This is a genomic window from Streptosporangium sp. NPDC001681, assembly GCF_040298085.1.
Classification (GTDB): Bacteria; Actinomycetota; Actinomycetes; order Streptosporangiales; family Streptosporangiaceae; genus Streptosporangium.
In genome coordinates this window covers 1-56,966 of record NZ_JBEOZN010000046.1, presented here as the reverse complement: position 1 = coordinate 56,966, position 56,966 = coordinate 1, and the positions used below count along the sequence as shown (strand labels likewise).

Sequence of the window (56,966 nt, the reverse complement as noted above, 5' to 3'; positions counted from 1 at the left end):
GACATCGTGGTCACCGAGTCGGACCGGCAGGCCGTCCACGTGACCGAGACCATCCACTGGCGCGGCGGCGACAAGCCCACCACCGAGCATCCGGTGGACGGCGGCACGCTCACCCTGCGGCACCGCTGCGACGGGATGAGCTGCTCGGTCGACTACAAGGTCGAGATCCCGCCAGGTCTGACGGCCAAGCTCGACACCGGTTCCGGGACCATCACGCTGCGTGGGCTGACCGGGGGGGTGAGCGCCGAGAGCGGCTCCGGCGACATCGAGGCGGGAAACCTGGGTTCCAAGCAGTTCACCGCCGACACCGGCTCCGGCGAGGTCGAGGCGAGGTTCGCGGTCATGCCCGACAGGGTGGAGATCAAGACCGGTTCCGGCGACGTGGCCGCGTACCTTCCCAAGGGCGGCTACGACGTGACCACCGAGACCGGCTCCGGCGACGAGACCGTGGAGGTCGTCAGGGACCCCTCGGCGCCGCACAAGATCACGCTGAAGACCGGCTCCGGCGACGCCCGGGTCCTGCTCTCCTGAACCCGACACCGACACCGCGCCGGTCGGGGGGCGGAGCGGTGATAACCAGGTGATGACGGAGCGGTTCCCATGGCACCATCGAGGGGAAGAGACCCGGGGTGTTCGGGCGTTCACTCATATGAGAAGAACGCATACGGACCCACCATCTGAATGGAGCGACGACATAGACACTCGTGAGCCGCTGGACATGGACATCGATCGATTCGACGACCTGCTCGACACCGGTGAGATGGATCTGGCCGAGCGCCAGGCGCTCCGCCGGGTGGCGGGCCTCTCCACGGAGCTGGAAGACGTCACCGAGGTCGAATACCGCCAGCTGCGACTTGAGCGGGTCGTCCTGGTCGGTGTCTGGACCTCCGGTACGGCGATCGACGCCGAGAACTCCCTCCTGGAGCTCAAGCTCCTCGCCGAGACCGCGGGTTCACAGGTGCTGGAGGGGCTGATCCAGCGCCGCCAGAAGCCCGACACGGCGACCTACATCGGTTCGGGCAAGGCGCAGGAGCTCGCCGACATCGTCTCCGCCACCGGTGCCGACACCGTGGTGTGCGACGGTGAGCTGAGTCCCGGCCAGCTCCGTCAGCTCGAGGAGACGGTCAAGGTCAAGGTCATCGACCGGACCATGCTGATCCTCGACATCTTCGCCCAGCACGCCAAGAGCCGCGAGGGCAAGGCCCAGGTCGAGCTCGCGCAGCTCAACTACCTCCTGCCGCGCCTGCGAGGCTGGGGTGGCAACCTGTCCCGCCAGGTCGGCGGGCGCGCCGCGGGCGGCGTCGGCATGGGCGGTCGCGGTCCCGGTGAGACCAAGATCGAGCTGGACCGCCGCCGGATCCGCGAGCGGATGGCCAAGCTACGCCGCCAGATCGGCGAGATGACCACCGCCCGCGAGACCAAGCGGGCGCGACGCCTGCAGCGCGAGGTCCCCGCCGTGGCCATCGCCGGATACACCAACGCGGGCAAGTCCTCGCTGCTGAACCGGCTGACCGGTGCCGGAGTGCTGGTCGAGGACGCCCTGTTCGCCACGCTCGACCCGACGGTCCGCAGGGCGCACACGCCCGACGGCCGCCTGTTCACGCTGGCCGACACGGTCGGGTTCGTCCGGCACCTGCCGCACCAGCTCGTCGAGGCGTTCCGCTCCACGCTTGAGGAGGTCGGCGATGCCGACCTGATCCTGCACGTGGTCGACGGCTCGCACCCCGACCCCGAGTCGCAGCTCGCCGCGGTGCGTGAGGTGTTCGCCGATATCGAGGGCGCCCGCGACATCCCGGAGATCGTGGTCATCAACAAGGCCGACGCCGCCGACCCGGTGGTGCTGGCCCAGCTGACCGCGCGGGAGAAGCACACGGTCGTGGTCTCGGCCCGCACGGGCGCCGGGATCGACGAGCTGAGGGCCGTGATCGAGCGGGAGCTGCCCCGGTTCGACCAGGAGGTCAGGCTTCTCGTGCCATACGAGCGCGGCGACCTGATCTCCAGGGCGCACGGGGAGGGCGAGGTTCTCGGCATCGAGCACACCGAGGACGGCACGGTGCTGCACGCCAGGGTTCTGCCCGGCCTCTTCGCCGAGCTGGAGAAGACCGCCAAGCCGGTCGAGACCGTCTGATCGGCTCCTTCCGCCGTACCGCCTTCTTGGGGCGGTACGGCGGGACGGCGATGCCTTCCCTCACCTCTCGCGGCGGAACATGACCAGTGCCACGTCGTCCTCCCTGGCGCCGAACCTCCCGATCAGCCGGTCGCAGAAGACCTCCAGGTCCTCCTCCGTCTCCTCGGCCAGGTGCCGTACGATCTCCAGACTCTCGTCGAGCAGCTTGTCGCGGTCCTCGATGAGTCCGTCGGTGAACATCAGCACCGCGGCTCCCCGCGGCACGTTCACCCGGTCGACCCGGTAGCTCTCCTCGGCCACGCCCAGCAGGAGATTGCCCAGGCGGTGGTAGCGGGCCCGGCCGTCGGCGATGAGCAGGGGCGGGATGTGCCCGGCGTTGGCGATCTCCATCTCCCCGGTCACCGGGTCGAGCAGGAGCAGGCAGACGGTCGCGGTCATACCGGGGTGGTAGCGCCGCAGCACATCGTTGAGCAGGGCCATCGACGTGCCGAGGTCCGAGGTGCCGATGACGGAGGCACGCAGTGCGTGGCGCAGCTCCGCCATGACGGTGGCGGCCAGCAGCGAGTGTCCCTGGACGTCGCCGATGGCGATGAGCACCCGGTGGCCCAGCCGTAGGACCTCGTAGAAGTCGCCGCCGACCTCGATGTTGTCGACCGCGGGCTGGTGCCGCCAGCCGATCGTGAGCCCGGGGGTCTCGGGGATCCGCGCCGGCAGCAGGCTGCGCTGCAGGGTGAGGGCGATCGCGTGCTCCTCGGCGTACGCCCGGAGCGCGTCCACGGCGAGGGCGAGGGCCTGGCCGAGCTGGCGCAGCACGTTGAACTCGTCGACGTCGAGCGGCGGGACCCCGTCCACCCCGAGATAGACGGGGGGCCTGTCCAGCTTGGTGCGGCAGACCACGGCCGAGACATCGCCGCTGATCTTCGAGTCGGGCACCAGCCTCATCCACTCGGCGGCGGGGACCGTGAAAACCCGGGTGCCCGCGGAGTCGCCCAGGGACATCGCGCTCAACCTGTTCAGCGTGTCCGGCGCCGCGGCCTTGGCGACGGCGACGTTCTCCGGGGGCATGGCGGAGAACCTGCGGGTCCGGCCGTCGGGAGGCAGGGCGAGCGTGCCCGCCTGCCGCTCCAGGATCCTGGAGGTCCCCTCGACGGCCGTGCCGAGGAGCTCGTCGAACGTCTCGGCGGAGTTCATCGAGAGCGTGACCTCGGTGAGGGCGGCCAGCCGCCGGGCCATCAGCTCGGCCCGTTGCCGGGCTCGGTAGTAGCGCAGCGTGGCCTCGACCGTCGCGGCGAACTCGTCAGGCTCGACCGGTTCCGCCAGGTAGGCGTCGGCTCCGCGTTCGAGCCCCTGGGCGCGGTCGGCCGGGGTGATCGCCGCTCCGGAGATCTGGATGACCGGTATCGACGACGTCGCCGGGTCGGCCTTGATCTGCTCGCAGACCTCGTAGCCGCTGATGTCGGGTAGTCGTACGTCGAGGACGACCAGGTCCGGCTGGAGCTCCCTGACCTTGGCGAGTGCCTCCATGCCGCCGGTGGCCTGCACGACCTGGTGTCCCGAGCGGCGCAGCCAGCTCGACAGGATGTACAGCTTGGTCGGGGTGTCGTCCACGACCAGTACCGTCGCTCCCTCGCTACCCATGGGCGTGCCCCAGAACGCTTCCGATCGCCTCCAGCAGGGTGTCACGGCGGAGCCCCTGCTTGGGGATCACTATGCGTGATCCCTCCGGGGCGTGGCGCGACGTGGCGACGGTCACGATGATCACCGGTACCTCGCGCAGCCGCTCGTCGTCGGACATCCGCAACATCAGCGCGGTGCCGTCGAGACGGGGCATCAGCAGGTCCACCAGTGCGAGGTCGGGCGGGTTCTTCGCCATCGTCTCCAGCGCACTCAGCCCGTCGGAGGCCTCGTCGATGTGCGCGGCGAAACCGGTGAGCATCCGCCGTACCGTGGCGCGGAACTCCGCGTCGTCGTCCACGACGAGCAACCGGCCGACCATCGGGGCCTCGTCGTGCCGGTAGGGCAGCCTCAGGGTGGCCGTGGTTCCGGATCCCACCGTGCTGGCCAGCTGCAGTCCGCCGCCCAGAGCCTCGGCCAGCCTGCGGGCGTACGGCAGGCCGAGCCCGGTCCCCCTGCTCCGTGCCTGGATCACCCCCGGCACCTGGAAGAACTCCTCGAAGACACGTTCCAGGTGCTCCTCGGGCACGCCTATCCCCGTGTCGGTCACGGTGAAGACCAGGTCGTTGGTGGCGGCGTCGATGCTCACCTCCAGCCTGACCTCGCCCCGCTCGGTGAACTTCAGCCCGTTGGAGAGCAGGTTCCGCAGGATCCGGGTGAGCATCACCTCGTCCACCATCATCTCCAACGGCGCCTGCGGGATCTCCATCGTGAGCGCCACCTCGTCGTTGCCACTGGTGGGGCGGAGCGTCATGCACAGCCGTTCCGCCAGCGCCACCAGGTCGACCATGGCGGGCTGGGGATCGAGCCGCCCGGCCTCGGCCTTCGCCATGTCGAGCAGCTCGCTCACCAGCGCCAGAAGCGTCTGCGCCGAGGAGCCGATGAGGTTCACCTGGTGGAGCTGCTCGGCGGCCAGGGGCTCCCCGCCAGGACCCACCAGGAGGCGGACCAGGCCGATGATCGAATTGAGCGGGGTGCGCAGCTCGTGGCTGACCGTGGCCCAGAACCTGTTCTTCGCGTCGCTCGCCGCCCGGAGCTGCGCGGACTTCTCGTCCAGCTCGGCATAGAGCGCCACGACGCCGCGGTTGGTCTCCTCCAGCTCCTCGGAGAGCTGGTTGTAGAGTGCCAGCACTCCCTGGTTGGTCTCCTGCAACTCGGTGTTGAGCTGCAGGACCTCCTCCAGGGTCTCGGCGAGTTCGCGGTTCTGCAGGCGCAGCTCGTCGAGGGCGGTGGTGGGCGCCGCGGCGGCGAGCACGGCGCGTATCTCCTCTGCCGAGAGTCTCGGCTTGCGGCCCTGCGGGAGCCGTTTGACCATGCTTATTCTTCCCTCGGCGGGATCGAGCTCGATGAGGTCGACGAGACGCCCCGCCAGTGTCACGCCGTCCGATGGGCGGAAATCGGTCTCCACCGAGAAGTCAACGGTGACGAGCAGGGCGTCCCGCTCCAGCCGGAAGGCGACGGAGGCTTCGATCCCGGCCTCGAGGAGTTCCCTGCCGATCTCGCTCAACGCGGTGGCCACCCGGATCTGGTCCTGGGCCTCCAACCCGACGCTCTCCGCGACCTCCCGGCCGAGCCTGCGCATGGCGAAGACGTCGTGGTCGTCCCGGACGTCGACCCTGATCAGCTCGTTCCCGGTCATGCGCCCGGCCTGACGGCGACCACGCAGGCGTCGTCCCTGCGGGTACCGGCCTCGCGCAGCAACGTGCCGGCGACGACGGAGGGGAGGCGCGTGACCAGCCCGGGGTAGGAGGTGATGTCCCAGCGCTCGGACAGGCCGTCGGAGTGGAGCAGGACGACACTGTGCCGCGGCACGATGTACTCGTACTGGCGCAGGGCCCTGGCCTGGTGGCCGGCGATGCCCGGTACCGAGATCATCCCCTGACGACCGTCGCCGTGGGCGATCCACGCGGAGATGTTGCCGAGGCCGGCGAAGCTCACCGTGCCCGCGGCGCCGTCGACGCGGGCCACGGCGACCGCGCCGCCCCTGGTGTGGCCCAGGCCGGTGTGGATGCGCTCCAGGGCGGTGACCGGTGCGAGGTCCGCGTGCCGCAGGAACAGGCGCACCGCCTCCTGGGAGGCATGGGCGGCGGCGGGACCGTGGCCGAGCCCGTCGCAGAGCATCACGGTCATCGCGGTGCCGGTCTCGGCGACCACGAAGGCGTCGCCGCAGACGGTTTCCTCGCCGATCGGGCGTGTCAGGCCGCTCACCTGGGACGGGGGCCGCGGGGCGCCCTGCGCGACGAAGTACATGCCGAGCACGGTTCCCCGGCCGGGCATGGAATGAACCTCGTATCCGCTGGCCATCCGGGCGATGCCGCCCAGCCCGATGCCGAGCGTGCCCGCCGTGGAGTAGCCGTCGCGCAGGGCGCGGGAGACGTCCTGCATCCCCGGCCCCCGGTCGATCGCGAGGACCTCGACCGCCGAGTCCAGCTCGGGGTGCGGCCGGATCAGCATGACCCCCTCGATCGCATGCTTCACCAGGTTCGACGCGGCCTCGCTCACCGCCACGGCGACCCGCCCGATGTCCTCCTCGCCGAATCCCCGGATCTCGGCGAGCGCCACGGCGGTGCGGCGGAGCGCGCCGATCGCACTGGCGTCCTCGGCGCGCACCCAGACGTCGTGCCGCGAGCGGATCAACGTGCCCATTTCGTCACCGTGATCAGCGTGCCCTCACCGGGAGTCGACTCCAGGGCGAATTCGTCGACCAGACGGCGAGAGCCGCTGAGGCCGAGACCGAGGCCGTTGCCCGTGGTCCATCCGTCGGTCAGCGCCTGCTCGATGTCCGGGATGCCGGGCCCGTTGTCGCTGAAGGTCATCCGTAGGCCGCGCCGTACCCCCTTGTGCACGACCTCGACCCGTACCTGTCCCCCTCCCGCGTAGACCAGGGCGTTGCGGGCCAGCTCGCTGGCCGCGGTCACCACCTTGGTCTGGTCGACCAGGGACAGGCCCACGTTCACGGCGACGGTCCTGACGCGCTGGCGGACCAGCACGACGTCGCCGTTGACGTTGATGGGCAACTCCTCGGCGGTTGTCACCGGGGGGCCGCAGAGGTCTGGGAGCCTTCGATCTGGTTCAGCAGCGCGACACCCTTCTCGAGATTGAGCGCCGTGCGCACGCCACCGAGGGAGAGGCCGAGCTCGACGAGGGTGATCGCCACCGCCGGTCGCATGCCGACGACGATCGTCTCGGCGTCGAGCATGCGGGAGATCGCCGCGATGGTGGCCAGCATCCGGCCGATGAAGGAGTCGACGATCTCCACGGCGGTGATGTCGATGATCACCCCTCGGGCGCCGGTCGCGACCACCTTCTCCGACAGGTCCTCCTGGAGCGCGAGCACGCTCATGTCCTGCAGGTCGATCTGGATGGAGACGATCAGGATGTCGCCGAGCTTGAGGATGGGCACGCGCTCCATCAGCCCTCCACCGTTCTCACGGCGATGCGGGACTCCCCGCCCTTGACGACCTTGACGCCGCTCGCCCGCAGGGTGTGGGCCAGCGCGTCGGCGAGCGTGGCCTTGGTCACGATGTCGCCGAACTCGATGCCGAGGGTGACGATGGTGTGGGCGATCTGCGGGCGGATGCCGGAGATCACGCACTCGGCGCCCATCAGCCGGGCCGCCACCACGGTCTTGAGCAGGTGCTGCGCGACCCCGGTGTCCACGGCAGGCACCCCGGTGATGTCGATGACCGCGTGCTCGGAGCCGGTGTCGACGAGCGCCTGCAGTAGCTTCTCCATGACGACCTGGGTCCTGGCCGAGTCGAGCGTGCCGACCAGCGGCACCGCGACGATGCCGTCCCAGAGCTTGACCACCGGGGTGGACAGCTCCAGCAACTGCTCCGCCTGGTCGATGATGATCTTCTCCCTGGCCGCCGCGTAGCTCTCCACGGTGAAGAGCCCGAGGTCGTCGATTACCCGGGAGAACCAGATGAAACCTCGCAGGGCCTCGGGGGAGGCGTCCTCCTCGACGGTCTCGTAGAGCGCCTCCTTCAGGCCGAACACCACGATCGCGGTCTCGGTCGGGGTGAACCCCTGGCGGGCGCGGTCACGGGAGAGTTCGGCGAGGAGGCCACGCAGGTCGCTGAGGTCGCCGGAGTCGCCGAACGACCGACGCAGTGCCCGGTAGAGCTCACGTAGCTGCCCGGCCAGTCCTCCGCGATCCACCTGGCCTCCGGTAGAGGAGCCGGCGACCTCAAGCCAGCGCTTGAGGAGGCGTTCCTCGTGCCCCTGGAGAAGTTCTTCAATGCGACGCCGGCCGGCGTCCGCGTGGACGGACAAGGCAACTCCTATGCGTGTGACCTGCAGACAACTCGCACGAAAGGCTACATTGAGCGTCCTGCTTGCGGCCTTTTCTAGGGATTTGGTCGACAGGCGTCGGAGGGGGGATGTCGCTGCCATCCCAGGTGCCCGCACGGCAACGCGACCGCCCGCCGATGTGGAGGGGAGTAAGGATCATGGTCCAAGCCTCCCGATTACCAGCCTAGGTTGATCGCGAATCGCGTTTCAATGGCGGGGCTTGCGCTGAAAGGCTCTGTGGGGTGCACTGTGATTGCGAAAACGTACAAAAGCCGCGAAAGCCGCAGTGGTCGGCCGGGGTTTAGATTGCTACCATAAGGCAAATCTAGCGAGATGTTATGACGCAAGTTGCTCTGGTGACTACTGTTACGGACGATGAAGAAGTAGTCTGAGCTGTGGAAAGGTGCTCAACGCCACGCGTGATCGTCGAGCCGGCGGGCGAGGTGCGGTCGCGGTGAGGCGGCGTTCTTCCCAATTAGCCTGTACAGCGGGCTGACTTGTGAAATAACGTAACTGAACTGAAATCGCCCGATCATGATCCCGGCGATACTGTCGCCGCACAACAGATACGCGGATGAGAGCAGGAGACCCCCGATGCCGTCCGGAGTCACAGCGGGCTTGAAGGGCACGGTGCCCGGCAGTGTCAGGGGCGACTCGTCCCGTCCGGGTGTGGTCCTCCTCCTCCAAGCGTCTTCCCCTGAACACAAGGCGGTGATGCGATGACGGTCCGCCTTCTGACCAACATCGGCCGGCTCTGGACCGGAAACGATGTGTTCAGCAACGCGGCGATCCTTGTCCACAACGACAGGATCGCCTGGGTCGGCCGGGCCGCGGATCTACCGCAGAGCGTGCCCGGCGTCGTCGACGACATCGTCGACGTCGACCACGTCGAGAACCTGGGCGGCGCGCTGGTCACCCCCGGCCTGATCGACGCGCACACCCATCCGGTCTACGCGGGCAACCGCTACGCCGAGATGGCGATGCGCTCCGGTGGTTCCACCCCCTCCGCGATCACCGCGGCGGGCGGCGGCATCGGTTCCACCGTGACGGTCACCCGGGGCACCGATCCCTGGACGCTCTGCAACGGTGTCCGTGAGCGGCTCCGAGACTGGCTGCTCAGCGGCACCACCACCATCGAGGCCAAGACCGGCTACCACCTCACCCGCGACGGCGAACTCGCCGACGTGCGGCTCCTGCGCGAGCTGGAGAAGGAGCCGATGATGCCGCGGGTGCACGTGACCTTCATGGCCGCGCACGTCGTCCCGCCCGAGTACTTCGGCCGCCAGCGCGACTACGTCGAGGCCGTGGGCTCCTGGTGCGCCGACGCCGCGGCGGCGGGAGCCGACAGCGTCGACGTCTACTGCGACGAGGGTCACTTCACCGCGGAGGAGGCCCGCTGGGTCCTGGCCTCCGGGCGCAACGTCGGCCTGCAGCCCCGCGTGCACGCCGGTGCGTACACCCGCCGGGGCGCCGTCCAGCTCGCCGCCGAGCTCGGCTGCGCCTCCGCCGACCTGCTCCACCACACCACCGACGAGGACATCGCGATCCTGGCCCGCTACGGAGTCCCCGCCGTGGTCTGCCCGGGAACCGCCCTCCAGCGTGGCAGCCTGCCTCCCGTCCGCCGGATGCTCGCCCAGGGGGTCACCGTGGCCCTCGGCAGCGATCACAACCCGGGCCACTGCGGCATCACCTCGATGTCACTGGTCATCAGCCTCGCGGTGGCGGCCTTCGGCATGAGCGTCGGCGACGCCCTTCGCGCCGCCACCCTCGGCGGTGCCACGGTCCTCGGGGCTTCCGACCGCGGTGTTCTCGCCCCAGGTCGCCTGGCCGACATCGTCCAGTGGGACGCCGACCACGAGGGCGCCTTCGCCTGGGCCTTCGGCCTCAAGCCCCGCCGGGTCTGGCGTGGCGGCACCCCCGTCCAGTAGGTCCAACGTCCGTGTCTCCGGCCTTCTTCGTCTGATCTTCCCCGAGTAATCTCTGGACATGTCGCCATCGGTCGCCGTCGTCACCGACTCCACCGCCTACCTTCCGCGAGAGCAGGTCTCCCGCCTGGGAATCATCGTGGTACCGCTCCAGGTGATCGTGGGAGGCAGGTCGCTCGACGACATGGCGCGGCTCGACGGCGCGAGCGTGGACGACGCGCTCGGGGAGCGGGCTCCGGTGACGACCTCCAGGCCCGCTCCGCGGCGTTTCGCGGACGCCTACGACCAGGCGGCGGCCCAAGGCGCGACCGGCATCGTCTCCATCCACCTGTCGGCGGAGATGTCCGGCACGGTCGAGGCCGCCCGCGCGGGAGCCGAGGATTCACCGGTTCCGGTCGACGTCATCGACAGCAGGTCCATCGCGATGGGCCTGGGATTCCCCGTCCTCGCCGCCGCGGGTGCCGCCGCCGCGGGCGCGACCCGGACGGAGGTGGCGGATGCCGCCCGCCGCCGTGCGGAGTCGATCCGCAGCTTCTTCTATGTCGACACCCTGGAATACCTGCGCCGGGGAGGCCGGATCGGCGCGGCGGCGACCCTCCTCGGCTCGGCACTGATGATCAAACCGATCCTGCACATCCGTGACGGCGCGATCGTTCCGCTGGAGAAGGTCCGTACGGCGAGCCGGGCCATCGCCCGTCTCGAGGATCTCGCGGTCGAGGCCGCGGGCACCGCCCCGGTGGAGGTCGCCGTCCAGCATCTCGGCGCCGCGGCCCGTGCCGAGGCGCTGGCGGCGCGCCTGCCCCGGCGCATCCCCGCACTCGTCGAGGTCACAGTCGTCGAGGTCGGTTCGGTCATCGGCGCCCACGTCGGCCCCGGGATGCTCGGCATCACCGTCTCCTTCCCGCCCTCCTGACACCCGTGGGCGCGCATGCCCGGTCCGGGCGCCCGTCCGCCGGATCGCCGTCCACAGCCTGGCCGTACGGTCGGCCGGATATCCACAGAACGGAGTTCGGCGAGGATGTTCCCGGTGCCGCCGCCGTAGCGTCCTGCGGGTGCGGACCACAGGCCAGAACATCGAGCGGCTCCGAGCCGAGTCGCGGCTGCGGATCCTGACAGGGCGTGGCTCACCTACCGCCGTGCCCCTCCCTCGCAGGTCGACCGACCTGCTCGCCCTGCCGCCGCCCAACGATCGGTTCTCGCCGTTCCGGCCGGTAGGCCCCGCCGATCCGGGAGATCCGCTCTCTCATGGGGAGGCCGGGGCCGGTCTGCCCTGTTCGGCTGGGGATGCGTGGTCCGGTGGGCAGGGCCGGCCGCAGGATGCCGTCTCCCTCGACGGTCCCGCCGCGCGCATGCGTTCCATGCCGCCTCCCCCGGCCTTCGAGGCACTGCGCAAGGTCGTGGCCGCACAGGGACAGGCTCTCGGTCCGGGCAGGCCGGGGTTGCGCCTCCTGCTGCTCGTCGCCCTGACGGCCGCCGTCGCCGGCGGCGTGTATGCCTGGAGGTCCCAGCCGGAGCCCGAGCCGCTGGCCCCGCCGGCACCGATCGCCGGGGCTCCGCTGTCGGAGCCTGTCAACGCCGCACGGTCTCGGCCCGCGCCGGCCACCGAGCTGACAGTTCACGTGACCGGCAAGGTCCGCCGCCCCGGGGTGATCACGTTGCCCGGAGGTTCCCGGGTCGCCGACGCGGTCCAGGCGGCCGGGGGCGTTCGCGGGGCAGCCGCCACGGGTTCTCTCAACCTCGCGCGCAGGCTCGTCGACGGCGAGCAGATCGTCGTCGGCTCGGCCGGCCCCGCCGTCGCGGCGGCACCCGCCTCGGTGGATCCGGCCGACCCCGCCACCGCCGTCGTCGACCTCAACACGGCCACGGCTGAGCAACTGGAGCGGCTACCGGGCGTGGGCGAGGTGCTCGCCCGGCGCATCACCGAGTACCGCGCCGCCCATGGCGGCTTCCGCGCCGTTGAGCAACTCCGCGACGTGAGCGGCATCGGCGACCGTAAGTATGCCGAGATGCGCGACAAGGTCCGCGTGTGATCCGCCGGTCGGGGAGGGTGGTCGCGATGCGAGCCGGCCCGGCCGTCGAGGTCGGGCGCGCCGGGGATACCAGGGGCACCGGGGATACCGAGAGCTCTGATGGTTCCGGTGCTCCCGGGAAGGCCAGCGGTTCCAGGAGTTCCGGAAAGGGGTGGGGCGCGCACGCCGCGCATCTGCTCCTGCCCGCGGCGGCATCGTGGGTGACCGCCCTCGTCCTGCTGGGCTGTCCTGCGGCGACGGGTGCCGTGGTGGCCGGTCTCACGGCCGTGGGTGCCCTGGCCGTGGCTGTTCCGGTCCGGACAGGGAGGACGGCGGGCTGGCGTAACGCGGTGATCGCGGTCCTGGGGTGCACGGCCGCGGTGGCCGGGTCGGTGGCCTTCCGGGTGCACGCCGCCGGTACGGGACCGGTCGCCGAGCTGGCCGGAAGGCACGCCTCGGCGGTGGCGGAGGCGGTGGTGACCGACGACCCCCGGGAGGTGGCCCGGCGTGGTGGGCTGTTCCGACGGGAGAGCTTCGTGGTGCCCGCCCGGGTCGAGTCGGTCGGGACGGGAGCGGACAGGGTGACGCTGCGGGCTCCGGTGCTGCTTTTCGTCTCCGGCGCGGAGTGGCGCTCGCTGCTGCCCAGCCAGCGGGTCGAGGTCAGCGGGCGCTTCGGCCCGGCGGACCCCGGTGAGCTGCTCGCGGCGGTGGTGCTGGTCAGGGGGGCACCGCGAGTCCTGAGCGGGCCCTCCTGGGAGCAACGGGCGGCCGGGGTGCTCAGATCGGGGCTGAGGAAGGCGGCCGAGGTGTTGCCGCCGGCGCAGCGCGGGCTGCTGCCCGGCCTGGTGGTCGGTGACGTGTCCCGGATGGACGACCAGGTCAGAGCCGACTTCAAGGCGGCCGGTCTCAGCCACCTGCTCGCCGTCTCCGGCGCGAATCTCGCCGTCGTGGCCGGTGCGGCGGTCGCGATGGCCAGGATGGCCGGTCTGCCACTCGCCGCGCGGGCGGTGCTGGCGATCTCGGCCATGGTCGCCTTCTCGATCGTCGCCCGGCCCTCGCCCAGTGTGCTCAGGGCTCTCCTGATGGGCGGGGTCGCCGCCGTGGCACTCGGCACGGGCCGCTCGCGCGACGGCGTCGCGGCTCTGTCGGCGACGGTTCTGGGGCTGATCTTCTTTGTCCCCGACCTCGCCCGCTCCTACGGCTTCGCCCTGTCGGTCTTCGCCACCGCGGGCATTCTGGTCCTCGCACCGCGCTGGCGCGACCGGCTCTCGACCCGAATGCCCCGCTGGGCGGCGGAGGCGATCGCCGTGGCCGCCGCGGCCCAGGCCGCCGTCACCCCCGTCCTGGTCCTCATGTCCGGGCAGCTCGCACCGGTGGCGATCCCGGCCAACCTGCTCGCGGGCCCGGCCGTGGCCCCGGCCACCCTGCTCGGCTTCGTGGCGGCGCTGGTCGCCCCCCTGCACATGGGGCTCGCTCAGCTGCTGGTCCGGCCGGCGGGGCTGGCCACCGGATGGATCATCGAGGTGGCCGGGCACACCGCGGGGCTCCCGTTGGGTGTGCTCCCGTGGCCGGGCGGTGTCACCGGGCTGCTCCTGCTGGCCGCTGCCGTCCCGCTCGCCGTGCTGGTACTGCGGCACCGGGGGACACGCCTGATCGCCCTGGCGACCGTCGTCGGCCTGGTTCTCGCCGTGACGGTGGCCGCGCCGATCGTGACTCGCTGGCCGCCTCGCGGATGGTTGCTGGTGGCCTGCGATGTCGGCCAGGGAGACGCGTTGCTGGTCGCGGCAGGGCCTGGGCGAGCCGTGGTGGTGGACGCGGGGCCCGATCCCGTCCGAGTGGACCGCTGTCTGCGTTCCATGGGAATCGGGGAGGTGCCACTGGTCATCCTCACCCATCCGCACCTCGACCATGTGGGAGGGCTCGACGGTGTCTTCCGCGGGCGTGCGGTGGGAGCGGTGCTGGTGACCCCGCGCGGCGCCGGAGGCGATGCCGGGGAGCACGAGGAGGTGAGGCTGAGCGAGGATCTCGCCCGCCGCCGTGTGGTCGAGTGGGCGGCGAGTCCGGGGGCGAGCTGGCGGTTCGGGCCCTCCGAGCTGACGGTCATCGGCCCGGTGGCCGAGGCGTCCCTGATCGGCGCGGGGAAGGGAGCGGCCGTCAACAACGCCAGCGTCGTGGTACATGTTCGCTGGGCCGCGGGGTCGGCTCTGCTCAGCGGCGACATCGAGACCGAGGCTCAGGCGGAGCTGCTCCGCAGGGGCCTGCCGCCCGCCGAGATCCTCAAGGTTCCGCACCACGGATCCAGCAGGTACGACCCGGCCTTCTTCGCCGCCATCGGTGCTCGTGCCGCCCTCATCAGCGTGGGGGCGGACAACGACTACGGCCATCCCGCCCCGTCGACCCTGGCCACGCTGTACCGGCTCGGTGTGCGCGTCCACCGGACGGACCTGTCGGGGGACCTCGCCGTGGTGGACAGTGGGGGAGTCCTGTCCGTCATCCCCCAGAGGAACGCTCCGGCCGGAGGGGCTCCGGTGCGGGGCTAGGACGTGACCTTGGCCGGGCGGCGGAACTCGGTGTCCACGTCGGCGGCGTAGACCGACCGGCTGCAGCGCGCGCAGCGGTACATGATCGGGCCCTCGTCGAGGGATGTTCCGCAGCGCGGGCAGGCGTGGCGGCGAATGGTGGAGTTCGTCATGGTTTTCACCTCCTGTGATGTTCCCAGGGTGCCTCACGGCACCTGCATTCCAATTGCGAACGACTTGCCGATGCCCCTTCCGCCACCGGGACGTGGCATGCTGCTCGGCATGGCGGCAACCGATCCGGCACCCGTGATCCTGATACTCGGCGACGAGGAACTGCTGGCCGACCGCGCGGTGAGCGAGGTGACCTCGGCGGCCAGGGCGGCCGATCCGACCGCCGAGGTGCACGATCTCCCCGGTGCGAAGATGGAGCTCGGGGAGCTCACCCGTCTGACGTCGCCCTCGCTGTTCGGCGACAGGTCCGTGGTGGTCGTCCGCTCGGCCCAGGACCTCGGCAAGGACGTCATCGCCGAAGTCGTCTCCTATGCGGCTCACCCGGCCGAGGAGACCGTGCTGATCCTCGTCCATCCGGGGGGCGTCAAGGGGAAGGCACTGGTCGACGGGGTCAAGAAAACCGGGGCACAGGTGGTCTCGGTCACCAAGGTGACCAAACCGGCCGAGCGGCTGGCGTTCGTCAAGGCGGAGCTGAAACGGGCCGGGCGCACCATCGGGGCGGACGCCGCCGCCGCGCTCCTCGACGCCGTGGGCAACGACCTGCGCGAGCTCGCCGCCGCCTGCAGCCAGCTCGCCTTCGACACCCCCGGCAAGGCGATCGACGAGGCCGCCGTGGCGCGCTACCACCGGGGCAGGGCCGAGGTCAGCGGGTTCACCGTGGCCGACTCGGCAGTCGAGGGGCGCCTGGGCGACGCCCTGGAGCAACTGCGCTGGGCCCTGGCGACCGGTACGGCACCGGTTCTGCTGGTCAGCGCGCTCGCCGGGGGCCTGCGCTCGCTGGCGAAGGTGGGCGGTGCTCCCCGCAACCTGAGGGGCGGTCAACTCGCCGGCCGGCTCGGCATGCCGCCCTGGAAGATCGAACGGGTCCAGCGGCAGCTGAACGGCTGGGGGCCCGAGGGCCTCGCCCGCGCGATCCAGGCCGTCGCCACCGCCGACGCTCAGGTGAAGGGCGGCGGCGCCGACCCCGCGTACGCGCTGGAGCACATGGTCCAGACCGTGGTCGCCAGCCGCACCGGACGCTAGCCTGCATTCCGCACATGACCCCGATCGACCTGGGGTGATCACCCGCTGCGCCGGATCAGATATGGCTGCTGATCTGCAACGATGCGGCAGGTGCGGAAAACGGGGCCAGCCGGGCGGGGACACGCTCGGCATCACGCCGCCCCGGCCCGCGAGGCGTGCCGTCGGCGACGCGTCACGAGGCCACCAGGGGCGAGAAACTCGATGCGCCAAGCGTCACGGGCGGATGAAACGCAAGAACGCCGCACCCCGTGAGGGAGGCGGCGTCCGCGAAACCTGAAACTACTTGGTGGCCGTCGACAGGGCGGCGGCGCGCTGGGCGATCGCCGACTTGCGGTTGGCGGCCTGGTTCTTGTGGATGACGCCCTTGCTGGCAGCCTTGTCCAGCTGGCGGGCGGCGGCGCGCTGGAGCACAGCGGCCTGCTCGACGTCACCCTGGTCGGCGGCCTCGCGGAACTTGCGGATGGCCGTCTTCAGGGAAGACTTGACAGCCTTGTTACGCAGCCGGGCCTTCTCGTTCTGCCGGTTGCGCTTGATCTGGGACTTGATGTTCGCCACGAAGAAGCCTCGGTGAATGTCGTTGGATGGGGCGCGCGGGCAGAGAGGGCGCGCCACACGCAGTTGACTAGGCTACCAACTGCCGAGGTCGTCGCTCAAATCGACAGGCCGGGCAGAGGGATGCCTGATCAGTTTAGCGTGTGATTTTGATCGCTCGGACCGTAATCCTCACGGCTTGAACCAGAACTTGTCGTACTCGGCCCAGTCCTCCTTGGTGGCGGCGAAGTCGACGTAGATCGCCAGCCCGAACCGCTCACGGGGTTTGCCGTACGAGGTCAGCGCCAGCCGGGCGCCCCTGGCCGCCTTCTCGACGCTCTCGGCCTCGTCGGCCCAGGAGACGCCGTGGTCGTGGTAGGCCGGGGCGCCGATCAGCACCGTCTTCTCCTCGGGGACGAGTTCCAGCGCCAGCGTGCTCTGCCGCACGACGTAGCCGCCGTATACGGAGGGGAAGGGGAGATACGAGTCGTAGGTCATGATCGCTACCTGGTCGGTAAGCTTCGCCACCTGGCGGAAGTAGTCGGGCGACCAGTACTTGTCGTGGCCGAGGACGGCGCGTACGGCCGGGCGGGTGAGCGGGAACGGCTCGATCTGCGGGGTCGAGGTGGAGAGCAGACCGTCGCCCACGATCGCGCGGGTCCGAGTCAGCAGGTCGAGGAACTCGGTGTCGCCGTCGCCGATCGGCTCGAAGTTGTAGTGCACGCCGTCGAAGCCGAGCGCCATGATCGCGCGCGCCCCGTCCAGCACACGCTGCCTGGAGGCCGCGTCGTCGAGGTCCAGGGTGCCGTCGACCTTCTGGCCGAGCCAGGCCGAGATCCTGACCTTCGGCAACTCCTCGCGCCACCACTTCAGAAGGTCGACGGCCCTGGGATATCTCTCGATGGGCAACGTCCCGTCGTGGTCGAACGGGCCCGAGTGGAGATAGACGTCCTTGATACCGGTCTTGCGGAGCCTGGTGGCGAGCGTTCGCACGTCGTCGTGGGTCTTCCTGCCGTCGACCCATGCGTGGCCGAGCCACAGGGCGTCGTGGCCGGTCGTCTTCGCCCACGGGGCGGGCGTCCCGGTAAACTGCAGGGTGAGGGTGGCCACGGCCAACCCTGGAAGCGCAAGGAGCAGGGCCGCCACCACAGCGAGAAAACGCAGGCCGAGTCGTGCTCTGGTCCGGGCAATCACCCGGACATGTCACCATGGAAGGCGGCTGGCATGCCAGTCGTGTGATCGTCATCAATCTGTTGAAACGGACCCCGGTGCGCATTCAGCCTGGCCAGACCGACCCCGCGGTGCTTCGCAACTTCTGCATCATCGCGCATATCGACCATGGCAAGTCGACGCTAGCCGACCGCATGCTGCAGATCACCGGAGTGGTCGACGACCGTTCCATGCGCGCCCAGTATCTCGATCGGATGGACATCGAGCGCGAGCGCGGCATCACGATCAAGTCGCAGGCGGTCAGGCTGCCATGGAAGGTCGGCGAGACCGACTACGTCCTCAACATGATCGACACTCCCGGGCACGTCGACTTCACCTATGAGGTCTCCCGGTCGCTCCAGGCGTGTGAGGGCGCGATCCTGCTGGTCGACGCCGCACAGGGGATCGAGGCGCAGACCCTGGCCAACCTCTACCTGGCCATGAACAACGACATGACGATCATCCCGGTGCTCAACAAGATCGATCTGCCCGCCGCCCAGCCGGAGAAGTACGCCGCGGAGATCGCTCACCTCATCGGCTGCGATCCGGAGGACGTGCTGAGGGTCTCCGGCAAGACCGGTGTGGGCGTTCGCGAGCTCCTGGACCACGTGGTCGAGAACATCCCGGCCCCGGTCGGCGACGCCGACGCGCCCGCCCGCGCGCTGATCTTCGACTCGGTCTACGACACCTACCGAGGCGTGATCACGTACGTCCGGGTCATGGACGGGCACCTGGGCAAGCGTGAGCGCATCCTGATGATGTCCACCGGCGCGGCCCACGAGACGCTGGAGATCGGCGTCATCTCGCCCGAACCGAAGATCGCCGACCAGGGGCTGGGCGTCGGTGAGGTGGGCTACCTGATCACCGGTGTGAAGGACGTCCGCCAGTCGCGGGTCGGTGACACGGTGACCTCCGTGTCGAGGTCGGCCGCCGAGGCGCTCAGCGGATACCAGCACCCCAAGCCCATGGTCTTCTCGGGTCTGTATCCCATCGACGGTGACGACTATCCCGAGCTCCGCGAGGCGCTGGACAAGCTCCAGCTCAACGACGCGGCCCTGGTCTACGAGCCGGAGACCTCCGCCGCCCTGGGCTTCGGCTTCCGCTGCGGCTTCCTCGGCCTGCTCCACATGGAGATCGTCCGCGAGCGGCTGGAGCGCGAGTTCAACCTCTCGCTCATCTCCACCGCGCCCAACGTGGTCTATCGAGTGATCATGGAGGACGGTAAGGAGGTCGTCGTCACCAACCCCTCGGAGTTCCCCACCGGCAAGGTGGACAAGGTCTTCGAGCCGATGGTGAAGTCGACGGTGCTCGTCCCGTCGGAGTTCATCGGCGCCATCATGGAGCTCTGCCAGAACCGCCGGGGCAACCTGCAGGGCATGGACTACCTGTCCGAGGATCGCGTCGAGATCCGCTACACGATGCCGCTCGGCGAGATCATCTTCGACTTCTTCGACCAGCTCAAGTCCCGTACGCGCGGCTACGCCTCGCTGGACTACGAGCCCTCGGGCGAGCAGGAGTCGGACCTGGTCAAGGTCGACATCCTGCTCCAGGGTGAGGCCGTGGACGCCTTCAGCGCCATCGTTCACCGGGAGAAGTCCTACGCCTACGGCGTCGAGATGGCCAAGAAACTGCGCGAGCTCATCCCCAGGCAGCAGTTCGAGGTGCCGATCCAGGCGGCCATCGGCGCCCGGGTCATCGCCCGTGAGAACATCCGCGCCATCCGCAAGGACGTCCTCGCCAAGTGCTACGGCGGCGACATCTCCCGCAAGCGCAAGCTGCTGGAGAAGCAGAAGGAGGGCAAGAAGCGGATGAAGATGGTCGGCCGCGTCGAGGTGCCCCAGGAGGCGTTCGTCGCCGCGCTGTCCACCGAGTCCTCCGCGGACAAGTCCAAGAAGTAAAGGACGCCGAGGGCCCGGCCAGGCTTGGAACCGGGCATGGACTAGCGGTGGATATCGGTTCGCCTCCCGATCGAGGGCTCCGGTACCGTCCGGTCATGCACATTGTCTCGGTGAACGTGGGTCGCGCGGTCGACGCGGAGTGGGCCGGTCGTCTCAAGCGCACCGCGATAGACAAGACCCCCGTGGACGGCCGGGTCGGGGCCTCGGAGAGCGGTCTGGCCCAGGACGAGAGGGCCGACCTGGAGCACCACGGCTCTTCCGATCAGGCGCTCTACGCCTACGCGCGGGAGGACTATGACTGGTGGCAGGCCGAGCTGGGCCGGGAGCTGCGCGACGGCATGTTCGGGGAGAACCTCACGACAGCGGGGCTCGACGTCAACGGGGCCAAGATCGGGGAGCGCTGGCGGATGGGCACGGTTCTGGCCGAGGTGACCGGACCGAGGGTGCCGTGCTCGGTGTTCCGCAGCTGGATCGGGGAGCAGGGCTGGCTCAAGAGCTTCACCCGGGCCGGGCGGGTCGGCGCCTACCTGCGGGTGGTCGAGCCGGGCGAGCTGGGCCGGGGCGACACCGTCGAGATCGTCTCGCGCCCCGAGGGCAGCGTCACGGTCACCGAGTCCTTCCGCGCCTACCACGGTGACAGAGACCTGCTGCGCCGCCTGCTCGCCCACCCGGGCCACCCGGAGAGGTGGAACAGGGTCGCCGAGCGGGTGCTGGGCCGCGAGCGCGGTTAGGCGTCCGGGGACGAACGTGCGGGCGGGACCGCAGGTGACCCAGATTCTGCGGCCCCGCCCGGTATGAGAGGGTCGCTCAGCGCAGGATTCTGTAAAGTGCCGAGGTGAGCGACGCCGAGGTGTCGTCCTGGTCGATGGACCACATCATCGAGCCGCCGAGACCCTTCAGGCGGATGTAGGCCGCCTTCTGGGCCAGCGAGGCCGGGTCGTCGTAGGACCAGAACTCGTTGCCGTCGTAGAGCCACACGGTTCCGGTCAGCAGGTCGCGGTAGCGCTTGCCCGGCTTGTTCACCAGGATCTTGTAGTCCTCGCTGCCGGCGGCGAAGGTGCCCGGCGCGGGACCGGTGGCGGTGCCGTACAGGCCGTTCCTGCCGCCGGTGACGCCGGTCCAGCCCTGACCGTACGCGGGCACGCCCACCACGATCTTCTTGGCCGGGGCGCCACGCGTGAGGTAGTCGCGGACCGTCTGGTCCACGCTGTACTTCACCGGGTTGGGGTCGCGCCGGTCGTTGAACAGGTTGCCGTTGTGGCCGGTGACGTTCTCCCACGAGCCGTGCAGGTCATAGCCCTGGACCGTGGCGAAGGTGAGCTGCTTGAAGACGTCGCGGACCTCGAAGCCCGCGTCGATCTTCGCGGCGGCGGCGGGCAGGAAGGCGGTCAGCTCGGTGCGCCGGTCGAACTCGTTCATCTGGCGGCGCAGTTCGGTGACGAACAGGGTGAAGTTCCGCTTGTCCTCGGGACGGATGACGTTGCCCTCGTTGCCTGAGGAGCCCGGCCACTCCCAGTCGAGGTCGATGCCGTCGAACACGCCCGCTCCGGTGCCGGGGGCGGTGCCGGGCAGGTTGCCCCTGAGCCACAGGTCGATGCAGGAGGAGGCCAGCCTGGCGCGTCCGGAGGGGGTCAGCACCGCGTCGGAGAAGTACTTCGAGCCGGTCCAGCCGCCGAGGGAGATCAGCGTCTTGAGGCCGGGATGCTTGGCCTTGAGCTTCTTCAGCTGGTTCAGGTTGCCGTTCAGCGCCTGGCCCTCGGCGTCGCCGACGCCGTCCACGCTCTGCTCGGCGGCCACCGGGCGTTGCCAGTCGGCCCACGGGTCGGCGGAGTAGCAGTCACCCTCGGCGTTGACGAAGCCGAAGGCGTAGTTGATGTGAGTCAGCTTGGCGGCGGCGCCGCTGCTCTCCATGTCCTTGACGTGGTAGTCGCGGCCGTAGACGCCCCACTGGATGAAGTAGGCGACCCGCTTGAAGCGGTCACCGTTTCCTGAGGGGGTCTGGGCCTGGGCCGGGGCCGGTAAGGCCACCGCCGCGAGACCTGCGGCGAGGGCTGCCGCGATCATGTTCCGGAGGAGTCTCTGCACGGGCTTCTCCACTGCTCGGAATAGTAACTTATAGGAAACTTTCCTTTAAGTTTTCCCGGATCGTAGACCTGTGCGATCCGGCCGTCAACGGCCCGCGGTGGTTTGACCGATGAACGGCCGGCGGCGGGCGTTCCACGGCCGGGGCGACGTCCCGGGCATCGCGTGGGGAGCGGCAGACTTGGGGCGTGCCATCCACACTTCCCGACGGGGATCCCGTACCCGCCTCGGGCGAACTCCCCGAGAGCGCGCTCGCCGGACTCGGCGAGCGGCCCTTCGGCTTCTATGTCCACGTGCCCTTCTGCGTGACCCGGTGCGGTTACTGCGATTTCAACACCTACACGGCCTCGGAACTCGGTCCCGGCGCCGCGCAGCGGGACTACGCGGACACCGCCGTCGACGAGGTGCGGCGGGCGCGGGCCAACCTCGGCGCCGCGCGCCTCCCGGTCGAGACAGTGTTCTTCGGCGGGGGCACCCCGACCCTGCTACCGGCCGGAGACCTGGTACGGATCCTGGGGGCGATCGAGGAGGAGTTCGGGCTCGCTCCCGGCGCCGAGGTGACCACCGAGGCCAACCCCGAGTCGGTGGACCCCGCCTACCTGGCGGAGCTTCGCGAGGGTGGGTTCAACCGGATGAGCTTCGGGATGCAGAGTGCCCGTGAGCACGTGCTCGCGGTGCTGGACCGTCGCCACACCCCCGGCCGCCCGGCGCGGGCCGTACGGGAGGCGAGGCAGGCGGGGTTCGAGCACGTCAACCTTGACCTGATCTACAGCACGCCGGGGGAGAGCGACGACGACTGGCGTGCTTCGCTGGCCGCGGCGATCGAGGCGGGACCCGACCATGTCTCCGCGTACTCGCTGATCGTCGAGGACGGGACGAGGCTGGCCGCCAGGATCAGGCGGGGCGAGCTCCCGATGCCCGACGATGACGTGGCCGCCGACCGTTACCTGATCGCCGACGCCATGCTGGCCGAGGCGGGGTTCGAGTGGTACGAGGTGTCCAACTGGGCGACCTCCGAGGCCGGGCGATGCCGGCACAACCTGCTCTACTGGACCGGCGGAGACTGGTGGGGCGTCGGCCCGGGGGCGCACAGCCACGTCGGCGGCACCCGCTGGTGGAACGTCAAGCACCCCGCCGCCTACGCCCGGCGACTGGCCGCGGGCACCTCGCCCGCCCAGGCGCGAGAGGTGCTGGGGCCCGGGGACAGGGCGGTGGAGCGGTTGATGCTGGAGCTGCGGCTCGCCCAGGGCTTCCCGCTCGGGGAGCTCGACCGCCCCCGGGTGGTCGCCCGCGCGCTGGCCGACGGCCTGCTGGAGACGGAGCCGTTCAAGGCGGGCCGGGCGGTGCTCACCCTGCGCGGCCGCCTGCTGGCCGACGCCCTGGTCCGCGACCTCACCTGAGCTCCGGCCCCGGTCAGCTGACGAAGCGGATGCTCATCGGATAGCGGTGGTTCTCCCCCCGGTTGGCCGCCACCGCGGCGATGACCATCATGATGATCGACCCGATCCAGACGAGGAACATCAGCACGAAGCCGATGAGCACGAACGCCAGGACCATGCAGACGAAATAGGCGATCATCACCGTGAGCTGGAAGTTGAGGGCCTCGGCGGCCTGGTCCCGCACGTAGGGTGACTCGTCCTTCTTGGCGAGGTAGAGCACCAGCGGGCCGACGAAGCTGGTCAGCAGGCCCAGCAGGTGGGCGAGCATCGCCATGGTGGTGTCGTCACTGCCGGGCCGCGGGCCGTAGGTCCCCGGCGGCGCCTGGTAGCCGTAACCCACCGGCCGGCCGTACCCGCCGTACTGGGCGTATCCCTGGTAGCCGTGACCGCTCGGGTCGTACGGGGGGGAGGGGTAGCCCTGGCCCGGCTGCCCGTAGCCCTGGCCCGGCGGCGGGACGCTCTGGCCGGGCATGGTGTGTCCAGGCGTCGTGTATCCAGGCGTCGTGTGGCCTGGCATGGTGTATCCGGGCGTCGTGTGGCCGGGCGGAGGATCGCCGATGCGCCGCTCCGTCCGGTCCTCGCCCGGCGAATCCCCAAGGTTCTCGTTCATGGCCCCTCCTGATGGGTTGACGGCCTAGCCATCCTCGCCGGGAACCGTGACGAAGTCGATCAGCTCTTCGACCGGACCGAGCAGCTCGGGCTCCAGATCGGCATATGTCGTAACCGATCCGAGGATGCGGCGCCACGCGTCGCCGGGTTCCGTCTTCCAGCCCAGCGCGGCGATGACGCCCTCCTTCCAGGACACGCCGCGCGGCACCGACGGCCAGGAGGAGATCTTGAGCGTGTGCGGCTTGACCGCCTGCCAGACGTCCACGAACGGGTGCCCGACGATCAGCACGTGCGGGGAGGAGATCCGCGCGGCGATCCGGCTCTCCTTGGAACCGGGGACCAGGTGGTCGACGAGCACACCCAGGCGGCGGCCAGGGCCCGGTCGGAACTCCTCGACGACGGCGGGCAGGTGATCGACCCCCTCCAGATACTCCACGACCACCCCCTCGACCCTCAGGTCATGGCCCCAGACCTTCTCCACGAGCGCGGCGTCGTGCACGCCCTCCACGTATATCCGGCTCTCCCTGGCCACCTGGGCCCGCAGGCCCTCCACCGCGATGGAGCCCGACGCGCTCCGCCTGGGGCCACGTGGCGCGGCGGCCGGGCGCACGAGCGTCACCGCCTTGCCCTCCAGGAGGAACGCGGCGGGCTCCAGTGGGAAGACCCGCCGGCGGCCGAAGCGGTCCTCCAGGGTGACGGCCTCCTTGTCGCAGGCCACCACGGCGCCGCAGAAGCCGCCGTCGGCGTCCTCGACGACCAGATCGAGTTCGGCGGGAACCTGGGGAATCCCCCCTCTGCGGGGGCGCCGCCAGTCTCCCGCCAGAACGTCACGCTCGTACATCACCGACCGCCCACCGTCTCTCGCAAAGGATCACGTGGGACGCTAGCAAACGCCACGGTCACCTGCCGTAGGGTCCCGGCGCTCCCCACTGCCCCGCCGACGCGGCGGCCCTGCGCTTGCGGACGTTGCTCCGCTTCACCAATACGACGATCGTCACGATGATGGCCAGCAGGATCCCGATGCCGGGCACCGCGAACAGGGCGATCACCCCGCCGACCAGTGATCCGGCGGCGAGTTCCCGGCCCACGCCGAACGTGGTGCCCTCCACGGGATCGGCGGTACAGGTGACCTGGTAGTCGCCTGCCTGCTCCACGCCGATCTGCAGGCCCATCTCCCAGACGACGCCGTCGGAGCCCGCCACGGTCTGCTGGACGAGCGGCTTCTGCAGGCTGGGCGTGCCGGTGCCGCCGGTCAGCGTGCACTCGAAATTGGTGGGTCCACTGGTGGAGACATAGATGGCGGGCTTGTCGGCCGGGTCGAGCGTGACCGTCGTGTTTTCGCCGGGGGCGAACGTCTTCGTCGGCGCCGCGCTGGTGACCGCGCCCAGCACGCCACCGGCGAAGCCGCCGATGCCGACGATGATGCTGACCAGGGCGAGCAGCCATACCCCGACGATCCATCCGATACCGGGCTTGATCTTCCCGGTGGGGGGCGGGCTCTGCGGGGCGCCGTAGCCGGGAGGTGCGTAACCGTAGGAGGGGCCGTTCTGCTGGGGCTGCTGGCCATACGGCTGCTGGGGGGAGCCGTAACCGGGGCCGCGGGAGGCGTCGCCCGGAAAAGAACCAAAATCGTTGGACATGTACGAATTGTGATGGGAACCGGTTGAAACGCGATAGCAGTTGACTTGCCAATGGCTTGGCGTCATCATCCGCACCTCTTGCTTATCGCGCCTTCCGCACGGGGGCCGTACACTTGGCACTCGGGAACACAGAGTGCCAGACCTCGTGTTTCCCATCTGAACGCAGGCAGGGAGGTGACCACGTTGGTCGACGACCGGAAGCTCGCCGTGCTTCGCGCCATCGTCGAGGACTACGTGTCCACCAACGAGCCGGTGGGCTCCAAGGCTCTCGCGGATCGGCACAGTCTGGGGGTGTCCCCGGCGACGATCCGTAACGACATGGCGGTGCTGGAGGAGCAGGGCTACATCGCCCAGCCCCACACCAGCGCTGGCCGGGTGCCCACGGACAAGGGCTACCGGCTCTTCGTTGACCGGCTCTCGCAGGTGAAACCCCTGTCGAGCGCGGAGCGCAAGGCCATCGAGAGCTTTCTCGCGGGTGCGGTGGACATCGACGACGTCGTCATGCGAACGGTGCGGCTGCTTGCCCAGCTCACCCGGCAGGTCGCCGTGGTGCAGTACCCGACGCTGACCAACTCGACGGTCCGGCACGTCGAGCTGGTGCCGCTGAGCGAGCGCCGGCTGATGTTCGTGCTCATCACCAACACCGGCCGGGTGGAGCAGCGCGTGGTCGAGCTGCCCGACGTCGTGGACGAGCAGCGGGTGGCCCATCTGCGAGCGATCCTCAACACCTCCCTCGACGGGTGCGGGCTCACCGGCGTTCCCGACAAGGTCGCCGACCTGCCGGAGCGGCTGCCCGCCGAGGACCGGCCGCTCGCGGCCACGATCCTGTCCGTGCTGCTGGAGTCCCTGGTGGACAGGCACGATGAAAAGATCGTTTTTGCTGGGGCCGCCAACCTCGCGGGAGCCGACTTCACGGTCGGGCTCCGCGATGTGCTGGAGGCGCTGGAAGAGCAGGTCGTGCTCATGCGACTGCTCGGTGAGACCTCCGACCTGTCGGCGCTGACCGTGCGGATCGGCTCGGAGAACCCCTACACCGGACTCCAGGGCACGTCGATCGTCGCCGCCGGATACGGTTCTGGGGACAAGCAACTGGCCCGGCTAGGTGTGCTGGGCCCAACGCGGATGGACTATCCGGTCACGATGGGCGCGGTGCGCGCGGTGGCACGCTACGTCAGCCAGATCCTGGCTGCATCATAAGAGGTCAACTAAAAGTGGCTAAGAGCGACTACTACGGCACCCTCGGGGTGCGCCGTGACGCCAGTGCGGAAGAGATCAAGAAGGCGTACCGACGTCTGGCGCGCGAACTGCATCCTGACGTCAACCCCGACCCCGAGACTCAGGAGCGCTTCAAGGAGATCACACAGGCCTACGAGGTCCTGTCCGACTCCAGCAAGCGGCAGATGTACGACATGGGGGCCGACCCGTTCGCCTCGGGCGCTGCGGGGGCCGGAGGCTTCGGTGCCGGTTTCCCGTTCAGCGACATCATGGACGCCTTCTTCGGCGCGGCCGGTGGCGGCGGCGGTCGCGGCCCCCGCTCGCGTGCCCGTCGCGGACGCAACGCCACCATCCGGGTCGAGCTCGACCTGCGCGAGTCGGGCTTCGGCACGACCCGTGAGCTGGTCGTCGACACCGCGGTGGTCTGCGAGGTCTGCACGGGTTCGGGCGCCGCCGCAGGCACCCACCCCGACACCTGTGACATGTGTCATGGCCGGGGCGAGGTCTCCCAGGTCACCCGCTCCTTCCTCGGCCAGGTCATGACCTCACGGCCCTGTCCCCAGTGCGGCGGCTTCGGGTCGATCATCCGTCACCCCTGCCAGGAGTGCTCCGGCGACGGCCGGGTCCGTACCCGGCGGACCATCAAGGTCCGCATCCCGGCCGGGGTGGAGGACGGCACCCACATCCAGCTCGCCGGAGAGGGCGAGATCGGCCCAGGTGGCGGCCCGCCCGGCGACCTGTTCCTGGAGATCGTCGAGCGCCCCCACGAGATCTTCGAGCGGCGCGGCGACGACCTGCACTGCACGGTGCAGATCCCGATGACCGCGGCCGCGCTCGGCACCGTCCTGACCATGGAGACGCTCGACGGAGCCGAGGAGCTGGACATCCGTCCCGGTACGCAGTCGGGGCAGACGATCCCGCTCTATGGCCGCGGTGTGCAGCGCCTGAACGAGACCGGTCGTGGCGATCTGCTGATCCACGTGAACGTGGAGACCCCCTCCCGTCTCGATACGGCACAGGAGGAGCTGCTGAGGGAGCTCGCCAAGCTCCGTGGCGAGGAGCGCCCGCCCGGCAAGTTCGCCCCCGGGCAGCAGAGTTTCTTCTCCCGGCTGCGGGACGCCTTCAATGGCCGCTGACCCGGACCGCTCCCACTCACGCCCCGACGGCTCATGACCGTTCCGGTCTTCCTGGCCGAACCCACCGACCTGGCCAGGCCGGAGTTCGTCTTCGGCGGCCCCGAAGGGCGCCACGCGGCGGCCGTACGGCGGCTGCGGGCCGGGGAGCGGCTTGACCTGACGGACGGGGCGGGCTCCGTCGCCGAGTGCGTGGTGATCGAGGCGGGCAAGGATTCGCTCCGGGTCCAGGTACTGCGCCGTCACGAGGTGCCCGTGCCGTCCCCGCGTCTGGTCGTGGTCCAGGGGCTGCCCAAGGGCGACCGGGGCGAGCTGGCCGTGGAGATGATGACCGAGGCGGGGGTGGACGTGATCGTCCCCTGGGCCGCGGCCAGGTGTGTCACCCAGTGGAAGGGCGAGCGCGCGGCCAAGGCGCTGGCCCGCTGGCGCTCCACGGCGCGTGAGGCGGGCAAGCAGTCACGTCGCTTCCGCCTGCCCGAGGTGACCGAGCTCGCCTCCACCGCCGGGGTCGCCGCCCTGCTGTCGGCGGCGGCGCTCGGCGTCGTGCTGCACGAGGAGGCCGCCTCCCCGCTGTCCGGCCTGCCGCTCCCCGCGGGCGGCGACATCGTCGTGGTGGTCGGCCCGGAGGGCGGGGTGTCGCAGGAGGAGATCGCCGTCTTCCGCGAGGCCAAGGCGGTGCCGGCGCTGCTCGGGCCGACGGTGCTGCGTACCTCGACGGCCGGGGTCGTCGCGGCGGCGGTGCTCCAGGCACGCAGCGGCCGCTGGTGATCCCCGGCCGACGGTCCTGAGCCCTGCGCCCGGCGCCTTCCGCCTACCGCAGCGGGCACCGTGGCACGCCGCGGCTCCCTCCTCCGCCTCGGGAGAGGCCGTCTGACCGATCCTCGGCACGCCGGGATCCGCCGGACAGGGCCTAGCTGCTGACCGGGGTCGGCGCGGGGATGCTCGCCTCCGTCGGCATCGGGGGCGACGCGTCATCGGACGGCCCGCACTCATTGGCCGAGCACGGGCTCTCCGAGGGAGCCGACGGTCTCGCCTTCGTCGGCGTGGGGGTCGCCTCGGCCTCCTCGCACTGCTCGGAGATCCCGCTGGGGTCGACCGGCGGTTCGTCGAGGGGGGTGGGGCAGGTGGGCGTCGGCGTCGGCCTGGGAGTCGACGGTGCCGGGGTCGCCCTGGAGGTCGGCCTCGTGCTGGGCGTCGTGCTCCTGGACGGTGTGGGCGTCGGCGGGAGCGTGCCGTTGCCCGCCTCCGACTTGCCGACGGCGGGGAGCTGGGTGGGGCCGGACGACGGCTGGGACGGAGCCGGGGGCCTTGAGGTGGCTGATCCGTCCGGCGGGGGAGTGGACTCGGTGAAGTTGACCGTGCCGGTGCTCACCTGGGGGATCACCTGTTCGCGGAACTGGGGGACCACCATGACGATGGTCGCCGCGACGAGGAGCGCACCGGCGACGGAGGCTCCGGTCCGCCACCACGTCAGCCAGCGGAGCCCACGTCGCTCGATACGGGCGCGAATTATCTCCAGCCCGTCAGGGGAGGGAACGACCGAGTTCGCCTCCGCGCTGAGCGCACGGCGGAGCAGCTCGCCGTACTCATCCGGGGAGTCGGTCATGACAGTTGCTCCAGTGAGGTTCGTAGGGCGGCCATGCCGCGAGCGGTGTGGCTCTTGACCGCGCCTTTGCTGATGCCCATCGCGTGGGCGATCTGCGCCTCGGACAGGTCTCCGTAGTAGCGCAGGACCAGGGCCTCCCGCTGGCGCGCGGGCAGCCCGCGGAGCGCCTCGATGACGGCGGAGCGCTCGAACTCGCCGATCGCCCCGTTCTCGGCGCTCGGCGCGTCGGGCATGCCCTTGGGCGCGTACTTCTCGACGACCGCCCGGTGCCGAAGCACCGAACGTGATCGATTCACGACCGACTGTCGCAGGTAGGCCAGTGCCTTGTCGGTGTCGCGCAGGCGACGCCAGGCGCCGTGGATGGCGACGAACGCGTCCTGCACGACCTCCTCCGCGGTCGCCATGTCGCGAACGAGGAGTACGGCGAGACGGACAAGAGACCGATAGTGCGCGCTGTAGAGCGCGGTAACGGCCATGTCGGCATCCCACCCGACGGGCGCCGCCCCGAGCGATCTGTCTGCCACGAGGGTCTCGGTGGTCACATCAGTGGGACGCTCGGCCTTCCCAGAGGGTTTACGCTCTTCCGGTTCATTAAGGGGCATGACCCAGTCGTGTCCTCGCCAGGCGGCCATATGATGCTGTGCGCAAAGGCTGTCTTGGTTGAAGTTTTGCACAACCACCATATCCGGGCGGATCTTTGTTTGCCGACGGGAACCATCACCGATTCACAACGTCCTCGGCGGTAAGGTGCCTGCATGGTGAGCGAAGCCGACTGCCTGTTCTGCAAGATCGTGGCCGGGGAGATCCCCGCGGAGATCGTCTATGAGACCGATCGCACGCTGGCCTTCCGCGACGTCAACCCCCAGGCGCCGACCCATGTGCTGGTGGTCCCCAGGGAGCACCATCGGGACGCCGCGGCGCTGGCGGCCGCCGACCAGGGGCTGGCCGACGACGTGCTCAAGACCGCGCACGCGGTCGCCAGTCAGGAGGGAGTCGCGGAATCGGGCTACCGGCTGGTGTTCAACACCGGACCCGAGGCCGGTCAGACCGTCTTCCACGTGCATGGACACGTGATCGGGGGGCGCGGGCTGAAGTGGCCGCCCGGCTGAAAACCGGCAAGCGCGATCCTGGCGATCACGGATACGATGGCGTTGAAGTTCCACGCCTATATCTGGAGGCGAACAGGCCGTAGGGCCAGCTCATGTCCGAGACAAACGATTCCAGCAGAACGTCGCCGAGGTCCAGGGGTTCCAGCCGGACTCAGGCAAAGGTGGTGATTCCGGACGATCAGTCGATGGTCAGCCTGCTGGGCTCGCGCGATGAGCTGTTGCGCGTCATCGAGGGCGCCTTTCGCGCCGACATCCACGTCCGGGGCAACGAGATCACCGTCACCGGCAGCCCGGAGGAGAGCAGCACCGTGGTGCGGCTCTTCGAGGAGATGTCCGAACTCGTCCGCGGAGGCGCGCAGCTCACGGTCGACGCGGTCGAGCGCAGCATCGCCATGTTGCGGATGACCTCCGACCGTCCCGCCGAGGTGCTCTCGCTGGACATCATCTCCTCGCGGGGCCGGACCATCCGCCCGAAGACCGTGAACCAGAAGCGGTACGTCGACGCGATCGACAAGTTCACCGTCGTCTTCGGCATCGGCCCGGCCGGCACGGGCAAGACCTACCTCGCGATGGCGAAGGCCGTGAAGGCCCTCCAGGAGAAGAAGGTCAACCGGATCATCCTCACCCGCCCCGCGGTCGAGGCGGGCGAGCGGCTGGGCTTCCTGCCGGGAACGCTCTACGAGAAGATCGACCCTTACCTGCGCCCGCTCTACGACGCGCTGCACGACATGCTCGATCCCGAGTCGATCCCCCGGCTGATGGCCGCGGGCACGATCGAGGTGGCCCCCCTCGCCTACATGCGGGGCCGCACGCTCAACGACGCCTACATCATCCTGGACGAGGCGCAGAACACCTCGCCGGAGCAGATGAAGATGTTCCTGACCCGGCTGGGGTTCAACTCGAAGATCGTCGTCACCGGCGACGTCACCCAGGTCGACCTGCCGAACGGCACGCAGAGCGGTCTGCGGGTCGTCCAGGACATCCTCGAAGGCATCTCTGACATCCACTTCAGCCGTCTGACCAGCGACGACGTGGTGCGCCACAAGCTGGTGGGCGACATCGTGGACGCGTACGGGCGCTATGACGAGACGCAGCGCCAGCGCGCGCCGCAGCAGATCAAGGGCATGGTCAAGCAGCGTCCTCGGGAGAGGACATGAGCGCGGAACGATTCCGGAGCGGGTCGCGCGGCACGGGGGAAGCAGGGGGGGACCTGTGAGCGTCGAGGTCAACAACGAGTCCGGCGTCGAGATCGACGAGGGGCTCATCGTCTCGCTGGCCGGGCATGTGCTGGAGCGGATGGGCATCAACCCGCTCGCCGAGCTGTCGATCCTGGTCGTCGACGAGGAGACCATGTCGGTTCTGCACGAACGGTGGATGGGGGAGCCGGGCCCCACGGACGTGCTCGCCTTCCCGATGGACGAGCTGCGGCCGGGACCGGGCGCGGGGGCACGGCAGGAGGGTGACTCGCCCACCGACCCGGCGCTCCTCGGTGACGTGGTGCTCTGCCCGCAGGTGGCCGCCAAGCAGGGGGCCGAGGCCGGGCACGGCACCGAGGCCGAGCTGGAGTTGCTGTGCACGCACGGCATCCTCCACCTGCTCGGCTACGACCACGCCGAGCCCGAGGAGCACAAGGAGATGTTCGGCCTTCAGGGCGAGCTTCTGGAGTCGTGGCAGGAGGTGCGCCCCCAGCGGTGAACCTCGCCAACGGGTGGTTGTTCTCCGCCGTCGTCCTCGTCGTGGTCGGCGGGTTGATCGCCAGCGCGGAGACGGCTCTGACTCGTATCTCAAGGGTTCGCGCGGAGGAGTTCGTCCGTGACGGCCGCCGGGGCGCGGTGCGTCTGCAGGCCATCGTCGCCGACCCGCCGCGCTACCTGAACCTCCTGCTCCTGCTCCGGCTGAGCTGCGAGCTGGTCGCCACGGTGATCGGCACGCTGCTCTTCATCGACTGGCTCGGGGACCAGGGCTGGGCCTACGCCGCGGCGGCGGCGGTCATGATCGTCATCAGCTACGTGATCGTCGGGGTCTCCCCGCGCACGCTGGGCCGCCAGCACGCCGAGCCCATCGCGCTCGCCAGCGCCCCCGTGGTGTACGGCCTGACCCGGATCTTCGGCCCCCTGCCCAAGCTGCTCATCCTGCTCGGCAACGCGGTGACGCCGGGCAAGGGCTTTCGCGAGGGCCCCTTCACCTCCGAGGCGGAGCTGCGGGACCTGGTCGATCTGGCCGAGGAGCGCAGGGTCATCGAGCCAGACGAGCGGGAGATGATCCATTCGGTCTTCGAGCTCGGCGACACCCTGGTCCGCGAGGTCATGGTGCCCCGCACCGACATGGTGTTCATCGAGCGCGGCAAGACGCTGAGCCAGGCCATGTCCCTCGCGCTGCGCAGCGGTTTCTCCCGGATTCCCGTGGTCGGCGAGAACGAGGACGACGTCATCGGTATCGCCTACCTCAAGGACATCGCACGCCGGGTGCAGGACACCGGTGACGACGGGCGCGCCGAGCCGGTGGAGTCCATCATGCGCCCGGCCACCTACGTGCCGGAGAGCAAGCCGATCGACCAGCTGCTGCGCGAGATGCAGGCCCGCCAGATCCACCAGGCCATCGTCATCGACGAGTACGGTGGCACGGCCGGCCTGGTCACCATCGAGGACATCCTGGAGGAGATCGTCGGTGAGATCACCGACGAGTACGACCAGGAGGTCCCCAGGGTGGAGCCGCTCGAGGGCGGCGCGGTGCGGGTGACCGCCAGGCTCCCGGTGGACGATCTGGAAGACCTGTTCGGCATCGAACTGGAGGTCGACGACGTCGAGACCGTCGGAGGGCTGCTGGCACACGCGCTGGGCCGGGTGCCGATCGCCGGTTCCCAGGCGGTGGTGGAGGGTCTCAGCCTGACGGCGGAGAGCCTCGCCGGGCGCCGCAACCGGATCGGCACGGTCCTCGTCACCAGGATCGCCCCCGCGGAGCCCGACTCGGTCTCGGCCTCCCCCGACCAGTGACGGGTCGGGGCGGTGGATTCGCCCCAAGTCGTCCGCAAGTGCCCTGCAAGCGGCACGGGGGATGCTTCTCGCACGGCACCTGGTCGCGCGGGAGCCGGTGGGAGATCCCCGCGTCCGGAGGGGTTCGTGGCGCGCGGGTCGGCCCATGGGGGAGAAGAGTTCACGTAGGGCTTCGTGGCTGTCCTGCGTCACTCGCTTAGGGGTGTTCTCGACCGTGAAATACGGTTGAGGGCACCCTTAGGCGTTTCTTAATGATTGCCGCTTTTGCGGACGGGGAAGAAAGCGAATCGGCGAGGACGAGACGCCTCGCACATGACATCGGGGGGATGGTCATGACGCGGGGGATGAATATTGTCGCTTTTGTGGTGTTATGTGGATTTATCGTGGGCGGGGCGGCCGGATGCGCCGGCGGAGCGGGGGCCGGCGACGCGATGGACGGCGCCGCGGAGCTGAACCGGCTGCGGGGAGTGCTCGACGAGACGCGAGGGCTGCCCGACGGGTTCTCGGCCCGTCCGCAGGACGGCTGGCGCGCCCCGTTCCAGCCGGTGAACGAGGACTGCCGGCTCGTTCTCGACACCGCGGGAGGCAGGCCGCCGCAGCGGGCGCTGGGGGCGCGGGCGGCCGTGACCTACCAGGGTGACGGGGTCGGGGAGCTGGCCGGATTCGGCCTGGCCTCCTACCGCGGTGACGACGCCGAGCTTCACTTCAACGAGCTCACGGAGGCGCTGAGCGGCTGTCCGGTCGCACGTGCCCAGGTGGCGGGCCGCGGCACCGCCCTTCGGGTCTCCCCCCTGAACCTGGCAGGGGTCGGTGACGAGGTGCAGGCCAGGCGGCTGAACGGCAGGCTGAACGGATATCCGTACGAGATGCACCTGGTGTTCGCCCTCAGCGGCCACACCCTGATCTCACTGGTGCACGCCGGTGTCAGGGACGTCGACGCCGAGCGCACCCGGGAGCTCGTCCGTCTGCTGGTCGACGAGGTCGCCGCCTGAGCGAGGCGGCAGCCGTGTCGTTTTGGTGCCGGGGCCGCACCCGTGTCGCCCTTGGCGCCGGGAGCTGAATACCCTTGTGCTGTGAGTGACGCGACCCTCGATCCCGAGGACAAGAAGATCATCGTGCTGGCCCGTTCCGCCCGTGCACGCAACGGAGCCGCCGAGGGCGCGGCCGTACGGGACGAGACAGGCCGGACCTACTCGGCGACCAACGTGGCGCTGCCGTCGCTGACCCTGTCGGCGATCCAGGTCGCCGTGGCGATGGCGGTGTCCGGTGGAGCGGAGTCGCTGGAGGCGGCCGCGCTGGTCACCGCGGGTGAGGGGCCCTCCGACGACGACACGCGGGCGGTCCGCGACCTGGGTGCCGAGACCCTGCTCGTGGCCGGTCCTGACGGGACACCGCGTCAGAGCTGAGTCCGGCATCGGCGACAATGGTTGACGTGAGTTCCTCAGCTGCTGATTTCCATGCCGGTTTCGCCTGCTTCGTCGGCCGGCCCAACGTCGGCAAGTCCACGCTGATGAACGCGTTGGTCGGCACGAAGGTGGCGATCACCTCCTCCAAGCCCCAGACGACCCGCCGGGCCATCCGTGGCATCGTGCACCGTCCCGACTCCCAGCTCGTCATCGTCGACACGCCGGGCCTGCACCGGCCCCGCACGCTCCTGGGTGAGCGGCTGGACAGCCTGGTGCTCTCCACCCTCACCGAGGTCGACGTGATCGGCTTCTGCGTGCCCGCCAACGAGCCCATCGGCAAGGGCGACCGGTTCATCGCCGAGAAGCTCGCGGGCGTCAAGAAGACCCCGGTGGTCGCCGTGGTGACCAAGTGCGACCTGGCGACCCGCGAGCAGATCGCCGCGCAGCTGCTCGCGGTCTCCCAGCTCGCCGAGTTCGATGACATCGTGCCGGTCTCCGCGCAGTCGGGTGAGCAGCTCGACGTGCTGGCCGACGTGCTGGTCCAGCGCCTGCCCCAGAGCCCGCCGCTGTACGAGGGAGGGCAGCTCACCGACGAGCCCGAGCAGGTGCTGGTCGGCGAGCTGATCCGGGAGGCGGCCCTGGAGGGGGTGCGCGACGAGTTGCCGCATTCGATCGCGGTGGTCGTCGATGAGATGCTTCCCAGACAGGGGCGTGACGACCTCCTCGACATCTACGCTCACATGTTCGTCGAGCGTCCGTCCCAGAAGGCCATCGTGATCGGGCACAAGGGCTCCCGGCTGAAGGATGTCGGCAGCCGCGCCCGCCGGCAGATCGAGGCGCTCCTCGGCACCCGCGTCTACCTCGACCTGCGCATCAGCGTCGCCAAGGACTGGCAGCGCGACCCCAAGCAGCTCCGCCGCCTGGGTTTCTACGACTGACGGTTCCCGGCACGGCGGCGCGAGCCGCGGCTGTGCGGGCCCGGTCCCGGGGGCCCTGGCAGTGCTCCCTCAGTGCTCCCTCAGTGCCCCTCAGCGGCGGTCGGTGATGGCCTCCTCTCCGTGCCCGAGCCGTCGCCGCAGCTCGACCGCGTCCCGGCCGAGCGCGGAGACCAGGGTGGCCGGCCCGGCCAGGGGCAGGGCGGCCCAGCCCTGGCCGACCACCGTCTCCGGCGCCCGGCCGGTGATCAGGATGCTGCCCACGCAGCGGGCGTCGCCGTAGACGGCGGGACTGCCGTCGATCTCCGGGTCGCCCACCACGAACTCCTGCCGGAGCAGCGGGACCCCTCCGAGAACGGCGTCGAAGCGTGAGTGGCAGCGTCCGGGGCGTTCGCCGTACCGGCCGAAGACGATCTCCTCGCGCCAGCGCACCCGCGCGTCCTCGGCCAGGTCGAGCCGGACGACCATGCGGTGCAGGCAGCCCGCCGCGAGCACCGTCGGTTCTGGCGCGAACCTGAGCGAGGCGCCCGCGCCGACCCGGGCCGTGATCGTCATCAGTGACTCGGCCCCCGCGGGGCCGGGCAGCACCAGAGTGCTCGCGACCGACCGCACCTCCAGTTCGGTTCCCGGCGCCACCTCGATGTCGAGGGCCAGATCGTCACCGCCCAGCGGACCCGCCGCGGTGGACACCAGGTGCACCCGGCCGGGCGCGGTCGCCCGCAGCGTGAGCGGTGGGCCGGAACGCATCGTGGCGAGGACGGTCCGGCCGGCCGCGTCCCGCCGGGTGGCGATCGCCGCCCGCGCCCTCATCGCCCGCCGTCCTGCCTGCTCCGGCCGTGGTACGGACCCCGCCGGCGCCGGAGCGGGCAGGGCGGGTGCGGGGACCGGGTCGGTGCGGGGCATGGGTCAGGCGTGGGAGTGCTCGTGGGCCCAGGACTCGACGAGGCCGGTGACCCATTTGGAGACCGCGTACGCTCGTGGATCCTCCCTGATCGAGGTGAAAAGCACGGGTTTGCCGTCCCGTACGGCCGCCGCGTCGTGTGACATGACCGTGAGGTCCGCGCCGACCATCGGGGCCAGATCGGTCTTGTTGATCACGAGCAGGTCGGCCGTCGTCACGCCGGGGCCGCCCTTGCGCGGGACCTTGTCGCCGCCGGACACGTCCAGCACGAAGATCTGCCGATCGGCCAGGCCCCTGCTGAAGGTGGCGGTGAGGTTGTCCCCGCCGCTCTCCACGATCACCAGGTCGAGCGGGCCGAACCGCTCCTCCAGGGTCTCCACCGCGTCGAGGTTGGCCGCGATGTCGTCCCGGATGGCGGTGTGCGGGCAGCACCCGGTCTGCACGGCGACGATCCGCTCCGGGTCGAGCACGCCCGCCCTGCGCAGGAAGTCGGCGTCCTCGGTGGTGTAGATGTCGTTGGTGACCACGCCCAGGTGCATGAACGGGCCGAGCGTCCGGCACAGCGCCGCGGTCAGCGCGGTCTTGCCGCTGCCGACGGGGCCTCCGATGCCCAGGCGTAACGCCCGGCCGTGCGGGTCGGCCGCGTGGTGGTGGTCGTCGTGGTTGGCGCCCATGTGGGTCACCGTCCTTCCAGGTGGTCGTCAGGAGACGAAAAGCCGTAGATCCGCACGAATGTGTTGTTCGGCGAGCAGGTCGAGCGCGGGGGAGGCATGCGCGGGCAGTGCCTCCCAGCCGGTGGGGACGGTGGCCGCGACCCTTTCCAAGGCCGGGGCGAGATCGGCGAGCAGTCGGTGGACGGCGACGGGGTCGAGGCCGAGCAGCCGTACCGCCGCCGTGGCGGGCCCGGTGACGGAGGTGTAGGCCGCCGCGAGGGCGGCCTCGGCGGGGGAACATCCCGCCACGGCCGCCACCGCGCCGAGCGCGAGGGGGTGGTGGGCGCCCTGGGGCAGCGCCCCGGCCAGTGTGTCGAGCACCGGGGAGGGCCAGATCCTCCGCGAGGTCCGCAGCAGCAGCCTGCCCTGGGTGCGGCTCGCCTCCCGCTGGGCGGGCGAGGAGATCCTGGCGTCCGCCTCCGCGTCCAGCCGCGTCCACTCCGGGCGGCCGGTCGCCGCGGGGGGAGACGCGCCGAGATCGCAGGCCGCGGCGGCGAGGGCGGCCGTCACCAGGCCCGCGGTGGCCAGTCGGCCCCGCAGGAAGGCGGCGAGGCCGGCGAGGTCGTGGATCGCGCCGATCCTGACCGCCTCCTCGGCGCCACCGGAGTGACCGTGCCCCCCGGCGGGCAGCCGGGAATCGGCCAGCAGCAGCAGCGCGGCGTTCATCTGGGGCTCCCTTCGGCCGGGCAGGAGATCAGAACAGGAAGTAGCGCTGGGTCATGGGCAGGGTCTCGGCGGGGGCGGGTTCGATCAGGTCGCCGTCGACGCTGACCGCGAAGGTGTCGGGGTCGACGTCGATCCTGGGCATGGCGTCGTTCAGCGGCATGCTCTCCTTGCCCCTGCGGCGGACGTCGGCCACCGGCAGCAGGCGCCTGCGTACGGCCAGCCGGTCGGCGAGGCCGTCCTCGATCGCCGGCGGGGCGACGAAGTGGACGGACGTGGCGGCGGCGGTGACTGGGGCGGCACCGAACATCGGGCGCGGCATGACCGGCTGCGGGGTCGGGATGGAGGCGTTCGCGTCGCCCATCTGGGCGTAGGCGATCACACCGCCCTTGACCACCAGGTTCGGTTTGATACCGAAGAAGGCCGGGTCCCACAGGACCAGGTCGGCCAGCTTGCCGGTCTCCACCGAGCCGACCTCGCCGTCCAGGCCGTGGGCCACGGCCGGGCAGATCGTGTACTTGGCGACGTAGCGCCGGGCCCGGAGGTTGTCGGCGGGGCCGTCACCCGGCAGAGCCCCCCGACGGCGCTTCATCACGTGCGCGGTCTGCCAGGTCCGGATGATCGTCTCGCCCACCCGGCCCATCGCCTGCGAGTCCGAGCCGATCATCGAGATCGCGCCCATGTCGTGCAGGATGTCCTCGGCCGCCATCGTGGACGGCCGGATCCGGGACTCGGCGAACGCCAGGTCCTCGGGGATGGACGGGTTGAGGTGGTGGCAGACCATCAGCATGTCGAGGTGCTCGTCGAGCGTGTTGACGGTGTGCGGGCGGGTCGGGTTGGTCGAGGACGGCAGGATGTTGCCGTAGGAGGCGACCCGGATGATGTCGGGCGCGTGCCCGCCGCCGGCTCCCTCGGTGTGGTAGGCGTGGATCATCCGGCCGCCGATCGCCGCCAGCGTCGACTCCACGAACCCGGCCTCGTTGAGGGTGTCGGTGTGGATCGTGACCTGGGTGCCGGTGGCATCGGCCACCGACAGGCAGGCGTCGATGGCGGCCGGAGTGGTGCCCCAGTCCTCGTGCAGCTTGAAACCGGAGGCTCCGGCGCGGAGCTGTTCCAGCAGCCCCTCGCGGCTGACCGTGTTGCCCTTGCCGAGCAGCGCGACGTTGATCGGGTAGGAGTCGAGAGACTCCAGCATCCGGGCGAGATACCAGGTGCCGGTGACGGTGGTGGCCTTGGTGCCCTCGGCAGGTCCGGTGCCGCCGCCCACGATGGTCGTCACTCCCGCGGCGAGGGCCTCGTCGAGGATCTGCGGGCAGATCAGGTGGACGTGGGAGTCGATCGCCCCGGCGGTCAGGATCTTCCCGTTGCCCGCGAGGATCTCGGTCGAGGGGCCGATCACCAGGTCCGGATGGACACCGTCCATGGTGTCGGGGTTTCCGGCCTTGCCGATCGCCACGATGCGGCCGTCCCTGACTCCGATGTCCGCCTTGACCACGCCCCAGTGGTCGAGGATCACCGCGCCGGTGATCACCAGGTCGGGCGCGCCCTCGGCCCTGGTGGTCCTGGCCTGGCCCATCGACTCCCTGATGACCTTGCCGCCGCCGAAGACCGCCTCGTCGCCCGCTCCGGCGGGCCCCGTCGACAGGTCCTCGGTGACCTCGATGAGCAGGTCGGTGTCCGCCAGCCTGATCCGATCACCGACGGTGGGGCCGTAGAGCGCGGCGTAGCGGGATCGTTCAATGAACACCGGGACTCCCATCGAGAGGTCCGGCCCATTCGGGACGGAGACCGGGGACGATCCGCAGCCCGCCGATCGGCACGAGGGTCACGTCGCGCTCCACACCGGGTTCGAACCGCACCGCCGTACCTGCGGGGACGTCGAGCCGGGTGCCCCAGGCCGCCTGGCGGTCGAACTCCAGGCCGGGGTTGCACGCGGAGAAGTGGTAGTGCGAGCCGACCTGGATCGGCCGGTCCGCGGTGTTGACGACGCGGACGGTGACGCGCTCGCGGCCCGGGTTGAGCGGGATGGGCGTGTCGCCGTACAGGATCTCGCCGGGTGTCATCGGCGCTCACCGCTCTTCGGGGTCACGGGATCGGCTGGTGGACGGTGACGAGCTTGGTGCCGTCGGGGAAGGTGGCCTCGATCTGCACGGACGACAGCATCTCGGGCACCCCCTCCATGACGTCGTCGCGGGAGAGCACCTTGCGCCCCGCCTCCATCAGTTCGGCGACGGTCCGCCCGTCCCTGGCCCCCTCCATGAGGAAGGACGCGATGATCGCGGTGGCCTCGGGGTGGTTGAGCCGGAGGCCACGTGACCTGCGGTCGCGGGCGAGACCGGCGGCGACGTGGATGAGCAGGCGTTCCTGCTCGTGTGGTGTGAGCCGCATTCCCGGACCATAGGAACCGGTGGTTTCGGTGACGTTGCACGTCGATGTCGTGTCGGTTTCCAGGTGGCGCGGGCTGTACGAACGAAGGAAGGGCGGCATGGAGCCGCCCTTCCTCCGCGGGGAGGTTCGGTGCGCCGGGTCAACGCATCCTGAAGGTGGTCAGAACCGCGGCGTGGTCGGAGGTCCAGGCATTGCCGGAGTGGCCGGGGATGGGGGCGGGGGTGCCCTCGACCAGGGCGCTGGAGTCCAGCACCCGGAGATCGCCCGCGTAGTGTACGAAGTCGATCCGGTCCTGCGGCTCCGGCTCGCCCTTGTGGGCGTCGTGGCCGTAGCCGCCGGTGAAGGTCGGGTAGATCGGTGACCAGGTGATGCCGGGGGCGGCGACCGGGTCGGGGTGGGCGACCCGGTAGGAGTCCTTCAGGCCCGCCTGCTCCGGCAGGACCGAGGCGGGCCAGGCCACGGAGTCATAGCCGCAGCGCCTGGTCGCGGGCGTCCAGTCCAGGTGTGAGGGAGCGTTGAAGTCACCGGTCAGCAGGACGGGGGTCCGCTTCGCGTCCCGCAGGTCGGACTGCATGGCCGCGAGGACCGCGGTGATCTGCGGGGTGCGCCCCGAGGAGACCTCGTTGGCCAGGAGCCGCTCGTGGCTCATCTTCCCGAAGCAGGCGTCGTAGGGACCGTAGGGCGTGTAGCCGAGGTGGACGTTCCAGATGACGACGTCCTGCCTGTGCTGGTCGTCGACCCGGATCCTGGCGGTGATCCCGGCCAGTCCCGACGCGGCCGGGAGCGGGCCGCGCGAGGTGATCGGGTAGCGGCTGACGATGCCCAGGTCGTTCCCGGCCTGGAAGTGTTCCCACCCCAGCGCCTCGGCCAGTTCCTTCGCGGAGGTGCCGGAGGTCTCCTGCATACCGACCACGTCCACGTCGTGGTCGAGCAGGAACTTCAGCTGCTTCTCGCGGGCGCCCTTCACCTGGCTGCCGCCGTGCCAGAGGTTCCAGCTCATCGCCTTGAGGTCGGGCACGAGCTTGGCGCCCGGAACCCTGACCTCGATCGCCGCGGTCACCGAGGCGGTCTCGCCGGCGCCGTTGCGCGCCTCGATCCGCACGGCCGCGGGCCGGAGCGCGTCCGGCGGGCGCGGGGTGCCCGAGATACTGCCGTCCGAGCCGACGGTGACCCAGCGGGGCCCGGAGATTTTGCGGAACGTCAGGCCCTCGGCGTCACCCCGGGTGAGGCCGCCGACGGTCGCGGCGTACGGCTTCAGCGCGCGGGCGTTGCGCAACGGGACGCGGTCGCTGACGAAGTGCAGCGGTTCGGCACTCACGATCTTCAACTTGACGGGCTGGGCGAGCCAGGCATAGCCGTCCTTGGCCAGGGAGTAGGCGACGTAGTCACCCGGTTCGAGACCGTTGGTGGGCAGCGTGGCGGTGCCGGAGCCCTCGGGGATGTAGACCCACTTCAGGGAGGGGCCGACGTATTTCTCGGCGACCGGGCCGTTGCCGGGGTCCGTATACAGGCCGATCCAGTTCTTCGGGTCGGGGCGGGGGGTGGAGTAGGTCAGGCTGATCGGTTCACCGGCCTTCACCGAAGCCGAGATGACGTTCAGCGTGCCGTCCGCGGCGGCGAAGGCAGGGACGTTCACCAGGCCGCTTGTCAGACCGAGTGTCACTACGGCTGCCGCCACCATGAATAACCGGCGCATTCAGGCTCCTTATGGGGTTCTTGAGGCGAGATAAGCCTGAAGCGCCCCGGTAACGGCATGGTGTATGACGACTGTCATTCAGATTGCGCGCACCGGAAACTCATTACCGCTGCTCAGTATCACGTCGGTTCGTGATTTGTCTGTACAAGTGTGTGCAGCCTGTCTGCATCGCCGTGCTCTGTCACGGCGGTGATATGCCGGTAAACCGCAATTAACAACTGCGAACTAGGCGGGAAACCTCACTCAGTCACCTTGGCGGCAGATAGATCGGTGCGGGGGCCGTACCGGCAAGGAGGAAAGTCATTGAGGAAGACAGCATGGTGCTCCGTGGTGGCCGTCGCGGCGCTGGCCGCGACGCTGACCGCCTGCGGCGGTGAAGCCCCTGCGAACAAGGACGCGGCCGCCGCGAGTGGCGGTGACGGAGACATCAAGGTCGGCATCCTGCACTCGCTGAGCGGCACCATGGCCATCAGCGAGGTGACCGTCAGGGACGCCGAACTGCTCGCCATCGAGGAGATCAACGCCGCCGGGGGAGTGCTCGGCAAGAAGCTGGTCCCCGTGGTGGAGGACGGCGCGTCCGACTGGCCCACCTTCGCGGAGAAGGCCACCAAGCTCATCCGCCAGGACAAGGTCGCCACCACCTTCGGCGGGTGGACCTCCGCCAGCCGCAAGGCGATGCTGCCGGTCTTCGAGCGGAGCAAGGCCCTGCTGTGGTACCCGGTGCAGTACGAGGGCCTGGAGAGCTCGCCGTACATCTTCTACACCGGCGCCACCACCAACCAGCAGATCATCCCCGGCCTCGACTACCTCAAGGAACAGGGCAAGAAGAAGATCTTCCTGGTCGGCAGCGACTACGTCTTCCCCCGGACCGCCAACAAGATCATCAAGGCGTACGCGGCGGCGAACGACATGGAGATCCTCGGTGAGGAGTACACCCCGCTCGGCCACACCGAGTACAGCACGCTGACCAACAAGGTCCTCCAGGCCAAGCCGGACGCCGTCTTCAACACCCTCAACGGCGACAGCAACGTCGCCTTCTTCAAGCAGCTCAACAGCGCCGGGGTCACCGCGGAGAAGATGCCCGTGCTGTCGGTGAGCGTCGCCGAGGAGGAGGTCAAGGGCATCGGCGTCGACAACATCGCCGGCCACCCCGTCGCCTGGAACTACTACCAGACCACCGAGAACGCGGCCAACGAGAAGTTCGTCGCCGCGTTCAAGGCCAAGTACGGCACGGACAAGGTGACCTCCGACCCGATGGAGGCCGGATACAACGCCGTCTACCTCTGGGCCGAGGCCGTCAAGAAGGCCGGCAGCGTCGAGGTCGAGGCGGTCAGGAAGGCGGCGGGCGGCATCGCGCTGGACCGTCCCGAGGGCCTCGTCACCATCGACGGTGAGAACCAGCACATGTACAAGACGGCCAGGATCGGGGTGATCCAGCCCGACGGCCTCATCAAGGAGGTCTGGAACTCCGGCCAGCCGATCAAGCCCGACCCCTACCTCAAGGGCTACCCCTGGGCGAGTGGCCTGGCCACCGGCTGACCCCCCTCAAGACCGGCTCCGGACCGGGCCGTGACCAGATCACGGAAAGCACCATGGCGCGCCCACGACGCGGCGCGGCCCGGTTCCGGAGCCACACACTCGTAGGAAGGGGACCTTCGGTGGAGGCCTTTCTCAACCAGCTCCCGATCGGCCTGTCCATCGGCGCCGTGCTGCTCCTCATCGCCCTCGGGCTGACGTTCACGTTCGGTCAGATGGGCGTGATCAACATGGCCCACGGCGAGTTCATCATGGCCGGGGCGTACACCGCCTACCTGCTCCAGGACCTCACCGGCCGGATGGCGGTGATCGTGGCCCTGCCCGTCGCCTTCCTGGTCGCCGGGCTGATGGGGCTCATCCTGGAACGGGCCGCGATCCGGCACTTCTACGGCCGCCCGCTCGACACCCTGCTGCTCACCTGGGGCGTCAGCCTCGTGCTCCAGCAACTCGCCCGCGACCTGTTCGGGGCGCCCAACGTGCAGGTCCAGGCACCCACCTGGCTGCAGGGCGGCATCGCGTCCCTGCCGTACAACCGGCTGTTCATCTTCGGCCTGGCCGTCGCCACGGTCATCGGCGTCTGGGCCTACATGAACCGCACCGGCGCCGGCCGCCGGATGCAGGCCGTGATGCAGAACCGGCAGCTGGCCGCGGTCAGCGGCATCAACACCGCCCGGGTGGACCAGCGGACCTTCTTCATCGGCTCAGGGCTGGCCGGGGTCGCCGGGGTGGCGCTCACCCTCATCGGCCCCGTCGGCCCGGCGCTGGGCACCTACTACATCGTCGACGCCTTCCTGGTGGTCGTCGCCGGAGGGCTCGGCCAGCTGCGCGGCGCCGTCATCGCCGCCGCCGGCCTCGGCCTGCTCAACTCCTACGCCGAGTTCTGGAGTGACGCCAGCCTGGCGAAGGTCATCGTGTTCGCCGCGATCATCGCCTTCCTCCAGTTCCGCCCGCAGGGCCTGTTCGTACTCCGATCAAGGGCGCTCACGTGAATCTCACCCGCCTCAGAGGGCCGGGGCTCTTCGCGGCGGTGGCCGTGCTCGCCCTGGTCGTCGCACCGCTGCTGCTGGAACCCTTCCGCCTCGGCCTGCTGGCCAAGTACCTCTGCTTCGCGATCATCGCCCTGGGCATCGGACTGGCCTGGGGGCAGGGCGGCATGCTCGTCCTCGGCCAGGGCGTGTTCTTCGGGCTCGGCGGCTACGCGATGGGCATGCACCTGAAGCTGGTGGACGCCCAGGGAGACCTGCCCGACTTCATGGTCTGGAGCGGGGTCGAGCAGCTGCCCGCGCTCTGGAAACCGTTCGCCAACCCGGTGTTCGCGCTGGCCATGGTCGTACTCGGGCCGATGCTGATCGCCACTGTGCTGGGCCTGCTGGTGTTCCGCCAGCGGGTGCGCGGCGCGTACTTCGCGATCCTCACCCAGGCGCTCGCCGCCGCGTTCGTCATCCTGCTCGTCGGCCAGCAGGGCCTGACCGGCGGCACCAACGGTCTGACCAACTTCTTCGACCTGTTCGGCCAGGACCTGGCGGCGGACTCCACCCAGCGCGGGCTCTACTTCGTGGTCGCGATCGTCACCGGGCTGCTCTACCTCGGTGCCCGCCAGCTGGTGGGCAGCCGCTTCGGGCGGCTGCTCGTCGCGATCAGGGACGGCGAGGACCGTGTCAGGTTCCTCGGCTACGACCCGGCCAGGGTGAAGACCGTCGTCTTCGCGATCTCCGCGGGCATGGCCGGGCTGGCGGGTGCCCTGTTCGTGCCGGTGGTCGGCATCATCTCGCCCGCGCTGCTGGGGGTGGTCCCCTCGCTCGAACTCGTCGTCGCGGTCGCGGTGGGCGGCAGGTTCGCCCTCGCCGGGGCCGTCCTCGGCGCGGTCGTCATGGGGTACGCCAAGACCTCCTTCAGCGAGCAGTTCGCGGACGGCTGGCTCTACCTGCAGGGCGCGCTGTTCATCCTCGTGATGACCCTGGCCCCCAGAGGGATCCTCGGCCTGGCGGCGTCGGCCCGCGACGCCCTGGCCCGGCGGTCGAAGCGCCCCACGGCCCCGGAACCCCCGCCTGCGGACGACGCCCCCGGCAGGAGAGTCATGGAGGAGGTCGGATGAGCCCGATCATCGAGGTACGCGGGCTGTCGGTGGTCTTCGACGGCTTCCGCGCCATCGACGGCATCGACCTGACCGTCGAGGCGGGGGAACTGCGCTTCCTGATCGGCCCCAACGGCGCGGGGAAGACCACGCTCATCGACGTCATCACCGGCCTCACCCGCCCCACCACCGGCGAGGTCGTCTTCGACGGCCGCAGCCTGGCCGGCCTGCGCGAGCACAGCATCGTCAGGCTCGGCGTCGGGCGTACCTTCCAGACCTCGGTGGTCTTCGAGGAGCTCACGGTCCTGGAGAACCTCGACCTGGCGGCCTCCTTCCGCCGCCCGCTCTGGTCGCTGGCCCGGCGCAGGCGCGGGATCTCCACGGCCGTCGCCGACGCGCTGGAGACCACGGGGCTGCGGGAGTTGGCGGACCGGCCCGCGGGGGTGCTCTCCCACGGGCAGCGGCAGTGGCTGGAGATCGGCATGCTGCTCACCCAGAGCCCCAAGCTGCTCCTGCTGGACGAGCCGGTGGCCGGGATGTCGAAGGACGAGCGGGAACGGACCGGCGAGCTGCTGACGTCCGTGGCCAACGACCACACGGTGATCGTGATCGAACATGACATGGAGTTCCTGCGCAGGTACGCCTCGCAGGTCACCGTCCTGCACGAGGGCAAGGTGCTGATCGAGGGCTCGGTGGACCAGGTCCGCGACGACCCGCGCGTGCAGGAGGTCTATCTCGGAAGGAAGCGCGGAGATGCTGTCAGTACAGGATCTTGACGCCGGGTACGGCAGGGCCCGGGTGCTGTTCGGGGTCTCCCTGCGGGTGGAGCCAGGGCAACTGGTGTGCGTGATGGGCCGCAACGGGGTGGGCAAGACCACCCTGCTCAACACCGTGATGGGCGTGCTGCCCGCCACCGCGGGTTCGGTCACCTTCGAGGGCCGGGACGTGACGCGCCTGCCGCCGCACGAGCGGGTACGGCTCGGCATGGCGTACGTCCCCCAGGGGCACGAGACCTTCCCTCAGCTCAGCGTGCTCGGCAACCTTCAGGTCACGCTGGAGGCCTCCGGTGGCCCGCAGGAGGCGCTGGAGGAGGCGCTGGAGACCTTTCCCCGGCTGAAGCCGCTGCTCAAGCGGCGTGCCGGATTCCTGTCCGGCGGACAGCAGCAGCAGCTCGCGATCGCCCGCGCGCTCGTCACCCGGCCCAGGCTGCTCATCCTGGACGAGCCCACCGAGGGCATCCAGCCCTCGATCATCATCGAGATCGAGGAGGCGATCGAGCGGCTGCACGCCTCCGGCCTGTCGCTCCTGCTGGTCGAACAGTATCTGGACCTGGCGCTCCGCCTCGCCGACCGTTTTCTCATCCTCGACGCCGGGCACGTCGCTCATTCGGGGGCGGTGGAGGAATTACACGGGGAGGAAATTCACCGCCTTCTCGCTGTGTGAACCGCACTATTTCATATCAAGAAAGTCGTATTTGATCTCTTCTTGATGAAGAACCTCCCGCTGCGGGCGATGGCGGCATAACCTACCCAGCAAAAAGGGAGTCCGGGGGTGTCATGGCGGAGGAACCTGCGGACGGGGGGACGCGAGCGGAGGGGACACCGGACCCTCCCGGGAGTCACGGTCGCTCCGACCGGCAGCCCGGCCGCGAGACCGGCCACGAGACCGGCAGGCCGGCCGACGACGAGCGCGAGGGGCGATCGGGCGCCGAGACCGGCGGATCGCCCGGTGACGATCGTGACCGATGGTCCGACGATCGACATGACCGTGAGCGGCGCTTCGACGGCCGGTACGAGCGCGGCCGGTGGGATGACGACAGATACGGTCAGGAGCGCCGGTTCGACGAGCGATACGAGCGTGACCGGTGGGACGACGACAGGTACGGCCGCGACCCGCGGCCCGGGGATGTGCGGCCCTTCGAGGACGCGTACCCCGGGGCGCGGATCGATCCGCCGGGGACGCCCGCCAGGCGCGGGTTCCGCCGGTTCCGGCTGACGGCCTGGATCGCGCTGGTCGTCGCAGCGGTCGTGGTCGGGGTGTCCATCGCATGGGTGAACGGGCCGCCCACCGAGGCCGAGCTGCGGGAGAAGGCGGGACTCCTCAGCAAGGACAGGCTCCGGATCGGGGTGAAGGACGACACCCCGGGCATCGCCCTGCGGTCGAAGGACGGCAGCGGCTTCGAGGGCTTCGACATCGACATCGCCTACATGATCGCGGCGGATCTGGGCTTCCGGCGCGACCAGGTCGAGTTCATGTCCATCGAGACCGAGGACAGGGCGCGCATGCAGGCCCGGAACGAGAACGGGGAATTCGTCAGGGTCGACCTCGTGGTGGCGACCTTCAGCGTGACGCCCGACCGCAAGGCGGACCCCTCGGTCGGCTTCTCCACGCCCTACCTCTTCACCGAGCAGTCGGTGGTGACCAGATCCGACTACGAGGACGAACACGTCGCCTCCCTGGGGCAGCTCGAGGGCAAGAAGGTCTGCTCGCTCGGGACCTCGACCTCCCTGGTCGAGCTGAGCAAGGCGATAAGGGGCAATCCCATCGCCGAGGGCCTGATCAGCAAGTGCGTGGAGCGTCTTCAGAGGGGCGACATCGACGCGGTGACCACCGACGCGGCACTCCTGGCCGGGTTCGTCGCGCAGGACAGGAACCTGCGCCACCACGACATCGCGCTGGAGAAGACGGAGATGTGGGCTGTCAACGCGGGGCCCAACGCCGCGCTGCGCACCCTGGTCGACCTCGCGCTCTACCGTTCCTACGCCGATCCGCAGAACCAGCGCTGGGAGGAGGCGTACAAGACCCACATCGAGCCGCTGCTGAAGACCAACCCGGGGGTGAACGTGGCCCAGGCGGAGCAGCCGTGCGCGCTTCCCCCGCCGGTGCGCCGCTGGCCGTGGGAGCGGACCCTCCCCGTCCAGGATTGTCCCTCCGCACCTTGAAGACCGACAGGCGGGTCAGGGACGCGCCGAGGAACCAGGAGTGGTTCCTCACGCTGCTGCCGGTGTTCCCGATCGTCCTGCTGGTGATGCGGCTGTGGTACGCCAGCCGGCAGGACACCCAGACGCTGCTCCTGCTCGTGCAGACCATCAGCCCGCTGGGCATGCTGAGCGCGATCCTGCTGACCACGGTGTGGGTGCTGCCCGTCGTCGTCGTCGGCGGCCGGCTTCTCGGCACCCTTTGCTGGATCAGCACGGGCCGGTCCTCATGGCTGGTGCGCGCGGCCCGGCGGCTGCCCGGCTGGGTCGCGGGCCTGGCCGTCGTGGTGGGCGTGGGCACCTGGCAACTGCGCTTCCTGCCGACGCTGATGATGCTGTCGCTCGCGCTGGCGGGCCTGATCGTGCGCGAGCGGTTCCCGGCCCACGAGGAGTTGCGGACCACGTTCTGCTACGCGCTGCCGCTGATCGCCGCGGTGCTGTCGTACGTGCTGCTGTGGCCCGCCATCGTCACCGCGTTCGCCGAGCGGGACATGGCGACCGCGATCCTGCTGACGCTTCCCCCGGTGTGCGCGCCGCTGCTGACCGGCCCGGTGCCCGCGGCGTCGGCCAGGGTGCTGACCCATGGCATCGCGATCGCGATGGCGGTGTTCACCCCGTTCCTGGTCGGCGCGGTCGTGATGAGGGCGCCGATCCTCCCGCTGATCGCCCTGGAGATCACCGGGGAGAAGTCCTCCGAGGTGCTCGTGGGCTACATGGTCGCCAGTGACGACCTGATGACCACGGTCCTGCACCGTGACGGTGCGGTGAGCTTCATCTCCAATGAGCGGCTGCGGTCGAAGGTGCTCTGCCCCGACCCCGGCGAGGTGCCCAGGACATGGGCGAACCTGCACGGCTGGTACGTCGAACAGAGCGTGATCTCCTGGCTCGCCCCGGTCTCGCAGCGGACCCCGGCCGATTCACGCTGCGAGGGCCGCCCGGCCGCGGAACCCGCTCCCGTCCCACCGTCCCCGTCCCCGACCCCGACTCCGGCAGGGGCCTTCGGGGCGGGCGGTCACTGACGGTAGTCCTCGACCTCGTCGATCGGGCGGGGCGCGGCGGAGTCGGGGTCCTCACCGAACTCGCGGCGTGCCCGGCGCTGCCTGAGCAGGTCCCACGCCTGGTCGAGAGCCTCCTCCAGCTGCTGGATCCGGTTGTTCTCCTCATGCGAGGAGATCGAGTGCGAAGTCAGTCTCTTCCGGAGCTCCCGCTCCTCGGCGATGAGTTCGTTGATGTGGGCGAGGATGTCGACGTCCCTCATGGCAGTTCCCCCTGTCAGAGTTCTCCTCAGGTGACCGTACCGTCGGAAGCCGAGCCGGTGGCGCCGACGTGCTTCGCGTCGCGTGCCCATCCTCGGAAGGACTCCCGGAGATCTTCGAGTTCCGCCATGTGAGACCGGGGCTCGGGCATTCGGACCCGTCTGATAGCGTGCTATGCATGCTGCGCGGGCTGCTTCTTAGCTGCCGCGACGAGGGCCTGTAAGGGCCGGCTCCCTCGTCGCGGAGCGAGCCATGCGTGTCGGCCACGATTGTTTTCCCAGTCGAGGAGCCTTTGCATGTATCCGCAGCAGCAACCCAGCCCCATGCCGTTCAAGCGTTATGAGTCCTTCGCGCCGATCCGGCTGGCCGACCGGACCTGGCCGGACAAGGTCATCGAGCGGGCACCCCGGTGGTGTGCCGTCGACCTGCGTGACGGCAACCAGGCGCTGATCGACCCCATGGACCCCCACCGCAAGCTCAAGATGTTCGAGCTGCTGGTGAAGCTGGGCTACAAGGAGATCGAGGTGGGCTTCCCCGCCGCCTCCCAGACCGACTTCGACTTCGTACGGCAGATCATCGAAGAGGATCTGATCCCTGACGACGTGGTGATCCAGGTCCTGACCCAGGCCAGACCCGAGCTGATCGAGCGGACCTTCGAATCGGTGCGCGGGGCCAAGCAGGCGATCATCCACCTGTACAACTCCACCTCCACCCTCCAGCGCAGGGTCGTCTTCGGCCAGGACCGCGAGGGCATCACCGCGATCGCGGTCGAGGGCGCCAAGCTCTGCAAGAAGCTGGCCGCCGAGATGGACGGCACGGAGATCTACTTCCAGTACTCCCCGGAGTCCTTCACCGGCACCGAACTGGAGTACGCGGTGGAGGTCTGCGACGCCGTCAACGACGTGTGGCAGCCCACCCCCGACCGCAAGGTCATCATCAACCTGCCCGCCACCGTCGAGATGGCCACGCCCAACATCTACGCCGACCAGATCGAGTGGATGCACCGCAACCTGGCCTATCGCGACTCGATCGTGCTCTCCCTGCACCCCCACAACGACCGGGGCACCGCCGTCGCCGCCGCCGAGCTGGGCTACCTGGCCGGGGCGGACCGGATCGAAGGCTGCCTGTTCGGCAACGGAGAGCGCACCGGCAACGTCTGCCTGGTCACGCTGGGCATGAACCTGTTCTCGCAGGGCATCGACCCGGAGGTCGACTTCTCCGACATCGATGAGATCCGCCGGATCACCGAGTACTGCACCCAGCTCCCCGTCCACCCGCGCCACCCGTGGGGCGGCGAGCTGGTCTACACCGCCTTCTCCGGATCCCACCAGGACGCCATCAAGAAGGGCTTCGAGCACCTGGAGCGCGACGCGGCCGCCGCCGGCGTCCCGGTCGAGGAGTTCACCTGGGCGGTCCCCTACCTGCCGATCGACCCCAAGGACATCGGCCGTACGTACGAGGCGGTCATCAGGGTCAACAGCCAGTCGGGCAAGGGCGGGGTCGCCTACATCATGAAGGCCGACCACCAGCTGGACCTGCCGCGCCGCCTGCAGATCGAGTTCTCCCGCGTCGTCCAGGGCCGCACCGACGCCCTCGGCGGCGAGGTGAGCCCGGCCCAGATGTTCGAGATCTTCACCGACGAGTACCTGCCGAACGAGGTCGGCCCGTGGGGCCGGCTGGGCCTGCTGGCCCACCGCACCGCCTCCCAGGGCGACGAGAAGGACGCGATCAGCGCCGACCTGCGGATCGACGGGGAGATCCGGGAGGTCGAGGGTGTCGGCAACGGTCCCATCTCCGCCTTCTGTGAGGCCCTGGCCAGGGTCGGCATCGAGGTTCGCGTCCTCGACTACGCCGAGCACGCCCTGAGCGCCGGCACCGACGCCAAGGCCGCCTCCTACATCGAGTGCGAGATCGCCGGCCAGGCCCTGTGGGGTGTCGGCATCGACGCCAACACCACCGCCGCCGCGCTCAAGGCCGTCATCTCCGCGGTCAACCGCGCCAACCGCTAGTCCCCGGCACGACCCGCCGGGGCAACGCGTCCGACAACGATCCACAAGGTCATCTGTCGCCTATTCGACCGCGCCTCCCGCGTAACCCGCGGACGCGCGGTCGAGTCGTCTCGGCAGGTGGCCGGGGCGGCGGGGAAACCGGTCGTCCTGCCGCCATATAATTTATAGGTAAAACACTTGCTAATCATATGAACGGGGATCATGAAGGAACAGCCGGGCGGACGGACGCGGCGGCTGCCGCTGAGGGGAGTGTTCCGGCTCGGCCGGTTCGGCGACATCTGGCACAAGCACGCGCTCAGCGCGGTCATCGCGCTGGCGATCCCCGACCTGATCCTTCTCGCCATGGGCCGGCTGGATCTGGCGGTCTACACCTCCGCCGGAGCGATGTGCGCCCTGTACGCGCACGGCCTGCCGTACGCGGCGCGGGCGCGCAGCCTGATCTGGGTGGCGCTGGGCATGATCGGCGGGGTGGGGGTGGCGCTCGTCACGTCCGGCCTCACCCGGTCCACCGCGATCCTGATCATCGTGTCCGCGGTGCTGGCCGCCCTGCACAAGGTGGTCTGCGACGCCACCCGGATCGGCCCGCCCGGGAACCTGATCTTCACCTTCATGGCCGCGACCTGTGCCTTCATCCCCCAGCGGCTCAGTGAGGTGCCCTTCCACCTGGCGCTCGCCGCGCTGGGCGCCCTCCTTGCCGCTCTGGTCTGCATGGCCCCGGCGCTCGTCCGGCCCGAGGGCCCCCAGCGGATCGCCGTCGCCCGCGCGCTGGAGGCGGTCGCGCGGCTCCCGCGGGCGGCCTCCTCGCGACGCGACCCCCAGGACGACACCCCGGCGCGGATCACCCCGGTACCCCGGGTCCGCCATGACGCCGCCGCGGTGGTGAACGCCGCCTGGCGCACTCTCCTGCCGGTGCCCGCGAGCCCGAACCGTGGCGCGCTGGAGCGCCTGCTGGTACACGCCGAGGAGACCCTCGCGACGGGTTTCACCACCGAGGCCGCCCGGCTGACGGGCTGGGCCACCGACCTGCGCCGGAACCGGCCGCTGCCCCGCACGAGCCTCACCGAGAACGAGGCCGCCGAGTTGACCGGCATCGCGATGGAGCGGGCCGTCCGGAGCCGCGAGCCGAGTGTGCTGCGGGCGTTCCATCCGGCCTCCGCGCTGTTCCCGATCGGGATCAGGGTCGCCGTCGGCTCCGCTCTGGCCGGGCTGACCTCGATGGCGCTGGGGGTCGGTCACCCCTACTGGGCGGTCGTGATGGCCGCCTCCGTCTTCCAGGCCAATGCCATGCTGTCCTGGCAGCGGGCGCTGCAGCGCGCCCTCGGCAGCGTGTTCGGACTGCTCGCCTTCACCCTGCTGCTGCCGATCAGCCGCACCGGGCAGCTCGCGCTGGTGTTGCTGGTGCTGCTCCTCCAGTTCTGCACCGAGGCGTTGATCACCCGGAACTACTGGCTCGGCACGGTGTGCGTGACCCCGATGGCCCTTCTGCTGACCGAGTTCTCCGGGTACCAGCCCGCCGGGCAGCTGATCGCCGACCGCTGGCTGGACACCTGCGTGGGCGTCGCGGCGGGACTGCTCGGCTGCCTGCTGGTGACCAACCGCCGTACCGCCGGCCGGATCGACGCCGCCCTGCACCGGGTGGCCGTCACCCAGGCCGCGGCAGGACACCTGCTGGAGAGCGGCTCCGCGGGCCCCGGCGACATCTCCCGGGCCCGAGGCCTGCTCGTCGCCGCCCTGGTGGAACTCCGGGAGGCCGCCGAGATCGCCGCCGGCGAGTGGTGGCAGCGGGTGCTGCCGACGGAACAGATCGCCCAGGCCGAGCAGGAAGGCCACCGTACGCTCGCGCGCCTGAGGGGACCCGCCCGGGATAGAGTCGCCTCAAAGTCGATCAGCGGGTGAGGGAAGCGGGGGCGTGGAGGACATCGTCGCGCAGGTGATGCGCCAGTGGCAGCGCGTCCACCCGGGGCTGGACACCGCGCCGATGGCCGTGATCGGCCGCCTCAACCGCTGTTCCCTGCTGATCCAGCAGGCCGCCGACGCGCCGCTGCGCGAGCACGGTCTGACCCGGTCCGAGTTCGACATCCTCGGCGCGCTACGACGGCTGGATCGGGAGCTCACCCCCAGCCAGATCGCCAGGGAGACCTTCGCCTCCGGCGCCGCCGTCACCAAGCGGCTACGGTTCCTGGAGGAGCGCGGACTGGTGGCCCGCCGTCCCGACGACCGGGACGGGCGGGTGTCCCACCTCTCGCTCACCGAGCAGGGCCGTACGCTCATCGACCGGATGCTCCCCGAGCAGGTCGACTACGACGCGTCGCTGCTGGCCGGCCTGGCCGTGGAGCGGCAGCGGGAGCTGGCGGAACTCCTCGGCGAGCTGCTCCTCCTGCTGGAGGGACGGCCGGGCGTCCGGTCGCTCTGAACGTGCGCCGGTGCGGGCGCCGTCACCTGGCATCCTGCTTCCGCAGTGGCGACCGGCGGTACGAAGCGGGTTCGGCCGAGGCCTTTCCAAACTGGTGAATTCATGGCATTCCACGGCGAGTCGCTCCGAGGTGCCCCATCGTTAGCGACATAGCATCTTTCCAGTTCAGGGCGTAATTCGCTCCCCCCGAACACACCGAAAGCGACATTTTCGGCTATGTACGAAATTCGTATTCATCGGGGGAATTCATGCGATGTATCTTTGGCCTGGCCACCGCCGGGCTCGTCCTTCTCAGCGGCACGACGGCCGCCGCGGACGCGCTGCCGCAACCGCCGGGCCGCGGACCCGATCCGGCCGTGGGCCGGCCGATCGCCGATCCGCCTCCGTGGCCGCCGCGGCCGATGCCTCCGGGACCCGGATCGATCATGCTGCCCCCGCGACCGCCGCTGCCTCCGGGGCCGGGGCCGCTGCCTCCGGGGCCGGGGCCACTGCCTCCGGGACCCGGGTCGATGATCCCACCCCCACGACCTCCGTGGCCGCCGCGGCCTCCGCTCCCGTGGCCACCCGGCACCTGGGGCCAGCCGATCCCACCTCGCCCGACCCCGATTCCGCCGTGGCCGACTCCGTGGCCGCCGCGCCCGTTCCCGCCAAGGCCGACCGGATGGCCGCTTCCGCCGTGGCCGACCCCGTGGCCGCCGCGCCCGATTCCGTCGTGGCCCGTGACGGTGGGCGTACCACTGGGCAGGGATCTCTCACTGACCATCGCGGGCAGGTCGGGCATCCGTAGCGTCCAGCTCAGTTGCTCGCCGGTCTTCGGGACGCACCCGCGCGCGGCGGACGCGTGCGCGGCGCTCTACCCGGCGCAGGGCGACCCGGCCCAGGTCGGGCCGACGTGGATGGGGTGCGCGCGGGTGTACGACCCCACGACGGCGAGTGCGACCGGCACGTGGGACGGCCAGTACATCCAGTACCGGCGGACCTTCAGCAACGAGTGCGACATGCACGCCGCGACAGGTCCGGTCTTCGACTTCTAGGTCCTGGCCTTCGAGAGGCCGGGAGACGAGAGCACTCACCCGCCGGTGTCTGGAGAGGATCGGGCCGCCGCCGCCCGTCATGAAACGGCGGCCCGATCCCCGGAACATCGGCTTGCCCGGCGGCGGGGCATTCCGCCGCCGTACGAGCCTGAAATACCCTTGGGGCGGTGATGCCGTCGTCGTGCCCTCGCATGGCCACCCGTGTGCGGCGCGCATCCGCCGTGCACGGCCTGGCGCGAGGCGTAGAGAGGGCACGACTTGACCGGACGGCTGCTGAACTGGGCGGGCAACATCACCTACGGCGCCGCGCGGTTTCACCGCCCCGGCAGCATGGAGCAGCTCCAGGAACTGGTCGCCGGCAGCGACGCCGTCCGGGCACTCGGCACCCGGCACTCCTTCAACGAGATCGCCGACCGTCCCGGCGGTGACCTCGTCTCGCTGGAGGGTCTGCCGGGTGGGCCCGAGCTCGACCCGGCACGCGGCACGGTCACGGTCGGCGCCGGGGTGCGCTACGGCGAGCTGAGCCGCTATCTGCACGGTGCGGGCTACGCGCTGCACAATCTCGGCTCGCTGCCGCACATCTCGGTCGCCGGTGCCTGCGCCACGGCCACGCACGGCTCGGGCGACGCCAACGGCAACCTGGCGACCGCGGTCTCCGGCCTCGAACTGGTCACCGCCGACGGTGAGGTCACCTTCCTCAGCCGGGAGCGGGACGGCGATCGCTTCGCGGGGGCGGTCGTCGGGCTCGGCGCGCTGGGAGTCGTCACCAGGGTCGTCCTCGACGTCGTCCCGGCCTTCGAGGTGCGGCAGCACGTCTACGAGAACCTGCCCTGGGCGCGCCTTGAGGAGCACTTCGAGGAGATCACCTCGGCCGGGTACAGCGTGAGCATGTTCACCGGATGGGACGGCCCGGTGATCGACCAGGTGTGGGTGAAGCGGCGTGACGGCGAGCCCGGCCCGTGGGAGCCGGTGTCGCGCTGGCTGGACGCCACGGCCGCGCCGGCCGACCGGCACCCGCTGCCGGGGCTGTCCGCCGTCAACTGCACCGCGCAACTGGGGGTGCCCGGCCCCTGGTACGACCGGTTGCCGCACTTTCGCCTGGACTTCACCCCGAGCAGCGGGGAGGAGCTCCAGTCGGAGTATCTGCTCCCGCGCCGCCACGCCCTGGCCGCGCTCCGCGCGCTGGACGGGGTCAGGGACGTCGTCTCCCCCGTCCTGCAGGTGTCGGAGATCCGCACCGTCGCGGCGGACGAGTTGTGGCTGAGCCCCTCCTACCGCCAGGACGTCGTCGCGGTCCACTTCACCTGGAAGAAGGACTGGCCCGCGGTGCGCCGGGTGCTCACCGTGATCGAGGATCTGCTGGAGCCCTTCGAGGCCCGCCCCCACTGGGGCAAGCTCTTCCTGATGGGCCCCGAGCGCCTGGCGTCCCGGTACGACCGGCTACCGGACTTCCGGCGGCTGGCCGCCGACCTCGACCCCACGGGCAAGTTCCGCAACCCGTTCGTCAACGACCTCCTCCTGAAAGAGGGGGCTTGAGGCGCAGCGATGCGCCTTGAAGCCCCGCGTTGACCAGCCCTAGTCATCAGCTCAAGGAGGTGCGTTTTGATGGCTACGTTGAACACGAGATCGCAGACCCACCGGCGGGTGCTTCCTCAGCCTGCCGCTCTGGAATCCGTGGGAGCAGACACGCCCGAGGGT

The 56,966-nt window shown here is 70.0% G+C and carries 55 protein-coding genes (1 of these 55 running past the window's edge); 32 read left to right on the top strand and 23 right to left on the bottom strand.

The window, feature by feature from the left end:
- On the top strand, positions 1-531 hold the 3' portion of the coding sequence (locus ABT130_RS21925) for a DUF4097 family beta strand repeat-containing protein (protein WP_350913203.1). It extends 159 nt beyond the left edge of the window; only the last 531 of its 690 coding nucleotides appear in the window; its start codon lies off the left edge, out of view; it ends in the stop codon at positions 529-531.
- A gap of 187 nt (positions 532-718) precedes the next feature.
- On the top strand, positions 719-2,128 hold the full coding sequence (hflX, locus tag ABT130_RS21920; RefSeq protein WP_350957814.1) for a GTPase HflX: 1,410 nt from the start codon (positions 719-721) through the stop codon (positions 2,126-2,128).
- 60 nt (positions 2,129-2,188) lie between these two features.
- Here the strand turns inward: hflX and ABT130_RS21915 are convergent, their stop codons facing one another.
- From ABT130_RS21915 to ABT130_RS21890, 6 genes are read right to left on the bottom strand one after another with little or no spacing between them, the layout of a single operon-like run.
- The gene (locus tag ABT130_RS21915; protein WP_350957811.1) at positions 2,189-3,766 is read right to left on the bottom strand and encodes a SpoIIE family protein phosphatase; all 1,578 of its coding nucleotides are present in this window, start codon (positions 3,764-3,766) and stop codon (positions 2,189-2,191) included.
- Positions 3,759-5,441 (bottom strand): ATP-binding response regulator, encoded by a 1,683-nt coding sequence (locus ABT130_RS21910; protein ID WP_350957809.1) that lies wholly within the window; start codon positions 5,439-5,441, stop codon positions 3,759-3,761. Before ABT130_RS21910 ends, ABT130_RS21915 begins: the two co-directional genes overlap by 8 nt.
- Positions 5,438-6,448 carry an ATP-binding protein gene (locus ABT130_RS21905; protein ID WP_350957806.1) on the bottom strand — a complete coding sequence of 337 codons (1,011 nt, stop codon included), beginning with the start codon at positions 6,446-6,448 and terminating at the stop codon, positions 5,438-5,440. Before ABT130_RS21905 ends, ABT130_RS21910 begins: the two co-directional genes overlap by 4 nt.
- Complete coding sequence (locus tag ABT130_RS21900; protein ID WP_350957803.1) at positions 6,436-6,837, bottom strand: anti-sigma regulatory factor; 402 nt, start codon at positions 6,835-6,837, stop codon at positions 6,436-6,438. Before ABT130_RS21900 ends, ABT130_RS21905 begins: the two co-directional genes overlap by 13 nt.
- Entirely contained in the window at positions 6,834-7,214 is a 381-nt protein-coding gene (locus ABT130_RS21895; protein ID WP_350957801.1) for an STAS domain-containing protein, read from the bottom strand. Before ABT130_RS21895 ends, ABT130_RS21900 begins: the two co-directional genes overlap by 4 nt.
- Positions 7,214-8,077 carry an STAS domain-containing protein gene (locus tag ABT130_RS21890; RefSeq protein WP_350957798.1) on the bottom strand — a complete coding sequence of 288 codons (864 nt, stop codon included), beginning with the start codon at positions 8,075-8,077 and terminating at the stop codon, positions 7,214-7,216. The genes ABT130_RS21895 and ABT130_RS21890 overlap by 1 nt, the downstream gene beginning before the upstream one ends.
- 737 nt (positions 8,078-8,814) lie before the next feature.
- Between ABT130_RS21890 and hutI the strand changes: the two genes are divergently transcribed.
- The 4 genes from hutI to ABT130_RS21870 all read left to right on the top strand — a co-directional run bounded on the left by hutI (position 8,815) and on the right by ABT130_RS21870 (position 14,569).
- Positions 8,815-10,023 carry an imidazolonepropionase gene (gene hutI, locus ABT130_RS21885; RefSeq protein WP_343979893.1) on the top strand — a complete coding sequence of 403 codons (1,209 nt, stop codon included), beginning with the start codon at positions 8,815-8,817 and terminating at the stop codon, positions 10,021-10,023.
- 58 nt (positions 10,024-10,081) lie between these two features.
- A complete protein-coding gene (locus ABT130_RS21880) occupies positions 10,082-10,933 on the top strand; it encodes a DegV family protein (RefSeq protein ID WP_350957796.1) in 852 nt (283 codons plus the stop codon).
- Between the two features lie 139 nt (positions 10,934-11,072).
- Positions 11,073-12,050, top strand: coding sequence for a helix-hairpin-helix domain-containing protein (locus ABT130_RS21875; RefSeq protein WP_350957793.1), 978 nt, complete (start codon positions 11,073-11,075; stop codon positions 12,048-12,050).
- 26 nt (positions 12,051-12,076) lie between these two features.
- Positions 12,077-14,569, top strand: a complete 2,493-nt coding sequence (locus tag ABT130_RS21870; RefSeq protein ID WP_350957790.1) for a ComEC/Rec2 family competence protein — start codon at positions 12,077-12,079, stop codon at positions 14,567-14,569.
- Here ABT130_RS21870 and ABT130_RS21865 read toward each other — a convergent pair.
- Positions 14,566-14,721, bottom strand: a complete 156-nt coding sequence (locus tag ABT130_RS21865; protein WP_343979879.1) for a hypothetical protein — start codon at positions 14,719-14,721, stop codon at positions 14,566-14,568. The two genes, ABT130_RS21870 and ABT130_RS21865, sit on opposite strands and share 4 nt — an antisense overlap.
- Before the next feature lie 109 nt (positions 14,722-14,830).
- Here ABT130_RS21865 and holA point away from each other — a divergent pair, with 109 nt between their 5' ends.
- A complete protein-coding gene (holA, locus tag ABT130_RS21860) occupies positions 14,831-15,802 on the top strand; it encodes a DNA polymerase III subunit delta (RefSeq protein ID WP_350913225.1) in 972 nt (323 codons plus the stop codon).
- 279 nt (positions 15,803-16,081) lie between these two features.
- On the opposite strand, the gene rpsT is transcribed toward holA, so the two are convergent.
- Positions 16,082-16,357 carry a 30S ribosomal protein S20 gene (gene rpsT, locus ABT130_RS21855; RefSeq protein WP_350913227.1) on the bottom strand — a complete coding sequence of 92 codons (276 nt, stop codon included), beginning with the start codon at positions 16,355-16,357 and terminating at the stop codon, positions 16,082-16,084.
- A gap of 168 nt (positions 16,358-16,525) precedes the next feature.
- Positions 16,526-17,443 carry a glycoside hydrolase family 18 protein gene (locus tag ABT130_RS21850; RefSeq protein ID WP_350957787.1) on the bottom strand — a complete coding sequence of 306 codons (918 nt, stop codon included), beginning with the start codon at positions 17,441-17,443 and terminating at the stop codon, positions 16,526-16,528.
- A 158-nt stretch (positions 17,444-17,601) separates the two neighbouring features.
- Here ABT130_RS21850 and lepA point away from each other — a divergent pair, with 158 nt between their 5' ends.
- Together lepA and ABT130_RS21840 are read left to right on the top strand one after the other, a co-directional pair.
- Positions 17,602-19,440 carry a translation elongation factor 4 gene (lepA, locus tag ABT130_RS21845; protein WP_350913437.1) on the top strand — a complete coding sequence of 613 codons (1,839 nt, stop codon included), beginning with the start codon at positions 17,602-17,604 and terminating at the stop codon, positions 19,438-19,440.
- A gap of 95 nt (positions 19,441-19,535) precedes the next feature.
- On the top strand, positions 19,536-20,171 hold the full coding sequence (locus tag ABT130_RS21840) for an MOSC domain-containing protein (protein WP_350957785.1): 636 nt from the start codon (positions 19,536-19,538) through the stop codon (positions 20,169-20,171).
- 76 nt (positions 20,172-20,247) lie between these two features.
- Here ABT130_RS21840 and ABT130_RS21835 read toward each other — a convergent pair whose 3' ends face one another.
- A complete protein-coding gene (locus tag ABT130_RS21835; RefSeq protein ID WP_350913233.1) occupies positions 20,248-21,525 on the bottom strand; it encodes a glycoside hydrolase family 18 protein in 1,278 nt (425 codons plus the stop codon).
- A 185-nt stretch (positions 21,526-21,710) separates the two neighbouring features.
- Here ABT130_RS21835 and hemW point away from each other — a divergent pair, with 185 nt between their 5' ends.
- Positions 21,711-22,922 carry a radical SAM family heme chaperone HemW gene (hemW, locus tag ABT130_RS21830; RefSeq protein ID WP_350913235.1) on the top strand — a complete coding sequence of 404 codons (1,212 nt, stop codon included), beginning with the start codon at positions 21,711-21,713 and terminating at the stop codon, positions 22,920-22,922.
- A gap of 13 nt (positions 22,923-22,935) precedes the next feature.
- Here hemW and ABT130_RS21825 read toward each other — a convergent pair whose 3' ends face one another.
- Genes ABT130_RS21825 through ABT130_RS21815 form a run of 3 tightly spaced genes read right to left on the bottom strand, consistent with a single transcriptional unit; the run spans position 22,936 to position 25,210 of the window.
- Positions 22,936-23,571, bottom strand: coding sequence for a DUF4870 domain-containing protein (locus ABT130_RS21825; protein WP_350957783.1), 636 nt, complete (start codon positions 23,569-23,571; stop codon positions 22,936-22,938).
- Between the two features lie 24 nt (positions 23,572-23,595).
- A complete protein-coding gene (locus ABT130_RS21820; protein ID WP_350913239.1) occupies positions 23,596-24,411 on the bottom strand; it encodes a DUF3097 domain-containing protein in 816 nt (271 codons plus the stop codon).
- A 58-nt stretch (positions 24,412-24,469) separates the two neighbouring features.
- Entirely contained in the window at positions 24,470-25,210 is a 741-nt protein-coding gene (locus ABT130_RS21815; protein WP_350957781.1) for a hypothetical protein, read from the bottom strand.
- A 183-nt stretch (positions 25,211-25,393) separates the two neighbouring features.
- Here ABT130_RS21815 and hrcA point away from each other — a divergent pair, with 183 nt between their 5' ends.
- Genes hrcA through ABT130_RS21800 form a run of 3 tightly spaced genes read left to right on the top strand, consistent with a single transcriptional unit; the run spans position 25,394 to position 28,326 of the window.
- Positions 25,394-26,407: a heat-inducible transcriptional repressor HrcA gene (gene hrcA, locus ABT130_RS21810; protein ID WP_350913439.1), complete on the top strand. Its 1,014-nt coding sequence runs from the start codon at positions 25,394-25,396 to the stop codon at positions 26,405-26,407.
- 14 nt (positions 26,408-26,421) lie between these two features.
- The gene (gene dnaJ / locus ABT130_RS21805; protein ID WP_350957779.1) at positions 26,422-27,561 is read left to right on the top strand and encodes a molecular chaperone DnaJ; all 1,140 of its coding nucleotides are present in this window, start codon (positions 26,422-26,424) and stop codon (positions 27,559-27,561) included.
- A gap of 33 nt (positions 27,562-27,594) precedes the next feature.
- Positions 27,595-28,326, top strand: coding sequence for a 16S rRNA (uracil(1498)-N(3))-methyltransferase (locus tag ABT130_RS21800; protein WP_350913244.1), 732 nt, complete (start codon positions 27,595-27,597; stop codon positions 28,324-28,326).
- A 142-nt stretch (positions 28,327-28,468) separates the two neighbouring features.
- Here ABT130_RS21800 and ABT130_RS21795 read toward each other — a convergent pair whose 3' ends face one another.
- On the bottom strand, positions 28,469-29,164 hold the full coding sequence (locus ABT130_RS21795) for a hypothetical protein (protein WP_350957776.1): 696 nt from the start codon (positions 29,162-29,164) through the stop codon (positions 28,469-28,471).
- Positions 29,161-29,640 carry a SigE family RNA polymerase sigma factor gene (locus ABT130_RS21790; RefSeq protein ID WP_043655278.1) on the bottom strand — a complete coding sequence of 160 codons (480 nt, stop codon included), beginning with the start codon at positions 29,638-29,640 and terminating at the stop codon, positions 29,161-29,163. Before ABT130_RS21790 ends, ABT130_RS21795 begins: the two co-directional genes overlap by 4 nt.
- Before the next feature lie 282 nt (positions 29,641-29,922).
- On the opposite strand from ABT130_RS21790, the gene ABT130_RS21785 reads away from it, so the two are divergent.
- The 7 genes from ABT130_RS21785 (at position 29,923) to era (ending at position 35,610) form a co-directional block, all read left to right on the top strand.
- Complete coding sequence (locus ABT130_RS21785) at positions 29,923-30,273, top strand: histidine triad nucleotide-binding protein (RefSeq protein WP_030903982.1); 351 nt, start codon at positions 29,923-29,925, stop codon at positions 30,271-30,273.
- 92 nt (positions 30,274-30,365) lie between these two features.
- Positions 30,366-31,430 carry a PhoH family protein gene (locus tag ABT130_RS21780; RefSeq protein WP_350913248.1) on the top strand — a complete coding sequence of 355 codons (1,065 nt, stop codon included), beginning with the start codon at positions 30,366-30,368 and terminating at the stop codon, positions 31,428-31,430.
- Positions 31,431-31,485: 55 nt separating this feature from the next.
- Positions 31,486-31,968: an rRNA maturation RNase YbeY gene (ybeY, locus tag ABT130_RS21775; RefSeq protein ID WP_343979833.1), complete on the top strand. Its 483-nt coding sequence runs from the start codon at positions 31,486-31,488 to the stop codon at positions 31,966-31,968.
- Positions 31,965-33,266, top strand: coding sequence for a hemolysin family protein (locus ABT130_RS21770; RefSeq protein WP_350913250.1), 1,302 nt, complete (start codon positions 31,965-31,967; stop codon positions 33,264-33,266). The genes ybeY and ABT130_RS21770 overlap by 4 nt, the downstream gene beginning before the upstream one ends.
- A gap of 383 nt (positions 33,267-33,649) precedes the next feature.
- A complete protein-coding gene (locus ABT130_RS21765; RefSeq protein ID WP_350913252.1) occupies positions 33,650-34,258 on the top strand; it encodes a hypothetical protein in 609 nt (202 codons plus the stop codon).
- An 81-nt stretch (positions 34,259-34,339) separates the two neighbouring features.
- Positions 34,340-34,672 carry a cytidine deaminase-like protein gene (locus ABT130_RS21760; protein WP_350913254.1) on the top strand — a complete coding sequence of 111 codons (333 nt, stop codon included), beginning with the start codon at positions 34,340-34,342 and terminating at the stop codon, positions 34,670-34,672.
- A gap of 17 nt (positions 34,673-34,689) precedes the next feature.
- Positions 34,690-35,610, top strand: coding sequence for a GTPase Era (era, locus tag ABT130_RS21755; protein WP_350913256.1), 921 nt, complete (start codon positions 34,690-34,692; stop codon positions 35,608-35,610).
- 90 nt (positions 35,611-35,700) lie between these two features.
- Here the strand turns inward: era and ABT130_RS21750 are convergent, their stop codons facing one another.
- The 7 genes from ABT130_RS21750 to ABT130_RS21720 all read right to left on the bottom strand — a co-directional run bounded on the left by ABT130_RS21750 (position 35,701) and on the right by ABT130_RS21720 (position 41,968).
- Positions 35,701-36,510 carry an urease accessory protein UreD gene (locus tag ABT130_RS21750; RefSeq protein WP_350957774.1) on the bottom strand — a complete coding sequence of 270 codons (810 nt, stop codon included), beginning with the start codon at positions 36,508-36,510 and terminating at the stop codon, positions 35,701-35,703.
- A 3-nt stretch (positions 36,511-36,513) separates the two neighbouring features.
- Entirely contained in the window at positions 36,514-37,182 is a 669-nt protein-coding gene (gene ureG / locus ABT130_RS21745; protein ID WP_350957843.1) for an urease accessory protein UreG, read from the bottom strand.
- Between the two features lie 27 nt (positions 37,183-37,209).
- The gene (locus ABT130_RS21740) at positions 37,210-37,887 is read right to left on the bottom strand and encodes an urease accessory protein UreF (RefSeq protein WP_350913262.1); all 678 of its coding nucleotides are present in this window, start codon (positions 37,885-37,887) and stop codon (positions 37,210-37,212) included.
- Positions 37,888-37,915: 28 nt separating this feature from the next.
- Positions 37,916-39,643, bottom strand: a complete 1,728-nt coding sequence (locus ABT130_RS21735) for an urease subunit alpha (protein ID WP_451934983.1) — start codon at positions 39,641-39,643, stop codon at positions 37,916-37,918.
- The gene (locus ABT130_RS21730) at positions 39,621-39,947 is read right to left on the bottom strand and encodes an urease subunit beta (protein ID WP_030903960.1); all 327 of its coding nucleotides are present in this window, start codon (positions 39,945-39,947) and stop codon (positions 39,621-39,623) included. Before ABT130_RS21730 ends, ABT130_RS21735 begins: the two co-directional genes overlap by 23 nt.
- Before the next feature lie 22 nt (positions 39,948-39,969).
- Positions 39,970-40,272: an urease subunit gamma gene (locus ABT130_RS21725; RefSeq protein ID WP_343978549.1), complete on the bottom strand. Its 303-nt coding sequence runs from the start codon at positions 40,270-40,272 to the stop codon at positions 39,970-39,972.
- 139 nt (positions 40,273-40,411) lie between these two features.
- Positions 40,412-41,968, bottom strand: a complete 1,557-nt coding sequence (locus ABT130_RS21720; protein WP_350957771.1) for an endonuclease/exonuclease/phosphatase family protein — start codon at positions 41,966-41,968, stop codon at positions 40,412-40,414.
- 303 nt (positions 41,969-42,271) lie between these two features.
- Here ABT130_RS21720 and urtA point away from each other — a divergent pair, with 303 nt between their 5' ends.
- The 7 genes from urtA (at position 42,272) to ABT130_RS21685 (ending at position 49,575) form a co-directional block, all read left to right on the top strand.
- On the top strand, positions 42,272-43,507 hold the full coding sequence (gene urtA, locus ABT130_RS21715) for an urea ABC transporter substrate-binding protein (protein ID WP_350957769.1): 1,236 nt from the start codon (positions 42,272-42,274) through the stop codon (positions 43,505-43,507).
- A gap of 119 nt (positions 43,508-43,626) precedes the next feature.
- Positions 43,627-44,493, top strand: a complete 867-nt coding sequence (gene urtB, locus ABT130_RS21710; protein WP_350913272.1) for an urea ABC transporter permease subunit UrtB — start codon at positions 43,627-43,629, stop codon at positions 44,491-44,493.
- Positions 44,490-45,599: an urea ABC transporter permease subunit UrtC gene (urtC, locus tag ABT130_RS21705; protein WP_350957766.1), complete on the top strand. Its 1,110-nt coding sequence runs from the start codon at positions 44,490-44,492 to the stop codon at positions 45,597-45,599. The genes urtB and urtC overlap by 4 nt, the downstream gene beginning before the upstream one ends.
- Positions 45,596-46,354, top strand: a complete 759-nt coding sequence (gene urtD, locus ABT130_RS21700) for an urea ABC transporter ATP-binding protein UrtD (RefSeq protein WP_350913276.1) — start codon at positions 45,596-45,598, stop codon at positions 46,352-46,354. The genes urtC and urtD overlap by 4 nt, the downstream gene beginning before the upstream one ends.
- Positions 46,332-47,021, top strand: coding sequence for an urea ABC transporter ATP-binding subunit UrtE (gene urtE, locus ABT130_RS21695; protein WP_343978534.1), 690 nt, complete (start codon positions 46,332-46,334; stop codon positions 47,019-47,021). Before urtD ends, urtE begins: the two co-directional genes overlap by 23 nt.
- Positions 47,022-47,134: 113 nt before the next feature.
- Entirely contained in the window at positions 47,135-48,520 is a 1,386-nt protein-coding gene (locus ABT130_RS21690) for a transporter substrate-binding domain-containing protein (protein WP_350957763.1), read from the top strand.
- Complete coding sequence (locus tag ABT130_RS21685) at positions 48,517-49,575, top strand: hypothetical protein (protein WP_350957760.1); 1,059 nt, start codon at positions 48,517-48,519, stop codon at positions 49,573-49,575. The genes ABT130_RS21690 and ABT130_RS21685 overlap by 4 nt, the downstream gene beginning before the upstream one ends.
- Here ABT130_RS21685 and ABT130_RS21680 read toward each other — a convergent pair.
- Positions 49,569-49,814, bottom strand: a complete 246-nt coding sequence (locus ABT130_RS21680) for a DUF2630 family protein (protein WP_350913284.1) — start codon at positions 49,812-49,814, stop codon at positions 49,569-49,571. The two genes, ABT130_RS21685 and ABT130_RS21680, sit on opposite strands and share 7 nt — an antisense overlap.
- A 294-nt stretch (positions 49,815-50,108) precedes the next feature.
- On the opposite strand from ABT130_RS21680, the gene leuA reads away from it, so the two are divergent.
- From leuA to ABT130_RS21655, 5 genes are all read left to right on the top strand, one after another.
- Positions 50,109-51,821 (top strand): 2-isopropylmalate synthase, encoded by a 1,713-nt coding sequence (leuA, locus tag ABT130_RS21675; RefSeq protein WP_350913286.1) that lies wholly within the window; start codon positions 50,109-50,111, stop codon positions 51,819-51,821.
- Positions 51,822-52,022: 201 nt separating this feature from the next.
- Entirely contained in the window at positions 52,023-53,717 is a 1,695-nt protein-coding gene (locus ABT130_RS21670; RefSeq protein ID WP_350957757.1) for an FUSC family protein, read from the top strand.
- Between the two features lie 13 nt (positions 53,718-53,730).
- Positions 53,731-54,234, top strand: a complete 504-nt coding sequence (locus tag ABT130_RS21665) for a MarR family winged helix-turn-helix transcriptional regulator (protein WP_350913290.1) — start codon at positions 53,731-53,733, stop codon at positions 54,232-54,234.
- A gap of 719 nt (positions 54,235-54,953) precedes the next feature.
- On the top strand, positions 54,954-55,268 hold the full coding sequence (locus tag ABT130_RS21660) for an SSI family serine proteinase inhibitor (protein WP_350957754.1): 315 nt from the start codon (positions 54,954-54,956) through the stop codon (positions 55,266-55,268).
- Between the two features lie 258 nt (positions 55,269-55,526).
- Positions 55,527-56,804, top strand: coding sequence for an FAD-binding protein (locus ABT130_RS21655; protein ID WP_350957752.1), 1,278 nt, complete (start codon positions 55,527-55,529; stop codon positions 56,802-56,804).
- Positions 56,805-56,966 lie beyond the last annotated feature (162 nt).

Coding starts and splice junctions, on each gene's coding strand:
- hflX (WP_350957814.1), top strand. CDS start 719: ATGGACATCGATCGATTCGACGACCTGCTCGACACCGGTGAGATGGAT.
- ABT130_RS21915 (WP_350957811.1), bottom strand. CDS start 3,766: ATGGGTAGCGAGGGAGCGACGGTACTGGTCGTGGACGACACCCCGACC.
- ABT130_RS21910 (WP_350957809.1), bottom strand. CDS start 5,441: ATGACCGGGAACGAGCTGATCAGGGTCGACGTCCGGGACGACCACGAC.
- ABT130_RS21905 (WP_350957806.1), bottom strand. CDS start 6,448: ATGGGCACGTTGATCCGCTCGCGGCACGACGTCTGGGTGCGCGCCGAG.
- ABT130_RS21895 (WP_350957801.1), bottom strand. CDS start 7,214: ATGGAGCGCGTGCCCATCCTCAAGCTCGGCGACATCCTGATCGTCTCC.
- hutI (WP_343979893.1), top strand. CDS start 8,815: ATGACGGTCCGCCTTCTGACCAACATCGGCCGGCTCTGGACCGGAAAC.
- ABT130_RS21880 (WP_350957796.1), top strand. CDS start 10,082: ATGTCGCCATCGGTCGCCGTCGTCACCGACTCCACCGCCTACCTTCCG.
- ABT130_RS21870 (WP_350957790.1), top strand. CDS start 12,077: ATGCGAGCCGGCCCGGCCGTCGAGGTCGGGCGCGCCGGGGATACCAGG.
- ABT130_RS21865 (WP_343979879.1), bottom strand. CDS start 14,721: ATGACGAACTCCACCATTCGCCGCCACGCCTGCCCGCGCTGCGGAACA.
- holA (WP_350913225.1), top strand. CDS start 14,831: ATGGCGGCAACCGATCCGGCACCCGTGATCCTGATACTCGGCGACGAG.
- ABT130_RS21840 (WP_350957785.1), top strand. CDS start 19,536: ATGCACATTGTCTCGGTGAACGTGGGTCGCGCGGTCGACGCGGAGTGG.
- ABT130_RS21825 (WP_350957783.1), bottom strand. CDS start 23,571: ATGAACGAGAACCTTGGGGATTCGCCGGGCGAGGACCGGACGGAGCGG.
- ABT130_RS21820 (WP_350913239.1), bottom strand. CDS start 24,411: ATGTACGAGCGTGACGTTCTGGCGGGAGACTGGCGGCGCCCCCGCAGA.
- ABT130_RS21815 (WP_350957781.1), bottom strand. CDS start 25,210: ATGTCCAACGATTTTGGTTCTTTTCCGGGCGACGCCTCCCGCGGCCCC.
- ABT130_RS21800 (WP_350913244.1), top strand. CDS start 27,595: ATGACCGTTCCGGTCTTCCTGGCCGAACCCACCGACCTGGCCAGGCCG.
- ABT130_RS21795 (WP_350957776.1), bottom strand. CDS start 29,164: ATGACCGACTCCCCGGATGAGTACGGCGAGCTGCTCCGCCGTGCGCTC.
- ABT130_RS21790 (WP_043655278.1), bottom strand. CDS start 29,640: ATGGCCGTTACCGCGCTCTACAGCGCGCACTATCGGTCTCTTGTCCGT.
- ABT130_RS21780 (WP_350913248.1), top strand. CDS start 30,366: ATGTCCGAGACAAACGATTCCAGCAGAACGTCGCCGAGGTCCAGGGGT.
- era (WP_350913256.1), top strand. CDS start 34,690: ATGGTTGACGTGAGTTCCTCAGCTGCTGATTTCCATGCCGGTTTCGCC.
- ABT130_RS21750 (WP_350957774.1), bottom strand. CDS start 36,510: ATGCCCCGCACCGACCCGGTCCCCGCACCCGCCCTGCCCGCTCCGGCG.
- ureG (WP_350957843.1), bottom strand. CDS start 37,182: ATGGGCGCCAACCACGACGACCACCACCACGCGGCCGACCCGCACGGC.
- ABT130_RS21740 (WP_350913262.1), bottom strand. CDS start 37,887: ATGAACGCCGCGCTGCTGCTGCTGGCCGATTCCCGGCTGCCCGCCGGG.
- ABT130_RS21735 (WP_451934983.1), bottom strand. CDS start 39,643: ATGGGAGTCCCGGTGTTCATTGAACGATCCCGCTACGCCGCGCTCTAC.
- ABT130_RS21730 (WP_030903960.1), bottom strand. CDS start 39,947: ATGACACCCGGCGAGATCCTGTACGGCGACACGCCCATCCCGCTCAAC.
- ABT130_RS21725 (WP_343978549.1), bottom strand. CDS start 40,272: ATGCGGCTCACACCACACGAGCAGGAACGCCTGCTCATCCACGTCGCC.
- ABT130_RS21720 (WP_350957771.1), bottom strand. CDS start 41,968: ATGCGCCGGTTATTCATGGTGGCGGCAGCCGTAGTGACACTCGGTCTG.
- urtD (WP_350913276.1), top strand. CDS start 45,596: ATGAGCCCGATCATCGAGGTACGCGGGCTGTCGGTGGTCTTCGACGGC.
- urtE (WP_343978534.1), top strand. CDS start 46,332: ATGCTGTCAGTACAGGATCTTGACGCCGGGTACGGCAGGGCCCGGGTG.
- ABT130_RS21690 (WP_350957763.1), top strand. CDS start 47,135: ATGGCGGAGGAACCTGCGGACGGGGGGACGCGAGCGGAGGGGACACCG.
- ABT130_RS21680 (WP_350913284.1), bottom strand. CDS start 49,814: ATGAGGGACGTCGACATCCTCGCCCACATCAACGAACTCATCGCCGAG.
- leuA (WP_350913286.1), top strand. CDS start 50,109: ATGTATCCGCAGCAGCAACCCAGCCCCATGCCGTTCAAGCGTTATGAG.
- ABT130_RS21670 (WP_350957757.1), top strand. CDS start 52,023: ATGAAGGAACAGCCGGGCGGACGGACGCGGCGGCTGCCGCTGAGGGGA.